Annotated in this window: 57 protein-coding genes and 1 pseudogene (1 of these 58 cut by a window edge); 20 read left to right on the forward strand and 38 right to left on the reverse strand. The window is 67.5% G+C overall.

All coding sequences use genetic code 11. The features are described 5' to 3' along the window. Positions 1–103 precede the first annotated feature (103 nt). The gene (locus ABZ848_RS45220; RefSeq protein WP_360841629.1) at positions 104–346 is read left to right on the forward strand and encodes a hypothetical protein; all 243 of its coding nucleotides are present in this window, start codon (positions 104–106) and stop codon (positions 344–346) included. A gap of 150 nt (positions 347–496) precedes the next feature. On the opposite strand, the gene ABZ848_RS45225 is transcribed toward ABZ848_RS45220, so the two are convergent. The 4 genes and pseudogenes from ABZ848_RS45225 to ABZ848_RS45240 all read right to left on the reverse strand — a co-directional run. Further along, positions 497–2,182, reverse strand: coding sequence for a ribonuclease J (locus ABZ848_RS45225; protein ID WP_360841630.1), 1,686 nt, complete (start codon positions 2,180–2,182; stop codon positions 497–499). 143 nt (positions 2,183–2,325) lie between these two features. Further along, positions 2,326–3,225 (reverse strand): 4-hydroxy-tetrahydrodipicolinate synthase, encoded by a 900-nt coding sequence (gene dapA, locus ABZ848_RS45230; RefSeq protein ID WP_360841632.1) that lies wholly within the window; start codon positions 3,223–3,225, stop codon positions 2,326–2,328. Positions 3,226–3,436: 211 nt separating this feature from the next. Then, positions 3,437–4,816 carry an FAD-dependent thymidylate synthase gene (gene thyX, locus ABZ848_RS45235; protein ID WP_360841806.1) on the reverse strand — a complete coding sequence of 460 codons (1,380 nt, stop codon included), beginning with the start codon at positions 4,814–4,816 and terminating at the stop codon, positions 3,437–3,439. Beyond that, a pseudogene (locus ABZ848_RS45240) lies at positions 4,796–5,086 on the reverse strand (FAD-dependent thymidylate synthase); the annotation flags it as partial. The gene thyX and the pseudogene ABZ848_RS45240, both read right to left, overlap by 21 nt. 196 nt (positions 5,087–5,282) lie before the next feature. On the opposite strand from ABZ848_RS45240, the gene ABZ848_RS45245 reads away from it, so the two are divergent. Next, on the forward strand, positions 5,283–5,519 hold the full coding sequence (locus ABZ848_RS45245) for a hypothetical protein (protein ID WP_360841633.1): 237 nt from the start codon (positions 5,283–5,285) through the stop codon (positions 5,517–5,519). 91 nt (positions 5,520–5,610) lie between these two features. Continuing rightward, positions 5,611–6,165 carry a PH domain-containing protein gene (locus tag ABZ848_RS45250; RefSeq protein ID WP_360841635.1) on the forward strand — a complete coding sequence of 185 codons (555 nt, stop codon included), beginning with the start codon at positions 5,611–5,613 and terminating at the stop codon, positions 6,163–6,165. Between the two features lie 83 nt (positions 6,166–6,248). Here the strand turns inward: ABZ848_RS45250 and ABZ848_RS45255 are convergent, their stop codons facing one another. The 6 genes from ABZ848_RS45255 to eccD all read right to left on the reverse strand — a co-directional run bounded on the left by ABZ848_RS45255 (position 6,249) and on the right by eccD (position 13,280). Beyond that, on the reverse strand, positions 6,249–6,701 hold the full coding sequence (locus ABZ848_RS45255; RefSeq protein ID WP_360841636.1) for a hypothetical protein: 453 nt from the start codon (positions 6,699–6,701) through the stop codon (positions 6,249–6,251). Beyond that, positions 6,701–7,453: a 4-hydroxy-tetrahydrodipicolinate reductase gene (dapB, locus tag ABZ848_RS45260; RefSeq protein WP_360841638.1), complete on the reverse strand. Its 753-nt coding sequence runs from the start codon at positions 7,451–7,453 to the stop codon at positions 6,701–6,703. The genes ABZ848_RS45255 and dapB overlap by 1 nt, the downstream gene beginning before the upstream one ends. Positions 7,454–7,503: 50 nt before the next feature. Next, on the reverse strand, positions 7,504–8,883 hold the full coding sequence (locus ABZ848_RS45265; RefSeq protein ID WP_360841639.1) for a pitrilysin family protein: 1,380 nt from the start codon (positions 8,881–8,883) through the stop codon (positions 7,504–7,506). Continuing rightward, positions 8,880–11,096 carry a polyribonucleotide nucleotidyltransferase gene (locus ABZ848_RS45270; RefSeq protein ID WP_360841640.1) on the reverse strand — a complete coding sequence of 739 codons (2,217 nt, stop codon included), beginning with the start codon at positions 11,094–11,096 and terminating at the stop codon, positions 8,880–8,882. The genes ABZ848_RS45265 and ABZ848_RS45270 overlap by 4 nt, the downstream gene beginning before the upstream one ends. 299 nt (positions 11,097–11,395) lie before the next feature. Further along, positions 11,396–11,683, reverse strand: a complete 288-nt coding sequence (gene rpsO / locus ABZ848_RS45275; RefSeq protein WP_015657483.1) for a 30S ribosomal protein S15 — start codon at positions 11,681–11,683, stop codon at positions 11,396–11,398. 139 nt (positions 11,684–11,822) lie between these two features. Next, a complete protein-coding gene (eccD, locus tag ABZ848_RS45280) occupies positions 11,823–13,280 on the reverse strand; it encodes a type VII secretion integral membrane protein EccD (protein ID WP_360841643.1) in 1,458 nt (485 codons plus the stop codon). Between the two features lie 266 nt (positions 13,281–13,546). Here eccD and eccCa point away from each other — a divergent pair, with 266 nt between their 5' ends. From eccCa to ABZ848_RS45295, 3 genes are all read left to right on the forward strand, one after another. Then, the gene (gene eccCa / locus ABZ848_RS45285; RefSeq protein ID WP_360841644.1) at positions 13,547–17,491 is read left to right on the forward strand and encodes a type VII secretion protein EccCa; all 3,945 of its coding nucleotides are present in this window, start codon (positions 13,547–13,549) and stop codon (positions 17,489–17,491) included. Between the two features lie 155 nt (positions 17,492–17,646). Next, positions 17,647–18,030, forward strand: a complete 384-nt coding sequence (locus tag ABZ848_RS45290; protein ID WP_360841646.1) for a hypothetical protein — start codon at positions 17,647–17,649, stop codon at positions 18,028–18,030. 114 nt (positions 18,031–18,144) lie between these two features. Beyond that, positions 18,145–18,462 (forward strand): DUF397 domain-containing protein, encoded by a 318-nt coding sequence (locus tag ABZ848_RS45295; protein ID WP_360841648.1) that lies wholly within the window; start codon positions 18,145–18,147, stop codon positions 18,460–18,462. A gap of 23 nt (positions 18,463–18,485) precedes the next feature. Here ABZ848_RS45295 and ABZ848_RS45300 read toward each other — a convergent pair whose 3' ends face one another. Further along, positions 18,486–18,914, reverse strand: a complete 429-nt coding sequence (locus ABZ848_RS45300; protein WP_360841649.1) for a hypothetical protein — start codon at positions 18,912–18,914, stop codon at positions 18,486–18,488. A 149-nt stretch (positions 18,915–19,063) separates the two neighbouring features. Between ABZ848_RS45300 and ABZ848_RS45305 the strand changes: the two genes are divergently transcribed. The 7 genes from ABZ848_RS45305 (at position 19,064) to ABZ848_RS45335 (ending at position 30,159) form a co-directional block, all read left to right on the forward strand. Further along, a complete protein-coding gene (locus tag ABZ848_RS45305) occupies positions 19,064–19,720 on the forward strand; it encodes a hypothetical protein (RefSeq protein ID WP_360841650.1) in 657 nt (218 codons plus the stop codon). 146 nt (positions 19,721–19,866) lie between these two features. Further along, positions 19,867–25,293, forward strand: coding sequence for a toxin glutamine deamidase domain-containing protein (locus ABZ848_RS45310; RefSeq protein WP_360841652.1), 5,427 nt, complete (start codon positions 19,867–19,869; stop codon positions 25,291–25,293). After that, positions 25,274–26,128 (forward strand): immunity 49 family protein, encoded by an 855-nt coding sequence (locus ABZ848_RS45315; protein WP_360841653.1) that lies wholly within the window; start codon positions 25,274–25,276, stop codon positions 26,126–26,128. Before ABZ848_RS45310 ends, ABZ848_RS45315 begins: the two co-directional genes overlap by 20 nt. A 35-nt stretch (positions 26,129–26,163) precedes the next feature. After that, positions 26,164–26,490: a hypothetical protein gene (locus tag ABZ848_RS45320; RefSeq protein ID WP_360841654.1), complete on the forward strand. Its 327-nt coding sequence runs from the start codon at positions 26,164–26,166 to the stop codon at positions 26,488–26,490. Positions 26,491–26,578: 88 nt separating this feature from the next. After that, entirely contained in the window at positions 26,579–28,489 is a 1,911-nt protein-coding gene (locus tag ABZ848_RS45325; RefSeq protein ID WP_360841657.1) for an ATP-binding protein, read from the forward strand. A gap of 278 nt (positions 28,490–28,767) precedes the next feature. Next, positions 28,768–29,466, forward strand: a complete 699-nt coding sequence (locus ABZ848_RS45330) for a hypothetical protein (RefSeq protein WP_360841660.1) — start codon at positions 28,768–28,770, stop codon at positions 29,464–29,466. A gap of 30 nt (positions 29,467–29,496) precedes the next feature. Beyond that, positions 29,497–30,159, forward strand: coding sequence for a hypothetical protein (locus tag ABZ848_RS45335; protein ID WP_360841663.1), 663 nt, complete (start codon positions 29,497–29,499; stop codon positions 30,157–30,159). Between the two features lie 25 nt (positions 30,160–30,184). Here the strand turns inward: ABZ848_RS45335 and ABZ848_RS45340 are convergent, their stop codons facing one another. The 10 genes from ABZ848_RS45340 to ABZ848_RS45385 form a co-directional block, all read right to left on the reverse strand. Then, entirely contained in the window at positions 30,185–30,478 is a 294-nt protein-coding gene (locus ABZ848_RS45340) for a hypothetical protein (protein ID WP_360841667.1), read from the reverse strand. A 25-nt stretch (positions 30,479–30,503) separates the two neighbouring features. Further along, positions 30,504–31,634 carry a hypothetical protein gene (locus ABZ848_RS45345; RefSeq protein WP_360841670.1) on the reverse strand — a complete coding sequence of 377 codons (1,131 nt, stop codon included), beginning with the start codon at positions 31,632–31,634 and terminating at the stop codon, positions 30,504–30,506. 68 nt (positions 31,635–31,702) lie between these two features. Further along, complete coding sequence (locus ABZ848_RS45350) at positions 31,703–32,116, reverse strand: hypothetical protein (protein WP_360841673.1); 414 nt, start codon at positions 32,114–32,116, stop codon at positions 31,703–31,705. Between the two features lie 111 nt (positions 32,117–32,227). Next, positions 32,228–32,680, reverse strand: coding sequence for a type VII secretion target (locus ABZ848_RS45355; RefSeq protein ID WP_360841676.1), 453 nt, complete (start codon positions 32,678–32,680; stop codon positions 32,228–32,230). Positions 32,681–32,749: 69 nt separating this feature from the next. After that, complete coding sequence (locus ABZ848_RS45360) at positions 32,750–33,304, reverse strand: hypothetical protein (protein WP_360841678.1); 555 nt, start codon at positions 33,302–33,304, stop codon at positions 32,750–32,752. 5 nt (positions 33,305–33,309) lie between these two features. Next, complete coding sequence (locus tag ABZ848_RS45365; RefSeq protein ID WP_360841681.1) at positions 33,310–33,780, reverse strand: hypothetical protein; 471 nt, start codon at positions 33,778–33,780, stop codon at positions 33,310–33,312. Between the two features lie 61 nt (positions 33,781–33,841). After that, positions 33,842–35,503: an alpha/beta hydrolase gene (locus tag ABZ848_RS45370; RefSeq protein WP_360841684.1), complete on the reverse strand. Its 1,662-nt coding sequence runs from the start codon at positions 35,501–35,503 to the stop codon at positions 33,842–33,844. A 176-nt stretch (positions 35,504–35,679) separates the two neighbouring features. After that, positions 35,680–36,069: a hypothetical protein gene (locus ABZ848_RS45375; RefSeq protein ID WP_360841687.1), complete on the reverse strand. Its 390-nt coding sequence runs from the start codon at positions 36,067–36,069 to the stop codon at positions 35,680–35,682. Positions 36,070–36,308: 239 nt separating this feature from the next. Further along, a complete protein-coding gene (locus tag ABZ848_RS45380; RefSeq protein ID WP_360841690.1) occupies positions 36,309–37,502 on the reverse strand; it encodes a PE-PGRS family protein in 1,194 nt (397 codons plus the stop codon). A 115-nt stretch (positions 37,503–37,617) separates the two neighbouring features. After that, the gene (locus tag ABZ848_RS45385) at positions 37,618–37,944 is read right to left on the reverse strand and encodes a hypothetical protein (protein ID WP_360841693.1); all 327 of its coding nucleotides are present in this window, start codon (positions 37,942–37,944) and stop codon (positions 37,618–37,620) included. 130 nt (positions 37,945–38,074) lie between these two features. Between ABZ848_RS45385 and ABZ848_RS45390 the strand changes: the two genes are divergently transcribed. Then, positions 38,075–38,653 carry a hypothetical protein gene (locus tag ABZ848_RS45390; protein ID WP_360841696.1) on the forward strand — a complete coding sequence of 193 codons (579 nt, stop codon included), beginning with the start codon at positions 38,075–38,077 and terminating at the stop codon, positions 38,651–38,653. 39 nt (positions 38,654–38,692) lie between these two features. Further along, positions 38,693–39,304, forward strand: coding sequence for a hypothetical protein (locus ABZ848_RS45395; RefSeq protein ID WP_360841699.1), 612 nt, complete (start codon positions 38,693–38,695; stop codon positions 39,302–39,304). Between the two features lie 21 nt (positions 39,305–39,325). Here the strand turns inward: ABZ848_RS45395 and ABZ848_RS45400 are convergent, their stop codons facing one another. From ABZ848_RS45400 to ABZ848_RS45425, 6 genes are all read right to left on the reverse strand, one after another. Further along, positions 39,326–39,874: a hypothetical protein gene (locus ABZ848_RS45400; protein ID WP_360841701.1), complete on the reverse strand. Its 549-nt coding sequence runs from the start codon at positions 39,872–39,874 to the stop codon at positions 39,326–39,328. Beyond that, positions 39,874–40,500, reverse strand: coding sequence for a hypothetical protein (locus ABZ848_RS45405; RefSeq protein ID WP_360841704.1), 627 nt, complete (start codon positions 40,498–40,500; stop codon positions 39,874–39,876). Before ABZ848_RS45405 ends, ABZ848_RS45400 begins: the two co-directional genes overlap by 1 nt. 137 nt (positions 40,501–40,637) lie before the next feature. After that, positions 40,638–41,198 (reverse strand): hypothetical protein, encoded by a 561-nt coding sequence (locus tag ABZ848_RS45410; RefSeq protein ID WP_360841708.1) that lies wholly within the window; start codon positions 41,196–41,198, stop codon positions 40,638–40,640. Positions 41,199–41,483: 285 nt separating this feature from the next. After that, a complete protein-coding gene (locus tag ABZ848_RS45415; protein WP_360841711.1) occupies positions 41,484–42,164 on the reverse strand; it encodes a hypothetical protein in 681 nt (226 codons plus the stop codon). After that, the gene (locus ABZ848_RS45420; RefSeq protein ID WP_360841714.1) at positions 42,161–43,174 is read right to left on the reverse strand and encodes a hypothetical protein; all 1,014 of its coding nucleotides are present in this window, start codon (positions 43,172–43,174) and stop codon (positions 42,161–42,163) included. The genes ABZ848_RS45415 and ABZ848_RS45420 overlap by 4 nt, the downstream gene beginning before the upstream one ends. After that, positions 43,171–43,485: a hypothetical protein gene (locus ABZ848_RS45425; protein ID WP_360841717.1), complete on the reverse strand. Its 315-nt coding sequence runs from the start codon at positions 43,483–43,485 to the stop codon at positions 43,171–43,173. Before ABZ848_RS45425 ends, ABZ848_RS45420 begins: the two co-directional genes overlap by 4 nt. Positions 43,486–43,808: 323 nt before the next feature. On the opposite strand from ABZ848_RS45425, the gene ABZ848_RS45430 reads away from it, so the two are divergent. From ABZ848_RS45430 to ABZ848_RS45440, 3 genes are all read left to right on the forward strand, one after another. Further along, a complete protein-coding gene (locus tag ABZ848_RS45430; protein ID WP_360841720.1) occupies positions 43,809–44,267 on the forward strand; it encodes a hypothetical protein in 459 nt (152 codons plus the stop codon). A gap of 18 nt (positions 44,268–44,285) precedes the next feature. Next, positions 44,286–45,404 carry a hypothetical protein gene (locus ABZ848_RS45435; protein WP_360841723.1) on the forward strand — a complete coding sequence of 373 codons (1,119 nt, stop codon included), beginning with the start codon at positions 44,286–44,288 and terminating at the stop codon, positions 45,402–45,404. Between the two features lie 83 nt (positions 45,405–45,487). Beyond that, a complete protein-coding gene (locus ABZ848_RS45440; protein WP_360841726.1) occupies positions 45,488–45,655 on the forward strand; it encodes a hypothetical protein in 168 nt (55 codons plus the stop codon). A 219-nt stretch (positions 45,656–45,874) separates the two neighbouring features. On the opposite strand, the gene ABZ848_RS45445 is transcribed toward ABZ848_RS45440, so the two are convergent. The 5 genes from ABZ848_RS45445 to ABZ848_RS45465 all read right to left on the reverse strand — a co-directional run bounded on the left by ABZ848_RS45445 (position 45,875) and on the right by ABZ848_RS45465 (position 50,578). Continuing rightward, a complete protein-coding gene (locus ABZ848_RS45445) occupies positions 45,875–47,293 on the reverse strand; it encodes a hypothetical protein (RefSeq protein WP_360841728.1) in 1,419 nt (472 codons plus the stop codon). Beyond that, positions 47,293–48,417 carry a WXG100 family type VII secretion target gene (locus ABZ848_RS45450; RefSeq protein WP_360841732.1) on the reverse strand — a complete coding sequence of 375 codons (1,125 nt, stop codon included), beginning with the start codon at positions 48,415–48,417 and terminating at the stop codon, positions 47,293–47,295. The genes ABZ848_RS45445 and ABZ848_RS45450 overlap by 1 nt, the downstream gene beginning before the upstream one ends. Beyond that, positions 48,414–48,752 (reverse strand): hypothetical protein, encoded by a 339-nt coding sequence (locus ABZ848_RS45455; protein ID WP_360841736.1) that lies wholly within the window; start codon positions 48,750–48,752, stop codon positions 48,414–48,416. Before ABZ848_RS45455 ends, ABZ848_RS45450 begins: the two co-directional genes overlap by 4 nt. Before the next feature lie 982 nt (positions 48,753–49,734). After that, positions 49,735–49,893: a hypothetical protein gene (locus ABZ848_RS45460; protein WP_360841739.1), complete on the reverse strand. Its 159-nt coding sequence runs from the start codon at positions 49,891–49,893 to the stop codon at positions 49,735–49,737. Positions 49,894–50,224: 331 nt separating this feature from the next. Continuing rightward, positions 50,225–50,578, reverse strand: coding sequence for a DUF4333 domain-containing protein (locus tag ABZ848_RS45465; protein ID WP_360841809.1), 354 nt, complete (start codon positions 50,576–50,578; stop codon positions 50,225–50,227). A 174-nt stretch (positions 50,579–50,752) separates the two neighbouring features. Here ABZ848_RS45465 and ABZ848_RS45470 point away from each other — a divergent pair, with 174 nt between their 5' ends. Next, positions 50,753–51,466, forward strand: a complete 714-nt coding sequence (locus ABZ848_RS45470; RefSeq protein WP_360841742.1) for a hypothetical protein — start codon at positions 50,753–50,755, stop codon at positions 51,464–51,466. Between the two features lie 15 nt (positions 51,467–51,481). Here ABZ848_RS45470 and ABZ848_RS45475 read toward each other — a convergent pair whose 3' ends face one another. Genes ABZ848_RS45475 through ABZ848_RS45485 form a run of 3 tightly spaced genes read right to left on the reverse strand, consistent with a single transcriptional unit; the run spans position 51,482 to position 53,649 of the window. Further along, positions 51,482–51,994 (reverse strand): hypothetical protein, encoded by a 513-nt coding sequence (locus tag ABZ848_RS45475; protein WP_360841744.1) that lies wholly within the window; start codon positions 51,992–51,994, stop codon positions 51,482–51,484. Positions 51,995–52,037: 43 nt separating this feature from the next. Continuing rightward, a complete protein-coding gene (locus ABZ848_RS45480; RefSeq protein WP_360841747.1) occupies positions 52,038–53,327 on the reverse strand; it encodes a putative T7SS-secreted protein in 1,290 nt (429 codons plus the stop codon). Between the two features lie 19 nt (positions 53,328–53,346). Beyond that, entirely contained in the window at positions 53,347–53,649 is a 303-nt protein-coding gene (locus tag ABZ848_RS45485) for a hypothetical protein (RefSeq protein ID WP_360841749.1), read from the reverse strand. Between the two features lie 340 nt (positions 53,650–53,989). Between ABZ848_RS45485 and ABZ848_RS45490 the strand changes: the two genes are divergently transcribed. After that, complete coding sequence (locus ABZ848_RS45490) at positions 53,990–54,160, forward strand: hypothetical protein (RefSeq protein ID WP_360841752.1); 171 nt, start codon at positions 53,990–53,992, stop codon at positions 54,158–54,160. Between the two features lie 54 nt (positions 54,161–54,214). On the opposite strand, the gene ABZ848_RS45495 is transcribed toward ABZ848_RS45490, so the two are convergent. From ABZ848_RS45495 to ABZ848_RS45505, 3 genes are all read right to left on the reverse strand, one after another. After that, complete coding sequence (locus tag ABZ848_RS45495) at positions 54,215–54,526, reverse strand: hypothetical protein (protein ID WP_360841755.1); 312 nt, start codon at positions 54,524–54,526, stop codon at positions 54,215–54,217. A gap of 63 nt (positions 54,527–54,589) precedes the next feature. Further along, positions 54,590–55,714, reverse strand: a complete 1,125-nt coding sequence (locus tag ABZ848_RS45500; RefSeq protein WP_360841758.1) for a hypothetical protein — start codon at positions 55,712–55,714, stop codon at positions 54,590–54,592. Positions 55,715–55,810: 96 nt separating this feature from the next. Continuing rightward, a protein-coding gene (locus ABZ848_RS45505) for a hypothetical protein (protein ID WP_360841761.1) crosses the window boundary here: on the reverse strand, positions 55,811–56,170 show its 3' portion. It continues 42 nt past the right edge of the window; 360 of the gene's 402 nt are visible here — the last part of the coding sequence; its start codon lies off the right edge, out of view; the stop codon is at positions 55,811–55,813.

Here is a 56,170-nt window from a genome sequence, read left to right on the forward strand (position 1 = left end):
AAACTCTCCGTGAATGCTTTTCACGGGAGCGGAACAGTCGGAGGAATGATCCGACCGTTCACAGCGTCCTCGCTGTGTATTTCAAAGGAACCTCGCCCCGATCATGACGACCGGAGACGGGGTATCAACATATCTGGCGTTGATTTTTGGCACGCTGTTGAGTTCTCAAGGAACGGTCGCTTCCTTTGTACTCACCCTCGCGGGCTTTCCTCCGGGCTTCCCTTCGGTCTCGCGTTTCCGACTCTATCAGATCCTTTTCCGATCCGATTTCCTCGGTGCTTTCCAGGTTCCCGCTTTTGTTTCGCGGTTTCCTTTCCGGCGGTTCCGACTTTATCAGAAGTTCTGAGTCGGTTTTCCCGCCCTCCAGGTCTGCTCCCGGCGCACGAAGCGGCCGGGTTCCCCTGCTGGCGGAGCCGTAAACGTACTGGAGCGGGGCGCCTCGATGCAAATCGAGGCGCCCCGCTCCCAGTTCACGCGTACGAGGGGTCGTACGCGGTCAGACCTCCACGACCACCGGGAGGATCATCGGCCTGCGCCGATAGGTGTCCGAGACCCACTTGCCGAGGGTCCGGCGGATGAGTTGCTGCAGCTGGTGCGGCTCCACGACGCCGTCCTGGGCCGAGCGTTCGAGAACCTCCGTGATCTTCGGGATCACCTCGCTGAAGGCGGAGTCCTCGATGCCCGAGCCGCGGGCCTGGACGTGCGGGCCGCCCGTGATCTTGCCGGTGGAGGAGTCCACGACGACGAAGACCGAGATGATGCCCTCGTCTCCCAGGATCTTCCGGTCCTTCAGGGCCGGCTCGCCCACGTCGCCGACAGAGAGGCCGTCGACGTAGACGTAACCCGCCTGGACCTTGCCCGAGATCTTCGCCTTGCCCTCGACGAGGTCGACGACCACGCCGTCCTCGGCGATGACGATCCGGTCGTGCGGGACGCCGGTGAGGGCGCCGAGCTCGGCGTTGGCGCGCAGGTGGCGCCATTCGCCGTGGACCGGCATCAGGTTCTTCGGGCGGCAGATGTTGTAGAAGTACAGGAGTTCGCCGGCGGACGCGTGGCCCGAGACGTGCACCTTGGCGTTGCCCTTGTGGACGACGTTGGCGCCCCAGCGGGTGAGGCCGTTGATCACGCGGTAGACCGCGTTCTCGTTGCCGGGGATGAGCGACGACGCCAGGATCACCGTGTCGCCGTCGACGATGCGGATCTGGTGGTCGCGGTTGGCCATGCGGGACAGGGCCGCCATCGGCTCGCCCTGGGAACCCGTGCAGACCAGGACCACCTCGTGGTCCGGGAGGTCGTCGAGGGTCTTGACGTCGACGACGAGGCCCGGCGGGACCTTCAGGTAGCCCAGGTCCCGGGCGATGCCCATGTTGCGGACCATCGAGCGGCCGACGAAGGCGACCCGGCGGCCGTACTCGTGGGCCGTGTCCAGGATCTGCTGGATGCGGTGGACGTGGCTGGCGAAGCTCGCCACGATGATCCGCTTGCGGGCGTTCGCGAAGACCTGCCGGAGGACGTTCGAGATGTCGCGCTCGGGCGGGACGAAGCCCGGAACCTCGGCGTTCGTCGAGTCCGCGAGGAGCAGGTCGATGCCTTCCTCGCTCAGGCGCGCGAACGCGTGTAGATCCGTGAGGCGGTTGTCCAGCGGGAGCTGGTCCATCTTGAAGTCGCCCGTATGGACCACCATGCCCGCGGGGGTGCGGATGGCGACCGCCAGGGCGTCCGGGATGGAGTGGTTGACCGCGACGAACTCGCAGTCGAAGGGGCCCACGCGCTCGCGGTTCCCCTCCGCCACTTCGAGGGTGTACGGGCGGATGCGGTGCTCCTGGAGCTTGGCCTCGATCAGGGCGAGGGTCAGCTTGGAGCCGATCAGCGGGATGTCCGGCTTCTCCCGCAGGAGGAAGGGGACGCCGCCGATGTGGTCCTCGTGGCCATGGGTCAGGACGATGCCCTCGATGTCGTCGAGGCGGTCCCGGATGGACGAGAAGTCGGGCAGGATCAGGTCGATTCCGGGCTGCTCCTCCTCGGGGAAGAGCACTCCGCAGTCGACGATCAGCAGACGGCCACCGTACTCGAAGACCGTCATGTTCCGGCCGATCTCACCGAGACCGCCGAGCGGGGTGACCCGTAGGCCGCCCTCGGGAAGCGGCGGGGGCGGGCCGAGTTCAGGATGCGGATGACTCAAAAGACTCTCCTCACCACACGCGCCACGTACCGGTGGGCACGTGGCGCGCGTGACGTTCGTGCGTGTAGCAGTTGTCGTTGTGGATTGCAGGCACCGGTGGCCTGCCTATTCAGTTGTGAAGCCTGGTGGTGCCAAGTCTGGTGCTAGAGCTGTACCCCGCCGGCGGCAAGATCGATCTTGAGCTGCTCGATCTCTTCGGGCGAGCACTCGACCATCGGTGCGCGCAGCGGTCCGGCGGGCAGGCCCTGGAGGGCGAGGGCGGCCTTGGTGGTCATGACGCCCTGGGTGCGGAACATGCCCGTGTAGACCGGGAGCAGCTTCTGGTGGATCTCGCTCGCCTTCTGTACGTCGCCCGAGGTGAAGGCCTCGACGAGGGCGCGCAGGTCGGGCGTGACCACATGGCCGACGACGGAGACGAAGCCGACCGCGCCCACGGAGAGCAGCGGCAGGTTCAGCATGTCGTCGCCGGAGTACCAGGCGAGACCCGAACGGGCGATGGCCCAGCTCGCGCGGCCGAGGTCGCCCTTGGCGTCCTTGTTGGCGACGATACGCGGGTGCTCCGCCAGCCGGACCAGCGTCTCGGTGTTGATCGGGACGCCGCTGCGGCCGGGGATGTCGTAGAGCATGACCGGTAGCTCGGCGGCGTCGGCGACGGCCGTGAAGTGCCGGTAGAGGCCCTCCTGCGGGGGCTTGTTGTAGTACGGCGTGACGACCAGGAGGCCGTGGGCGCCGACGCGCTGGGCCTCGCGGGCCAGCTCGATGCTGTGGTGGGTGTCGTTGGTGCCGACGCCCGCGACCACGTGGGCCCGGTCGCCGACCGCCTCCAGGACCGCTCGTACGAGATCCGATTTCTCCGCGTCGCTGGTGGTGGGGGACTCACCGGTGGTGCCGTTGATGATCAGGCCGTCGTTGCCTGCGTCCACCAGGTGGGTGGCGAGCCGCTGGGCGCCGTCGAGGTCGAGTGCGCCGTCCGCCGTGAAGGGCGTGACCATGGCGGTGAGGACCCGCCCGAAGGGGGTCTGCGGAGTGGAGGTCGGAGCCATGGGTAACACGCTACTCGGTGCTCATCGCGTGGTCTGCCCTTGGGGTGCGGGATAAGTCCGGACAAATGCGGAGCCCGGTACTGCCTGCTCGGGGGTTCAAGCAGTACCGGGTCCGTTTGATCAGGCTAGATGAACTTCACCAATGCCCGCAATTGGGACACTTCATGCGGCTGACCCGTACATGTGTGCCCTGCCCGGGAACGCGGGTGCGTCACGGCGCCACACGGCCGTTCGCATTGAAGGCCGCGTAGGTGAGCGGCATGAGCTTGGCCCACTCCGCCTCCATCTTCTCGCCGACCATCTCGATCTCCCGCTGCGGGAAGGACGGCACCTTCGCGAGCTCGTGCTGGGTGCGCAGGCCGAGGAAGTGCATCAGCGACCGGGCGTTGCAGGTGGCGTACATGGAGGAGAACAGGCCGACGGGGAGGACGGCCCGGGCGACCTCGCGGGCGACGCCGGCGGCGAGCATCTCCTGGTAGCGCTCGTACGCCTGGATGTACGACTCCTGCATCGAGCGCTCGACGATCTCCTGCTGGGCCTCGGTGCCCGCCACGAACTCGTACTTGCCGGGGCGGCCCTGCTGGACGAGCTTGCGGTCCTCGCCGGGGACGTAGAAGACCGGCTGCAGTTCCCGGTAGCGGCCCGACTCCTCGTTGTACGAGTTGTGCACGACGAAATCGTTGGCGAGGAAGTTGTGCCAGGGGCCTTCGACGGAGAGGTCGTACGTCATCTCCTCGCCGGCCGCCTCGATGGCGACGACCTGGTCCGGCACCGCCTTGGCGACCTTGCCGCCGTGCTGCGCCAGGGCCTGCTCGCCCGCGCTCTTGGTGGCGTGGCAGGGCTCGCAGGCGGGCGCGAGGTTGTTCTCGTCGAGGGCCTGCTGGAGGTCGCTCGCGACCGGGACGACGTGGTCCAGGGCGAGTTGCTCCCGCGGGAAGTCCTGGCCGCACAGGTGGCAGGCGTCGGTCTCCTTGATCAGCCGCTCGCGCTGCATCGAGGTCCACACGCCGATGCCGCGGCGCAGGCTCGGCGGGACGGGGGCCTGGGACGGGTCCGGCACCGCGTCGGCGACCAACACGGCGTCGCCGACCGTGAGTTCGCCCGCCTTGCACCAGCCCTCGGGGGTGAACAGGGCGTGGTCGACCGTGCAGCGAAGGGTCTTGCCCGAGGCCGTGGTGATCCGGACGAGGGGCTTCACGCCCGACTCGATCACGTCGACGATCCTGGCCCGCTGGGCGAGCAGGGTCTCCTCGTCGTGACAGCGCACGTGGTTGCGGCGGACCGATTCCAGCCTGCGGATACGCGTGTCGGGGTGCCGCTCGCGGAACTCGGCGACGGCCGACTCGGCCGCCTCGCGGTTCTCGAACAGGCCCAGGTGGTGGTCGGTGTCCCCGCGCCGCACCTGCGCCATCCACTTGCCCGCGCGGGCGTGCCAGGTGACGCCGCCGGCCGAGTGCGGCAGCCGGTCCTCGACGCCCAGGTGCCACAGCTCGTACAGCTCGGCGATGGTGCGCCGCCGCAGCTCGCCCGCCTCGCTCTCCAGGGTGATCTCCGTGTCCCCCGCGATGCACCAGCCCACCCGGTGCCTCATGAACTCGCGGAAGACGAAGATCGGGGCGCTGATGAAGAAGGTCATCGAGTTGTGCTCGAAGGGGCTGCCGTGGCGGTCCCGCATCAGGTAGTTGATCAGGCCCTTGGAGCGCTCGGGGTCCTTCTGCAGCTCCTCCAGGGACTGCTCGCCGGCGGTGGAGACGCGGGCGGCCCACAGCACGTCGGAGTCGGCCGCGCTGTGCTTGACCAGCTCGACGGTGACGTCGCTGCGGAAGCTGGGCTTGAGGTCGTCGGCGGGGGTGTCGGTCACGGCTCGGAGGGTCCTTCCATCACTTCTGGCGGGCGGCGCCCACTCTACGGCCCGGCACCGACAACGGGCGTTCGGTGCCGGGTCGCGACATACGGCGTCGAATTTCTGTGAATTCGGCGAAACCGGGCACCTTTTGGGGCACTCGACCGTCTGTGTGGATGACAGTCACTCGACACTCAAAAGGAGAAGCACCCCCATGTTCCGTCGGCGCGAACCCGTCCCGTTCGCCTTCCTCGCCGAAGCCGACAGGTTCCGCAGCAATGTCGCTCCGCCGGCCCGTGAGCGGGCGTCCGTCGGTCAGATAGCCGGGCGCTGGCTGCTCGGGCTGACCATCGTCGCCGCGCTCGTCGGCTCCCTGGTCCTCGGGATGCCGGCGCTGTCCACGAACACCAGTACGGCGACTCAGCAGTCCCAGGCGTCCCAGGGGCACTGACTCCATCCGGACCCCCAAGGGTGGTGAGCGGGGACACGGGCGGATAGCCTCACCGGGCACAGCCCACGCATGGATTGAGTGAGGACCAGCCGTGCCCCTGCCCTTCCTGACGGCCGACCGTGCCATCGAGACAGCCGACGACCTCGCGCTGCCCTTCGACGACCGTGACCGCTGGCGGCGCCCCTACCGTCCCGGTCCGTGGCGCGTGGGTGTGGCGGCGCTGTGGCTGCTGCTCGCCTCGTTCGTGCTGTTCGCCGCGGTCGTCATCGCGGCGACCTCGTCGAGGTCCGAGGCCGGCGTCATCCTCGGCATCGCGCTGGCCGTCATCGCGGGCGCCCTGCGGCTGCTGCGCGTGGGCGTCTGGGTGAGCGCACGCGGTCTGCGCCGCGTCGGCTTCTTCGGGACGCGTACGACGCCCTGGGACCAGGTCGCCGCGGTGCGGACGGTGCAGCAGCCGGTGCGCTGGCTGGGGCTGCCGCGGACCGTGCAGGGGCAGGCGCTGATCCTCGTACGAAGGGATCGTGGTGGGCAGGACGCCCCGACGCTGCTGACCACGCACAACGCCGACTTCCTCGCCCGGCCGGGGTCGTTCGACCGGGCGGCGGACACGGTCGAGGCGTGGGCGGCGGAGAACCGGCGGGGCTGACGACGTAGCGACGCCGAGGACGTATCGACGCCGAAGGGGCCGACCGCATCGAGTGCGGGGCGGCCCCTTCGGCGTGGTGGAGGCTAGGCCTCGACGGTCTTGCCGTCGTGCAGTGCGATGGCCTTCTGCATCGCCTTGCGGGCGCGCGGGGTGTCGCGGGCGTCGTGGTAGGCGACGGCGAGGCGGAACCAGCTGCGCCAGTCGTCGGGGGCCGCCTCGGTCTCGGCCTTGCGCTTGGCGAAGACCTCGTCGGCCGAGTCGCGGTCGATGCGGCCGCCGGGGGTGCGCTTCAACTCGTCGACGGGCAGGCCGCCTTCGGCGTCCAGTTCGGCGGCGAGGGCGTTGGCCCTACGCACGAACTGGGTGTTCTTCCACAGGAACCACAGGCCGATGACCGGCAGGATCAGCACCGCCACGCCGAAGGTGACGGTGATGAGCGTGCCGGACTGGATGAGCATGACGCCGCGGCTGCCGACCAGGACGAAGTAGAAGACCAGGACGGCGGCCGTTATGGCGTACGAGAGCTTGGCGCGCATCAGCCCAGGTCCAGGAAGTTTTCCAGGCCGAAGGTGAGGCCCGGGGTGGTCACCACGCGGCGGGCGCCGAGCAGGATGCCCGGCATGAAGCTGCTGTGGTGGAGGGAGTCGTGGCGGATCGTGAGGGTCTCGCCCTCGCCGCCCAACAGGACCTCCTGGTGGGCCAGCAGCCCGCGGAGGCGGACGGAGTGGACGGGGACACCGTCGACGTCCGCGCCCCGCGCGCCGTCCAGGGCGGTCTCGGTGGCGTCCGGCGCGGGTGCCGTGCCGGCCTCGCGGCGGGCCGCGGCGATGAGCTGGGCCGTGCGCGTGGCCGTACCGCTCGGGGCGTCGACCTTCTTCGGGTGGTGGAGCTCGACGACCTCCACCGACTCGAAGTACGGCGCGGCGATCTGCGCGAACTTCATGTTGAGGACGGCCCCGATGGAGAAGTTCGGCGCGATGAGGACGCCGGTCTCCGGGGACCTGTCCAGCCAGCCGTTCAGCTGCGCGAGGCGGTCGTCGGTCCAGCCCGTCGTACCGACGACCGCGTGGATGCCGTGGCCCACGCAGTAGTCGAGGTTGGCCATCACCGAGTCGGGCGTGGTGAGTTCGACGGCGACCTGGGCGCCGGTCTCGGCGAGGGACTCCAGCTTGTCGCCCCGGCCGAGGGCGGCGACCAGCTCCATGTCCTCGGCGGCCTCGACGGCCCGTACCGCTTCCGAACCGATCCGGCCCTTGGCCCCGAGGACCGCCACGCGCAGCTTGCTCATCTCTTGCTTCCTTAACCGAAACCAGCCGAAAACAGCTGAAACAGACGGGGTTAGGCGACGGCCTCGTGCAGTCGGGAGGCCTGCTTGTCCTTGAGCGGGCCGATGACCGACAACGAGGGCCGCTGTCCCAGGATGTCGCGGGCGACCGAGCGGACGTCGTCCGGGGTGACCGAGGCTATCCGGGCCAGCATGTCGTCGACGGACATCTGCTCGCCCCAGCACAGTTCGCTCTTGCCGATACGGTTCATCAGCGCGCCGGTGTCCTCCAAGCCGAGGACCGTCGAACCCCGCAACTGCCCGATGGCGCGGGCGATCTCGTCGTCCGACAGGCCGTGCTGGGCGACGTGGTCGAGTTCGTCGCGGCAGATCTTCAGCACGTCGTGGACCTGCGAGGGCCGGCAGCCGGCGTACACGCCGAACAGGCCGCAGTCGGCGAAGCCGGAGGTGTACGAGTACACGCTGTAGGCCAGGCCGCGCTTCTCGCGGACCTCCTGGAACAGGCGGGAGGACATCCCCCCGCCGAGGGCGGTGTTCAGCACGCCGAGCGCCCAGCGGCGGTCGTCGGTCCGGGCCAGGCCCGGCATGCCGAGGACGACGTGCGCCTGCTCGGTCTTGCGGCCGAGGAGTTCGACGCGGCCGGCGGTGCGCAGCGCGCGCCTGCCGTCGCGCGGGGCGATGGGTGCGGCGTCCGACTTCTTGAAGGCGCCCGCCTTCTCGAAGGCCGCGCGGACCTGTCGTACGACCTTGTTGTGGTCGATGTTGCCGGCGGCCGCGACCACGAGGTGCGTCGGGTCGTAGTGCTTCCTGTAGAAGCGGCGGATGCGGTCGGCGGTCAGGGCGTTGACTGTGTCGACCGTGCCGAGGACCGGGCGGCCGAGGGGGTTGTCGCCGAACATCGTGTGCGCGAACAGGTCGTGCACGCAGTCGCCCGGGTCGTCCTCGGTCATGGCGATCTCTTCGAGGATGGCGCCGCGCTCGACGTTGACGTCGTCCTCGAGGATCAGGGAGCCGGTCAGCATGTCGCAGACGACATCCATGGCGAGCGGCAGGTCGGCGTCGAGCACGCGCGCGTAGTAGCACGTGTACTCCTTCGCCGTGAACGCGTTCATCTCGCCGCCGACCGCGTCGAGCGCCGAGGAGATGTCCAGGGCGCTGCGCCGGGTCGTGCCCTTGAAGAGGAGGTGCTCCAGGTAGTGCGTGGCGCCGTTCAGGGCCGGCGTCTCGTCGCGGGAGCCGACCTGTGCCCAGATGCCGAACGTGGCGGAGCGGACCGAGGGGAGGGTCTCGGTGACGATGCGCAGGCCGCCCGGGAGGGTGGTCTTGCGGACCGTGCCGATGCCGTTCTCGCCCTTGATCAGGGTTTGGGTACGGGCGACGGCCCGCGCCTCCGAGGAGGTGCGGGCCGTCGCCGTGGAGCTGCTCGACGTCACTTGTCGGTGTCGTCCTTCTTCTCTTCGTCGCCTTCGCCCTCGATGACGGGGACGAGCGAGAGCTTGCCGCGCGAGTCGATCTCGGCGATCTCGACCTGGACCTTCTGGCCCACACCGAGGACGTCCTCGACGTTCTCCACGCGCTTGCCGCCGGCGAGCTTGCGGATCTGCGAGATGTGCAGCAGACCGTCCTTGCCGGGGAGGAGCGAGACGAAGGCGCCGAACGTCGTCGTCTTCACGACCGTGCCCAGGTAGCGCTCGCCGACCTCGGGCATCGTCGGGTTGGCGATGCCGTTGATCGTCGTACGGGCGGCCTCGGCGGAGGGACCGTCGGCGGCACCGATGTAGATGGTGCCGTCGTCCTCGATGGTGATCTCGGCGCCGGTGTCCTCCTGGATCTGGTTGATCATCTTGCCCTTGGGGCCGATGACCTCACCGATCTTGTCCACGGGGATCTTGACGGTGATGATCCGCGGGGCGTTCGGGGACATCTCGTCCGGCGTGTCGATCGCTTCCATCATCACGTCGAGGATGTGGAGGCGGGCATCACGGGCCTGCTTCAGGGCGGCGGCCAGGACCGAGGCCGGGATGCCGTCCAGCTTGGTGTCCAGCTGGAGCGCGGTCACGAACTCCTTGGTACCCGCGACCTTGAAGTCCATGTCACCGAAGGCGTCCTCGGCACCGAGGATGTCGGTGAGGGTGACGTAGTGCGTCTCGCCCTCGATCTCCTGGGAGATCAGGCCCATGGCGATACCGGCGACGGGGGCCTTCAGCGGCACACCGGCGTTCAGCAGCGACATGGTGGAGGCGCAGACCGAGCCCATGGACGTCGAGCCGTTGGAGCCGAGGGCCTCGGACACCTGACGGATCGCGTACGGGAACTCCTCGCGGGTCGGCAGCACCGGCACGAGCGCGCGCTCGGCGAGGGCGCCGTGGCCGATCTCGCGGCGCTTCGGGGAGCCGACGCGGCCGGTCTCGCCGGTGGAGTACGGCGGGAAGTTGTAGTTGTGCATGTAGCGCTTGCGGGTCACCGGGGAGAGGGTGTCCAGCTGCTGCTCCATCCGGAGCATGTTCAGGGTGGTGACGCCCAGGATCTGCGTCTCGCCACGCTCGAACAGCGCCGAGCCGTGCACGCGCGGGATGGCCTCGACCTCGGCGGCGAGCGTACGGATGTCCGTCACGCCACGGCCGTCGATGCGCTTCTTCTCCTTGATGACGCGCTCACGGACCAGGGACTTGGTCAGCGAGCGGTACGCGGCGGAGATCTCCTTCTCGCGGCCCTCGAACTCCGGGAGGAGCTTCTCGGCGGCCAGGCCCTTGACGCGGTCCAGCTCGGCCTCGCGCTCCTGCTTGCCCGCGATGGTCAGCGCGGAGGCGAGCTCCGGCTTGACGGCGGCGGTCAGCGCCTCCAGGACGTCGTCCTGGTAGTCGAGGAAGATCGGGAACTCGGCGGTCGGCTTGGCGGCCTTCGCGGCGAGGTCGGCCTGGGCCTTGCAGAGCACCTTGATGAAGGGCTTCGCGGCGTCCAGACCGGCGGCGACGACCTCCTCGGTCGGGGCCTCGGCGCCGCCCTTGACCAGCTGGATGGTCTTGTCGGTGGCCTCGGCCTCGACCATCATGATCGCGACGTCGCCGTCCTCCAGGGTGCGGCCCGCGACGACCATGTCGAAGACGGCGTCCTCGAGCTCGGAGTGCGTCGGGAAGGCCACCCACTGGTTGTCGATCAGCGCGACGCGGACGCCGCCGATCGGACCGGAGAAGGGCAGACCGGCCAGCTGGGTGGACGCGGAGGCGGCGTTGATCGCCACGACGTCGTACAGGTGGTCGGGGTTCAGCGCCATGATCGTGGCGACGACCTGGATCTCGTTGCGCAGGCCCTTCTTGAAGGACGGGCGCAGCGGGCGGTCGATGAGGCGGCAGGTGAGGATGGCGTCCTCGGAGGGACGGCCCTCACGGCGGAAGAAGCTGCCGGGGATCTTGCCGGCGGCGTACATCCGCTCCTCGACGTCCACCGTCAGGGGGAAGAAGTCGAGCTGGTCCTTGGGGTTCTTGGAGGCGGTGGTGGCCGACAGCACCATGGTGTCGTCGTCCAGGTACGCCACGGCGGAGCCGGCGGCCTGCTTGGCGAGGCGGCCCGTCTCGAAGCGGATGGTGCGGGTGCCGAAGGAGCCGTTGTCGATGACGGCCTCGGCGTAGTGGGTCTCGTTCTCCACTAGCGTTTTCTCCGTTACTTTTCGTCTGTTTCGTCTTTTGTCCCGGCCACCCGTGTGGTGGGCGGGACGTGAGCGGAGAAGCGCTCCGTCTGGTGCGGGCCGGTCTTCGATCGAAGCACCCGGGGTTCGCATCGCCCGGGGGCCACTACCGAGGACCGGCGGCGGCGAGGTGCACTTCTCCTCGTGTTACTGCGTTGTGCTACCACACTACAAAGCGGGTGTGACACTGCGCACGTTTCCGCACGTACGCAAAGGGAGCGGTCCCCGATCCTTTCGGGAACCGCTCCCCTCAGCACGTCTTACTTGGCGCCCGCCGCACCGCGGCGGATGCCGAGGCGGTCGACCAGCGCACGGAAGCGCTGGATGTCCTTCTTGGCCAGGTACTGCAGCAGGCGGCGACGCTGACCGACCAGGATCAGCAGACCACGACGGGAGTGGTGGTCGTGCTTGTGGGTCTTGAGGTGCTCGGTCAGGTCGGAGATCCGACGGGAGAGCATCGCGACCTGGACCTCGGGGGAGCCGGTGTCGCCCTCCTTCTGGCCGAACTCGGAGATGATCTGCTTCTTCGTAGCGGCATCGAGCGGCACGCGTACTCCTCGTAGTCTGTTGGTGGCCTCCGAGTGCTCCCGGTCCACGTCTCGGGAGATCTTCGGTTACTCGGAAGGCCGGGCCCGTCTGGGTGTGTACACAAACGGCCGTCACACAGCGTACCAGTCCGGCTGAGTGCTAGACGCCGCCGCGGACCTTGCCGTACACGTCGAGGACGGCCAGGCATACCGGGACCAGGGAGAGCAGGACCAGGGAGTCGGCGAGGTCGAGCATGCGGCCCCAGAACGGGGAGAGGCCCTTCTGCGGGACGATCAGGGCGATCGCGATCAGCAGGAGGACGCCCGCGCCCACGGAGGCGCCGAGCCACAGGGTGCGTACGTCGACCGGGCCGGAGTTGCCCTGCAGCAGGTCCATGACGACCGAGGCCGGCGGGGAGATCGCCAGGCCGAGGACGAGGAGCGCGAGGGTGACCACACCGGCCACGAAGAGGCAGGTGACCTGGGCGGTGTAGCGGAAGAGGCGGGCCCGCAGCATCGCGGCGAGGCCGGTGCACAGGGCGAGCAGCTGGGCCCAGCCGCTGTCGCTGAAGCCGAGCACCGCGCCGCCCGCGCCGACGACGACCGCGGCGCAGCCGCCGACCAGGCCGAGCAGCAGCTCGTGGCCTCGGCTGGTCTGGGCGACGATGCGCTGAACGTCGACGGCCTCGAGGTCGCCCTCCTGGCCCTCGCGGCGCGCGCGGGCGAGTTCCTCGGGGTTGCGGAAGCCGATCGGCAGCTTGGCGAAGCGGGCCGACCAGCCGGGCAGGAAGCCGACCACCGCCAGGGCGACGACCGAGGTGCCGGCGGCGATCTCGCGCGGCGCCGCGTCGGTCAGGACACCGCAGAACACGGCGAGGGTGCCGATGGCGGAGGCCAGCGCGGCGGCCACGAACGGGGCGTCGCCCTGCGGCAGCAGCATGATCAGTACGACGGAGAAGATGAGGACGGCGACACAGCCGACCAGGAACTGGATACGGCCCGGTCCCTCGTGCGCGTCCTGCGGGATGACGCCGGAGCCGGCGATGAGCGCGTGCGGCAGCGCCGAGATGCCCAGTGCGACGGCCGAGCCCCGGTCGTCGTAGACCCGGGCCCGGATGCCGGCGAGTGCGGTCAGGGCGAGCGCGGTGACGCCGGCGAGGATGCCCTGCAGGCCGTGCATGTCGTGCCGGATCGGGTCGGCGAACCAGAACACGAAGCCGAGCATGATCAGCAGCAGCGAACCGGCGACCAGACCGGCCACCCGCATCAGATTGTCGTTCCAGCTGCGAATGTCCTGTTTGACCGCCGCGGCGATGGCGTCCACCACGTCGTCGTGGACGGCCGGCGGCAGCGAGTCGGCGAAGGTGCGCAGCAGCAGCACCTCGCCGTCGCGCACCCGGTGTTCGAGCAACGAGCGGCTCGCGTCCAGCACTTGGCCCTCGCGGGTCACCAGGTGGTATCCGGAGAGACTGGTGTCGGACTGGACGAGGCCCGAGAGCCGGATGATCTCAGGAAAGAGGTCCTGGATCGGAAGGTCCTCGGGCAGCGCGACATCGACTCGGCTGTCCGGCGCTGCGATGGTGATTCGGCAGAAACCTGTCGAAGTCCCCGTGCTCACCTGGTGTTCCCCCTGCTAGACAAGGCTGCTTCATGCAGTTCGTACGACGCGAGTCGCCACCCTATCCCTTGCCGTACGGGCCGAAGGGGCTCCCTCCCTCAATTCTCCCCGGACCCCCTCGGCTTCTCCATCCTCCTGGCTCCCTCGCGCCCGGCGAGCATCAGTAGGATCGACGTCTACGCGGACGCCTACGCGATCGGAAACACGTCGCGGTACACGGGGGCGTCGATGCCTGGACGTATCAATCACGAAGGATGAGTGCATCGGTGAGCGTCGTCATCATCAAACGGCCACCGCGGATAGCGCCCCCGGTGGTACCGGACGGCGAGGTCAGACTGGAGACGCCCCCCGAGATCCCTCGTGAGGGCGACGAGAGCATGCTGATGAACCTGCTGCCCATGATGGGCATGCTGGGTTCCGTCGGCTTCTTCTTCATGCCCAACCTGCCCTCGTACATGAGGGTGGTCGGCGGGCTGATGCTGGCCTCGACGCTGGCCATGGCCATCGCGCAGTTCGCCAAGTCCCGGCAGGGCGGCGGCGCGGGGATGGCCCAGGACCGGCGCGACTACTTCCGTTATCTGGAGCAGGTCCGCAAGGACGTCCACAAGACCGCCGAACTGCAGCGGCTCAGCCAGCTGTTCCAGCACCCCGACCCGGAGCAGCTGTGGGCGGTGGCGGCCGACGGCAAGCGGCTGTGGGAGCGGCGCCCGACCGACGCGGACTTCGCGTCCGTGCGGATCGGCCGCGGTGTGCAGCAGCTCAACACCCCGCTGGTCGCGCCGGACACGGCGCCCAAGGAGGAGCTGGAGCCGCTGACCGCGGCGGCCATGAAGGCCTTCCTCGACGCGCACGGCAGCCTGAGCGACCTGCCGGTCTCCATCTCCCTGCGCGCCTTCTACCACGTGACCATCTGCGGCGATTCCGACACGGTCTACGGCAACGCCCGCGCGAGCCTGTCCCAACTGGCCACGCTGCACTCGCCCGAGGACCTGATGGTCGCCGTGGTCGCCCACCCGTCCGCGGCGGCCGACTGGGACTGGATCAAGTGGCTGCCGCACGCCCAGCACCCGAAGTCCAAGGACGGAGCGGGCTCTTCGCGGCTCCTCTTCGACGACCTCGGTGAGCTGGAGGAGGCGCTGGCGACCCAGCTGGACGACCGTCCCCGCTGGAACCGGGACGCCAACCCGGTCTACGACCAGCCGCACCTCGTCGTCGTCCTCGACGGCGGCACCGTACCGCCGGACTCCGAACTCGCCAGCGCCGAGGGCCTGCAGGGCGTCACCTTCCTGGAGATCGCGCCGGGTGAGCTGGAGGAGGAGCTGCGCGCGGGGCTGACGGCGTATGTGAAGCCGAACCGGATGCAGCTGTTCGTCGGGCACGAGTCCGCGTACAGCGGCAAGCCCGACGTGCTGAGCCCGGAGCAGGCCGAGTCGCTGGCCCGGCAGCTCGCTCCGTTCCGCGTCGGCTCGGCCGAAGAGGGCGAACCCCTGCTGTCCAACCTGGACTTCACCGACCTCATGGGGATCGGTGACGCCGGTTCGGTGGACGTCTCGCGCACCTGGCGGCCGCGCACGCTGCACGAGCGGCTGCGGGTGCCGATCGGTGTCGGCGAGAACGGCGAGCCGGTCATGCTGGACCTCAAGGAGGCCTCCCAGGAGGGCATGGGCCCGCACGGTCTGTGCGTCGGCGCGACGGGTTCCGGCAAGTCGGAGCTGCTGCGCACGCTCGTCCTCGGTCTCGCGGTCACCCACTCCTCGGAGACGCTGAACTTCATCCTCGCGGACTTCAAGGGCGGTGCGACCTTCGCGGGCATGGCGGACATGCCGCACACCGCGGCCGTCATCACCAACCTCGCCGACGACCTCACCCTCGTCGACCGTATGCGGGACGCGATCACCGGTGAGATGCAGCGCCGCCAGGAGCTGCTGCGCACGGCGGGCAACTACGCCAACCTGCACGACTACGAGAAGGCCCGGGCGGCGGGCGCGGCCCTGGAGCCGATGGCCTCGCTGGTGATCGTGCTCGACGAGTTCTCCGAACTCCTCACCGCCAAGCCGGACTTCATCGACATGTTCATCCAGATCGGCCGTATCGGCCGTTCGCTGGGTGTGCACCTGCTGCTCGCCTCGCAGCGCCTGGAGGAGGGCAAGCTCCGCGGCCTCGACACGTATCTGTCGTACCGGATCGGTCTGCGGACCTTCTCCGCCGCCGAGTCGCGTACGGCGATCGGTGTCCCGGACGCCTACCACCTGCCGTCGATCCCCGGTTCCGGCTATCTGCGGTACGACACCGACACCATGGTCCGCTTCAAGGCTGCGTACGTGTCCGGGGCGTACCACGGCGAGGGCCCCTCTCGGGTCAACCGGTCGACGCAGCTGCGGCCCGCGCTGTTCACGGCCGGGCATGTGGCGCTGCCGCCGCAGCCGGTGATCGAGGAGCCGGAGGCCGACAACCGGATCGACGACGCGCTCGCCGACACCGTGCTGGACGTCATCGTCGGCAAGATGGTCAACCAGGGTCCGCCCGCCCACCAGGTGTGGCTGCCGCCGCTGGAGGAGGCGCCCTCGCTGGAGCAGCTGCTCCCGCAGCTCGCCGTCACCCAGGACCGCGGTCTGACCGCGCCCGACTACACGGCGCTCGGCCGGCTGAACGTGCCGGTCGGCCTGGTGGACAAGCCCTTCGAGCAGCGGCGTGACGTGCTGTACCGGGACTTCTCGGGCGGCGCCGGCCACGGTCTGTTCGTCGGCGGCCCGCAGTCCGGCAAGTCGACGCTGCTGCGCTCGCTGATCTCGTCGTTCGCGCTCACCCACACACCGTCCGAAGTGCAGTTCTACTGCCTGGACTTCGGCGGTGGCGGTCTGATCGCGATGGAGGAGCTGGCGCACGTCGGCGGGGTCGCCAACCGGCTCGACGCGGAGAAGGTGCGGCGTACGGTCAGCGAGGTCGAGGGCATCCTCAACTCGCGCGAGGAGTACTTCCGTACGAACAACATCGACTCCGTGCAGACCTACCGGCAGCGCCGGGCGGCCGGTCATCTGCCCGACCAGCCCTGGGGTGACGTCTTCCTCGTCATCGACGGCTGGGCGACCTTCAAGACGGACTACGAGCTGCTGGAGTCGACCGTCACCGAGATCGCCACGCGCGGCCTCGGCTTCGGTGTGCACGTGGTCCTGACCGCGAGCCGCTACACCGAGGTGCGGCCCGCGCTCAAGGACATGCTGCAGAACCGCATCGAGCTCCGGCTCGGTGACCCGACGGAGTCGGAGATCGACCGCAAGGTCGCGCAGAACGTGCCGGCGGCCGTGCCGGGCCGCGGTCTGACCCAGGACAAGCTGCACTTCATGACCGCGCTCCCCCGGGTCGACGGCTCCTCGGCGACCGAGGACCTGTCCGAGGCGACGTCGATCCTGGTCCGCGGGATCAACGACAACTGGCAGGGCAACCACGCCCCGGCGGTACGTCTGCTGCCCACGATGCTGTCCTCGGACCGGCTGCCCAAGGGCTTCGAGCACCCGGACCGCGGTGTGGCCATCGGCATCGACGAGTCCTCGCTGTCGCCGGTGTTCGTCGACTTCGAGACCGACCCGTTGTTCATCGTGTTCGGTGAGAGCGAGTCCGGTAAGTCGGCGATGCTGCGGCTGCTGGTCAAGCAGATCACCGAGCGGTACACGCCGGACCAGGCGAAGATCGTCATGGGTGACTACCGGCGTGCGCACCTGGAGGGCGTGCCCGAGTCTCACCTGTCGCGGTACTGCGCCTCGGCGCCCGCGCTGTCGGAGACGCTGGAGGGGCTCGCCGGTTCGATGAACCGCCGGATGCCCGGACCGGACGTCACGCCGGAGCAGCTGCGCAACCGCAGCTGGTACAGCAGCCCGGACGCGTTCGTCATCGTCGACGACTACGACCTGGTGGCGACCGGCGTGAACCCGCTGGCCCCGCTGCTGGAGTACCTGCCGTTCGCGCGTGACGTCGGTCTGCGCGTCATCATCGCGCGCTCGTCGGGCGGTGCGAGCCGGTCGCTGTACGAGCCGGTGATGCAGCGCATGCGCGAGCTCGGCGCCCAGGGTGTCGTGCTCTCCGGCGACCGCTCGGAGGGACAGCTGCTCGGCAGCATCACGGCGACCCAACTGCCTCCCGGCCGTGGGTACTTCCACACGCGGCGCCGTGGCGGGCAACTCATCCAGACGGGTTGGCTGCCGGCCCGGTTCTGAGCGGCGACGGCTGGACGCACGGGGGCGGTACCCGCACGGGTGCCGCCCCCTTGTGTCAGTGGTGGCGGCTATGGTGACGTTGCGAGAGAAAAGACGGGCCTGACGGGCCGCGAGAGAGAAGACGAGCACGGGGGGCAGTTGTGTCGTCGGACTACATGGACTCCGATCCCAAGGTCCTCAAGACCGAGGGCTTCAACATGTTCACGGTCGGCCAGGACTTCGCCAAGGCAGTGAAGACCCTGCAGACCGGCCTCGGCCAGCTCGAAGGTGGTCAGGGCGACACCCCGCCGTGGGGCGACGACGACATCGGCGAGAAGTTCGGTGTCGTGTACGAGGGTCTGCGCGACGGCATGTACCAGTCGATGGGCAGCCTGGCGGAGCGCCTCGCGGGCATGGGCATCGCGTTCACGAAGATGGGCATCGCCCACGAGGAGAACGAGGCGAAGCAGGAGGAGATCTGGAAGCAGACGACCGCCGAGTACGACGGTCAGGTCCAGATACCGACGGGTGTGCATCATCTGCGGCGCCAGCAGACGTGACCGAGCCGGCCGCGGCGACTCCTTGGAACCTTTCCCTTCCGCAGCGTGAGCACCATGCGCGCAAGTAGGGTGTGACGGACACCAAGTTCGCACGTCAGGAAGAGGCCCAGCAGCATGACCGAGGCACGGGACAACGAGGTCGGGACTCAGGCCGAGGACATCAGGGCACGCAAGGAGCGGGAGCGGGACGAGCTGTACGCCCTCGACATCTCGGACGTCGAGTGGCACTGCGCCCCCGGCACCGAGGAAGAGGAGGAGCGCGTCGAGATCGCCTACCTCCCCGAGGGCGCGGTGGCCATGCGCTCCTCCCTGGACCCCGACACCGTGCTGCGCTACACCGAGGCGGAGTGGCGGGCGTTCGTACTGGGCGCCCGGGACGGGGAGTTCGACCTGGAGCCGACGCCGCACAACGGTGGGGTACCGGCCGAGTAGAACCCGTCGGTAGCAGGACCGGTTCAGTAGAGCGAGAAGCCGCCGCTGTGCCGGCCCTGGTCCTTCCTCGGGGGCTGGGAGGGACGGCCTTCCAGCCGCCTGGGCTCCGGCTGGTCGGCAGAAGGGTCGGTCGTCCCCAGCGGCTCGCCGTGCCGGATGCGGTCGCGCTCCTCGTCGGAGAGGGACTCCCACTGGCCGCGCAGGTTCGCCATGCCGCTGCCCAGGGCGCGGGAGACGCCCGGGTCGTCCAGGGCGTCGCGCAGGGCGAGGCGGCCGGAGAGCAGTTTCTTCGCCGCGTCCTGGAGGTCCTTGCCGGCGGCGTCGGTCTCGGTCAGCTTGCGCAGGGCGGCGTTCAGGGAACGGATCTGCTCCGGTTCGAGGGCCTCGTCCAGGACACCGCGGTCGGGTGAAGTGCCTTGCGGGTTCGGTGAGTTCTCGGGCTGACTGGTCATGTCGCTTCGCTTCTCCTCCTGTGCCTCGCCGGCCGGCGCGCGCTCGGCTCCCTCTCGACACCCGCAGTATCTCCCGTAACGCCGAGGTGCCATGCTGACACCCACCCGCCGAAGAGGAGAAGGCGCCGAAGGGAGAAGGCCTCACTGCCATGGCTCAGACACAGGGCACAGGAGCGCAGGAAGCAGGAAAGGGCGGCCCCGGTGCCGCCGGTGACGGCTTCGTCGGGCGGCTCGGGCGGTGGGGTGGCCTGGTCTTCCTGCTCGCCGGGCTGGCGATGAGCGGGTGGGGTGCGTACGAGGGTGCGTACACCGTCGGCTGGGCGGGGACGCACGGCACGCTCACGGTCAAGCAGTGCGTCGACGACTCCTCGCTGAACAGTTCGCGCAACAGCCGCAAGAAGCGGCTGACCGTGCGCTGCGACGGCAGGTTCGAGTCCGCGGACGGCGGGAAAACCGACGCCGACGCGGCCGTGCGGGTCAGGTCAGAGTACGCGCCGGGCACGGAGCTGGCCGTACAGCAGGTCGACGCGCCGACGTCGGCCACCGCGGGCGACGGCGACTACGTGCGCACCGACAAGCCGCGCGCCTGGCGCTTCTTCGCCGCGTTCTTCGGCGGCTGGGTCCTCACCGGGCTCGGCGTCTTCTGCCTCGCCACGGGGTACGCGCCGTTCGGCCGCAGCCGCGTCTCGTACGACGAGGCGTGGGAGGCGTCGGGCCGGGGGGTGACCCGCCCGGTCCTGATCGGGATGCTCGGCGTGGGGGTCCTCGGGGCCGGAGTGTCGTACCTCGTGAGCTACTTCGTCTGAAACGGATTTGTGACAGCAATCCCCTGAAGTCGACTGCCGGTGATTCCGTAAACTTTGCGGGCGGCTGTACTCCTGTGTGATTTCCCTTGACCGACGAGGGAGTTGTACGGCCGTGTCGGCATACGGGGGTGCTTTCTGCTGTGGCGATGATGCTGCCGGACGAACTCGAGTGGGTGCTCGAGATGCTCGGCTACCGCTGGCCTACGGCGAACGAGGACAAGCTCAGGGACTCGGCCGACCTGTGGCGGAAGTTCGGCGACGACGTCACCGGGCTGCACACCACGGCCAACGCCAGCGCCCGGCAGGTCGTCGCGCACAACGCCGGCGAGTCGATCGACGCGTTCACCAAGACGTACGCGAAGTTCGACGGCGGTGCCGGAGGCGGCGGGGGCGGCGACGGCTACCTCGCGAACGCCGCGACGGCCGCCTACACCATCGCGAACGTGATGGAGGCGTGCGCCTACGTCGTCGAGTTCGCCAAATGGGCGGTGATCGCCCAGCTGATCGCGCTGGCCATCGAGATCGCCGCGGCCCAGGCGGCCGCGCCGTTCACCTTCGGCCTGTCCGAGGTCGGCGCGCTGGGGGCGACCCAGGTCACCCGGCTGATCGTGCGCCGGCTCCTCGACGAGCTCAAAGAGGCGCTGATCGAGGCGATCGTGGAGGCGATGAAGGAGCCCGCGATCTCCGCGATCGAGGCGATCATCACCGACCTGATCCGCCAGACGGTGAACGTCGGCTTCGGCGCGCAGTCGGGCTACGACCTCGCGACGACCGTGAAAGCCGGCAAGGACGGCGCGTGGGAGGCCATCAAGCAGACGCCGCAGACGCTGTTGGAAGGCGTGCGGGACAGCCTGGGCGAGAAGGCCGGGCATCGGGCCCACCATGCGATCGACAGTCGTATCGACGGGTACGACGGAGGGTCGTCGGGGAGCGACGGCGGGGACGGTGGGGATGGATCGGACGGCGACGGGGGTTCCAACTCGCCGGACGGAGAGGGGAGTTCGGACTCGTCGTCGAGCTCGTCGTCGGACTCGTCGAGTGGTGACGGCAGGGGCTCCGACTCCTCGGCGTCGACGCGTTCGGCGGGCGGGACGAACATCGGGGGCGGGATTTCCGCCGACACCGGTGGGCACAACGTCGGTGGCGTGGATCTGGGCTCGGGACCGGGTTCCGACTCCGGGTCGGGGTCCGATTCCGGGAACGGCGGCTCCACCCCGGACTCGTACGCGAGGCCGGCGCCCACGACTTCCGGCCCGACGCTGTCCGACTTCGACGATCCCTCGCCGAGTGGTGGGTCGCACGGTGGTGGGGACTCGGGCGGTGGGGGCGCCGCGCCGAGCACGTCCGGGCCGTCCCACTCCGGCGGTGGCTCGTCCGTGTCGGGGCTCTCGTCGCCGACGCCGCACACCGTGTCGGCCTCGGCGTCGTCCGGGGGCGGGTCGCCGTCGACCGGCGGTCACGGCGGCGGCATCAGCACTTCGGTCGACAGCCTGGCCGCGAGTGCGCCGACCCACACGAACGCGGCACCCACGCCGACAGCGAGCGATCCGTCGGCGGCGGGGGCCGGGGGTGGTCGTGCGGACGGCGGCTCGGCCATACCGACGTCGCCGGTGGCGCCTTCCGTCGGGGGCGGTGGCGGTGGCGGCATGGGCGGTTCGCACCAGGGCGGGGGTACGTCCGGAAGTTCGGCGTCGGGTTCCACGCCGACGAGTCCGACCGCCAACTCGGGGGCGGGCAGGGGAACTTCGGTGGGCGCGTCGGTCACGTCGTCGTCCGCCGGCGCGGGGAGCGGGCCGGCTTCGACACCGAGTCCCAACTCGGGGGCGGCGAGGACGCCTTCGGCTTCAGCGAGTACGGCGGTCAACTCGTCCGCCGGCACAGGGACCGGGCCGACGTCCACGCCGAGTCCCAACTCGGGGGCGGCGAGGACGCCTTCGGCTTCGGCGAGTACGGCGGTCAACGCGTCCGCCGGCGCCGGGTCCGCGTCCACGGCGAGCGCGTCGGCGACGACGTCCACGCCACGGAGTAGTACGTCCACGCCGGCGGCGGACGGGCGCACGCAGGGCCCGGCGGACGGGCGCCCTCCGGCGCAGCGCACGCCCGGCACGCCGCTCGGGGATGCCACCAACACCCGTAGCGCTCCTGGGAACACGAACACCAACACCAACACGACGCCGGGGGACGGGACGTCCTCGCGGAACACGCCCGGTACGCGGCCGGGGGACGGCACGGTCCCGCGCGACTCGAACGGCACGAGGCCGGGGGACGGTACGACGACCCGGAACACTCCCGGCACGACCCCGGGGGACCGCACCACACCCCGCGGCACCACGGATCCGAGCGACGGCACCCGTACCCGTACGCCGGGCCAGACCTCGACCACCACGACCACGCCGAACCAGAACTCGGGTCAGTCGACGGCTCCCAGGACCTCGTCGTCGCCGTCCAGCGGCACATCGTCCACTACGACGCCGTCCACTTCCGGCGGCAGCAGCACCGCCAGCTCCGGATCCGGGTCCGACCGCACCTCGACGTCGAACAACGGCACCTCGAATCCGGCGTCTCCGAGCAGTCGTAACCCCAATTCCACCGCCCAGCCGGGCCCCGCCGCGCAAACCACCACACCCGGCACCACCCCCGGCCGGCCCCCGCAGCCCTCCGGCGGTACGCCCAACACCCCGCCGCCGCCGGCCGGTCAGTCCTCGGCTCCGTCCCCGTCGCAGCAGACGCCGTCCAACTCCCAGCAGCAACAGCACCAGCAGCAGGTCACGCCGGTCCCGGTGCCCACCGTCGTCCGCACGCCGAGCGCCCCCGCCGCCCCGTCGCACGCGGGCCCCGCCACCCCGAACGCGCCCGCCTCGCCCATGGGCACCCCCGGCGACCCCAACCACCAGCAGAACCCCGACCAGGACAGCCTGGAGAACATCCGCGCCGACCTGGACCACTACCCGGGCGGTCTGACCCAGCCCGACCCGGCGGACCAGCAGGCGCTGGCCGATGCCGTGCCGCGGAACGAGGACGGCACCCCGCAGCGTTACCCCGACCCCTTCGGCAACTGGTCGCAGCTCCAGAACGACGGCGGCAACACCGTCCCGGGGCGCAGCAACAACTGTGCCGACTGCTCGCGTTCGTTCCTGGAGACCTGGTACGGCAATCCCCAGGTCTCCGCCCCACGCACGCTCGACCTCGACGCGAACGGCAAGCCGGACTACTGGTCCCCCGAGGACAACGCGAACGACAACCAGATCCGCTGGGCGGGTGCGCCGCACACGTATGCCGGCCGGGGTGACGACCCCGACACCCCGGCCCGTATCGCGTGGGACCTCCAGCAGGCCGGACACGGTTCCGCGGCCATCGTCCAGGTCGGCTGGCCGAACAACGGGGGCGGCCACGCGTTCAACGCCGTCAACCACCACGGCAACATCATCTGGATCGACACACAGACCGGGGACGTCAGCCACACCCCGCTCCACATCACCAACGCGGACCACGTCTGGCACATCCCGCTGGACCCCAACGGCAACCCGCTTCACCCGGCGGTGCCCGCGGCCCAGAACAACGGCCAGGGCCAGCCGGAAGACTCCCAGAACAACGGCGGGGACGCGGACGGCACCCAGGCCCCGCAGAACGACGCCTCGGGCGACGCGCCGAAGAAGGGCGACGACAATCCCGCCCAGACGTCGACGCCCGGCCCGGACACGACGAACACCGAGACCGAGACCGGGAGCGGGCACGAGAACGACCGGCCCGCGAGCGAGTCCGACGACAGCTCCTCGGAACAGAGGCACCCGGACACGCCGACGGAGACCCACTCCCAGAACGACGGCACGCCCCAGCACACGGCCGACCCGCAAACCAACAACGCGCACGCCACGGACCCGCGCGCGACCGACCCTCGTACGCCGGATCCCCGCACCGCGGACCCGCGCACGCCCGATCCCCGCACGCCCGATCCGCGCACCCCGGACCCGCGCACGCCCGATCCCCGCACGCCGGACCCCCGCCCAGCGGACCCGAACCACGACGCCCCCGCGCAGAAGCACACGGAGACCGCCGAGCACCCCGACGGTCGGCGTCCGGACTCCGAACCGGCCCCGGACCAGAAGCACCCCGGCGATGCCCAGGATCCGCGCTCGCAGACGCCGGACCATGACCATGACCGGCCCGAGACCACCTCGAACCATGACCGGCCCGGGACCCCCGACCATGCGCGTGCCGAGGGGGCGACTCAGTCGGTGGCCGGCGACCACCGTGACCGTCCGGGTCGCATGACCAAGGACTCCGAGGTCCCCGTACGCGAGAGCCTGCCGGAGAGCAGGAACGCCGACGCGGCCGGCTACGTCAAGGACTCCGTCGACGGGAAGAAGCCGCTGTACGGCGACATCGCCGCCGAGCAGCCGGCACAGCAGACGCAGCACACGCAGCCGCCCAGGCCCGCGCACCCGGAGCACCCGTCCACTCCCGCGGAGCCCGCGGGCGACGGTTCCGGCGACCCGGACCAGCGCAGGCAGCGTGATCTGGACATGCTCGCGCGAGCCAATTCGAACGACCCGAAGGACAAGGCCTGGTTCGAGAAGTACTACCACCCGAGGAGCGGCTACCGCCGCAGCGTGACCGCACCCGCCGAGGACGGCCGTCCCGTCCCCCAGCTGCATCCCACGAACGATCCGAACACTCCCTGGATGCTTGCCAAGGACGCGCCGGAGGCCGATCCGGAGTCCTACATCGACGAGGGCGCGGATTCGGGTGAGCGGCACACGGAGATCTCCGACGAGAACCTGAAGCGACTCGACCGGGCCGCCAAGGAACGTCAGGACGCGATCGACGCCGACAACCAGCCGCACAAGGACCGCAAGGCGGCCAAGGACGCCTATGAGGCGAACAAGACGCCGGAGAACCTGAAGAAATTCGAGGATGCCGACGCAAAGCACAGTCCTCTGCACGGGAAGATGACGCGGGCCAGTGAGGACTACGGCGAGGCCGTCGCCGAGCACCACGCGATGCCCCGGCACTTCCCGGACTACAAGCGCGTCGACGACCGGGCCATGGGAAACAACCGGTTCGACCAGATCTACCGGGACCCGAACACCGACCCACCCCACTACGTCGTCGTGGAGGCCAAGGGCTCGTTGGAGGCCGAGCTCGGCGACCGGCGGGGGCTCGCACCGGAGGCCGGCTCCGACCAGCCCGTTCCACCGGATGGTCCGGGCCACGGCCAGGGCGACGGAGCGCAGAACGACGACGGCCAGGACAGCCAGGACGCTCCGGGTCCCGGTGTGCCGAGGGTCCGGCAGGGCACTCGCGCGTACTTTGAGACGATCCTGCATGAGATGGAGGCGCGCTCACGCCGGAACGAGCGGACCGCGACGACCGACGCCGAACTGGAAGCCGCCCAGGCGGAGCGGAAACTGGCACGCGACCTCAGGAAGGCGCTGGAAGCGGACCCGCCGCGAGTGAAGTACATACTCGTCAAGGGCAACTCCTCCGGGGGCGAGCACCAGGGTTACGAGATGAAGCAGTTCGACATCAGAACGGAAGCAGAGAAGGCGCGCGATGCAGATTCCGCGACATGAGTTCCCGACGCGCAATTCCGCGAGGATCCTCGCAACCCACACCAAGGACTTCTGGGAAGACATCGACGGGCTGCAGAATGAACCGTCGTGGTTCTCGAACGTTCTGGCCACCGCCATCGAGCTCTTCGGCGAGCACTGCGTCCTGGACCCGGAGTCGGACAAGCTGGAGACCTGGGAAGCCTGCGTCACCGCCATGCAGGTCGGCTCCGCCCTCTTCGTGTCGGCGCGGGCCCCGGCCGGCACCACCTTCGAGTACCGCATCGGTCACGAGATGCGGACCATCCGCGGCGGCGCCCTGCCCCGCGCCCACGCCGGGAACTGGATCAAGGCGTTCTGGCTCGCCTGTGTCTGCCGCGAGAAGAAGCGGATGACCGAGCTGTGCCAGTTCCCCGCCGCGCGTCTTCGGCAGGCCGACGGGGTCCTCGACGAGTACGTCTACGACTGGGTGGAAGCGCTCCAGGCCTACTGGCTCAAGCGCCCCGAGTTCGGCGACAGACTGGTGACCGCGGTGGAGGGGACGGATCCCGCCGCGCTGCGGCACGCGCCGCGCGACGGCGTACTGCAGATCATGTATCCGCCGATGAACCTCCTGACCCAGCTGGCGCGCGGTGACCAGGAGAGGTTCAACGCCGAGCTGGCCAAGGCCGTGGAGTGGCACAAGGAGTACTGGACCCGTGACGAGGACCGCGCACTGACCGCCGAGGGCCTCGTGGCTCTGGGCCCGCTGGCCGTGTCCTGCCTCGCCGTCGAGGCCGGCTTCACCATCACCGTCGAGTCCGAGTACCTGCCGAAGCATCTCCTCGAAGGGGCCTGGGTCAACGAGTTCCCCACCTAGTCAAGCGCACCGAGCGAACAGCAGAGAGGCAGTCCATGGCCCCCGCCACCCCGCCCCCCGCACCGCAAGGTCCCCCCACCACTCCGGACCAGGCCCTCGACATCGTCCGCGAGCGTTACGCCGAGCCCAAGCTGCCCGACGGCACCCCCGCCGAGCTCCACGTCCACGAGTTCGACATCGGCTACCTCGTGTACCCGGTCTTCCCGCCGCCCGAGGAGACCACCGGCCCGCCCCGGCCCGCCCCGCCCGGCGGAGCCAAGATCGTGGTGTCGAAGGTGACCGGTGAGTCCGTGACCGTCCCCAACTTCCCGACCGAGCAGGCGATCGCGCTCTACCGCAGGAACCTGGAGCGCAACGCCTAGCCTCCGTCCACAACTCCGGCCCACACGAGGTCCACCGCTCCGGCCCGCACAAGGACCATCACTCCGGCCCACACGAGGACTGACACGCATGACCGCCCCGACCACCGGCTACGCGCTCCACCCCTACATCGGCGGCCGCACGGCTGTGCTGCGCGCACTCGCCGACTGGCGGGCGGGGGTGCCGGGCGCGCCCCGTGTCGTCGTCCTCACCGGCAGTCCGGGCAGCGGGCGTTCGCATCTGCTGACCGGGTTCCTGATGCTGTGCGACCCGGAGTTCCGCGGGCGGCTGCCGCTGGCGGACCTCGACCCGTCGACCGTACCGCCCGAACTGCCCGCTCCCGCGGTGCCGAGTGCGGCTGGGCTGACCGCGGCGCAGCTCGGGTGGCTGATCGCCGAGCACTACGGTGTGCGGGCCGATCGCGTCGAGGAGGTGTACGCCGCACTGGGCGCCCTCGGCGGGAGCGAGACGGTCGTCGTCCCCGACGTCGACCGGGCAGGGCCCGTGCGTACGGCGGGCGAGCCGGCCCGAGTCGTACGTGAGGTGCTCGCGCCGCTCGCCGCGACCGCCGGTGTCCGGCTGCTAGCGGACGTACCGCGCGAGTTCGCCGCCGAGCTGGCCGGCGCGCTCCCGCCCGGCGCGGTGCAGGTCATCGACCTCGACGAGCCGCGGTGGGCCGACGGGCCGGGGCTGGTGCGGCAGGCCGACGCGCTGCTCGGTCCGGAGGCCGCCGGTGTGCCGGAGCGGCCCTTCACCTCGGATTCCTCGACCAGGCGGGCTCTTGCCGAGGCGATCGCACGCCGGGCCGGCACCAGCCCGCTCACCGTGCAGCTCGCCGTCCAGAGCATCCTGACGGGCCCGGGCGCCGAGACCCCGTACGACGAAAGCCTGCTGCCCTCATCCGTCGGCGAGGCAGTCGACCTGCACGCGCGCCGTCTGGGAGCGGACCCGCAGACGCTGCGTCAGCTGCTGACACCGTTGGCTCTCGCGGAGGGCGACGGGCTGCCCATCGATCTCTGGATCCGGCTGGTCAACTCCCTTGCGGGCAAGGACATGAGCGCCGCGCTCGCGCACAGCGGCGCGCTGGCCGGACCGTTCGTCGAGTCGCTGCGCCCGGACGGGGAGGGCGGCCCGCGCACGCTGCTACGACTGCTGCACCCGGCCCTCGCCGACGACATCCGCGCCGGCCTGCCGAACGTCCGCGCCGCCCAGACCCGGATCGCGATGACGTTGCTGGAGGCGGTGCCGGAGCAGGACTGGAGCAAGGCCGACCCGTACGTGCGCGACCACATCGCGGGCCACACCCTGGAGGCGGGCCTGCTCCCCCAACTCCTCACCGACCCGGGCCTGTTCGTGCACGCCGACCCGGTGCGGCTGCGCGCCGCCATCGAGGCGGTCCCGCCCACGGAACTCGGGGCGCCTGCCCGTACGTACCTCCGTACGGCGCCTCTCCTCACCCGCGCCCAGGCACCGGCCGCCCTCCGTGCCGCCCTGCTGGAGACGGCGTTCGTCGAGGACGGCCTGCCCGAGTACGCCGAGGCCATCCATGGCCGCCTCGGCCTCGACCTGCCCTGGCAGACCCTGTGGAGCGTGCCGGTGTCGGGTGTCGGCGCGGTCGCGACGGGGATCCTGCCGCGTCCGGAGGGGTCGGGCGTCCCCGTCGCCGTACTCACGCACACTGCTGACGAGGAACACGGACCAGCCCCTTCCGCGGTGCTCGTCCGTGGCCTCGTACAGGCGGATGTCCCCGACGACACCGATCCCGCCGCGATCCTGCACCCGTCCGAGGAGCAGCGGGCCGCCGCGCGGATGCGGCTGAGCCGCGGCGCCGACTACGTGCGTGTCTGGGACGAGGCCGGCGAGAAGGTCGTGGCGACGCTGCTCTCCGACACACCCTTCACCGCCGCCGACCTCTCCCCCGAGGGAATTCTCGTCGTCGCCACGGAGCACGGCGCCAAGGCGCTGCGTATCCGCGCGAGGGCTTCGGAGGCGGCCTCGTAGATGACGACACATGTGCCACGGCACGACGTGCCCGCCGATCGTGTGTCCGGCGTCCAAGCGCTCGTCGACGACACCGAGGCGCGGGTCCGGAAGCCGGAATCGCGACGTCGGCCTTCCCGTGGCGGTGGAGTCCGGCTACATCCCCAAGTGCCTGCTGGAGCGCACCTTCACGCACCCCGCTCCAGCCCCGACGGCCGCCTCCTGATCTCACTGGTAACTTGCTGCTCTTGCCCGTTCACTCCGTGGAAGTCCGAGTCCGTTCACCTCGTGGGAAACCGATGAGTCAGCCGCCGTTCCAGCCGCCACCGCAGCCGCCCCAGCCTCCGCAGGGCGCGTACAACCCGTACGCCCAGCCCGTCCCGCCGCCGCAGCAGGCGCCGGGGTTCGGGCCGCCGCCCGTGCCCGGTCAGCCTCCGGCGGCTCCCGTTTTCCCTGGTCAGCCGCCGATGTACCCGGGACAGCCGCAGCCGATGCCGCCGTACCAGGCGATGCCGTACGGGCAGCGGCCGAGCGCCGGCGGGAACCCGGTCGGCGCCGTGCTCCTCGGCTTCCTCGTCTCGTTCGTCGTCTCGCTGCCCTACACCGGGCTCATCCTGGGCACGTACAAGGACCAGTCGGTCACGACGGCCAACACCCTTTATCTGATCCATGCGTTGATCAACGGCGCGCTCGTCGGCTGTCTTGTCGGCAAGATGGCTCCGCACAGCAACGGCGCCCGGATCGGCGGGGCCGTCGTCGCCGCGCTCGGGGCCGTGTTCGGTTACACCAACGCCGTGCCGCTCGTCGTCGCCGTCGAGCAATCCCCCACCGCCGTCGGGGACTTGCTGCGGGCCGAGCCCTTCTACCCGCTCAAGGCGTGGTGGCACAGCGGAGCCGGTGACGGAGTCGACTGGTTCTCCCCGCTCGGTCTCGTGGTCGCGGCGGTCGCCGCCGTCGGGCTCGCGTACATCATCGGCAACAGGCGCCGGCCGGCCTGACAAACGCCGAACTTCCGTACACTGCCCCGCATGTCCTTCTCCGGCGAACTCGCTCCAGCCCCCACCGCCACCGTCGTCCCCACCGGCCGCCGGGCGTTCGCACGGGCACTCCCCCGCGCCATCGTGCTCACGGCGATCGCCGCGATCGTCCTCGCCGGCGGCATCGCGGTGACCGCCGGGCTGACGGGCGACGAGCCGAGCCTCAAGGGGATCGGCGGCATAGTCATGGGGCTGCTCATCGGGTTCATCGGCGTGACCAGCCTGATCGCCACCTGGTCCGCCCGGCACTCCAGCGTGAGCGTCGACCACACCGGGCTGTGGGTGAGCAACGGCAAGGCGCAGAGCGTCATCCCCTGGCAGGGTCTCGCCGCCGTCGGGCTGTACTGGAGCGACGTGGGCAAGGGCCGGGGGCGCGTGAAGGTGTACTCCGTCGAGCTGTGCCCCAACTCCGCGATCCAGCGCGACGATCCGGTCCTGTGGCCCCTGGTCCGCGACGAGGAGCCCCTGCGCCCCGGCCTCCCGCGGCTCCGCTACCGCCTTCCCGTCCCGGCGAGTTCACGGGACCACGTCGTCGCGGCGATCCGGCAGCAGGTGCCCCAGCTGTGGTTCGGCGAGTCCGAGCGCGAGGCCCGCTACATGGGCGTACCGGATCGGAAGGGGCACCGGCAGCGCACGGGCGGATCTGCCAACTGACCGTCCTGCCACGCCGATTGGGGTGTTACGCCCCCTCGATCGACGCCAGTACGAACGCCAGCGGCAGCGTCGCGACCGCCAGCGCAAGGCCCGTCGCCGACAGCCCGGCGCGGATCTCGCGCATGCCGCGGATGCCGAGGTACGCGGCGACCGGCGGCAGGACGCAGCACAGGAGGAGGCTGAAGTGCCAGCCCTCCTCCTTGATGAAGAAGACCATCGCGGCCAGGCAGACCGGCACCGACGCGACCGTCATGACGCGGCAGCGCGAGAGGAAGAGGTCGAGGGTTCCCGATCCGCCGGATCCGCCGGGGAAACTCATGATCGAAGCTCCTTGTGCCGGCCGCTCACACCGCGGCGTGGTCGTAGCCGCTGCCCACCTGGGGAAAGCCGTCCGCCGCGGAGAAGCCGTTGATCGCCGTGGACATCACCACGCCGAGCGCGCTCAGGGCGGAGGCGAAGGTGTCGAACGCCTTCGACGCCTCGGCCCACATCTCCATCAGCCGGATCGCCTCCGCCGCGGCCAGCGCGAACATGGCCGCGGACGCGACCTGACCACCGACGGGGATCGCGTTGACGGCCTCGGCCGCGAGCAGGTTGACCAGCCAGATGACCAGCAGGTCGCAGAACATCACCAGGAATGACTTGAGGAACTCGGCGAACTGGAACGCCAGTTGGGCCGCCTGCGCGTAACAGCTCTGCAGGGACTTGAAGGTCTCCTTGATCTCGCCGAGCTTCTTCTCGAACTCGTCGAAGTAAACGGTCGCGGCATCGGCCGCGTTGCCGTCCCAGCTGAGACCGACGTTCTGGTTGCCCTTGCGGACGTTGGCGGCCACCGCGTCGCAGAAGGACGCCAGGTTGCCCCATACGTCCGAGCAGTCGTTGTACGAATTCCAGTCGCCGAAGACCCAGTTGGTCACCTCGGCGAAGGGGTCGAAGTCGAAGAGCAGCTTGGACGCCTCCACCGCCATCGCGGAGGGGCTGCCCAGGTCGAGGGCGCTGCCGAGCGTCTTCTGCACCGGGCTCATCTTGTACTCGTCGGCGTGCCCGGAGGCGTACTTGACGATCGGGTTGCTGCTGTCGCCGCCCGGCGCCTTCAGCGTGTCCACGGCGTCACTGGCGTCGGAGAAGTCCTGCGGATCGCCCCCGGTATCACCCGCCGGCACCTTGGAGCCGGGATAGGTGGCGTCGAGCTTGGCGGCCTCGCCGCGGTCGGTCTCCCGGTAGTACTTGGCCGTGCCGGTCAGTTCCTTCGCGGACGACTCCAGTACGCCCTTGACCTTCTCCAGCGCCTTCTTGGCCTCGCTCACGTACTGGTCGTGGTCGCCCGCGACGAGGTCCCAGGCGTCGCCGCCCGCCGTCTTCTCGATCCGCGCGTTGGTGCCGGTGTACGTCACGGCCTGCGCGCTGCCGTCCGCGGCCCGCCCGACCAGCTTCGAGAAGCCGTCGATGGCACCGGGTTCCACCCGAAAGTCCACATCTCCCCCATCAGCCGGTCAGTACGTCAGTAAGTCAGCACGTCCGTGCAAGGAACCGGTCCGGTCGGTCAGTACAGGGACCAGCCGCTGCCGTCGTGCCGCGACTTCGTGCCCGGCCGGTTCTCGGACTCCGCGCGCCGTTCCTCGTCGAGCAGCCGCCGCTCGTCCTCGATCCGCCGCTCGCCCTCCGCCGCGAGCGCCTCCCGCTCGCCGTCGGACAGGGCGGCCCACCTCTCGGCGAGCGGCGCCGCCCGCTCGACGGCCTGCTCGGCGTACGCCGACACATCGGCCGCCTCGCGCAGACCCATACGCCCGGAGAGGACCTCCTGCGCCATCTCCTTGAGCGCGTCACCGCCCAGCCCCGACGCGAGATGCTCCAGGGACCGCCGCAGGATCTTCGCCTGTACGGGGTCCTGCTGGGTCATCTCCAGGAACTCGGAGTCGTCCACGCGCTTGCCGGAACTGTCGGGTGCGCTGTCCAAGGGGTACCTCATCGGCGGGTCGAAGGGTCGGCGGTCTCGACCGGCGTGAACCTACCAACGCGTCTGTGAATGCTTCAACACACGATCTGTGCAGAAACGGCGACCCTTCGATCAGCCGAAGTCGTTCGTGCCGGGCGTGGGGCGGGTGCTGACGGTTTCACCGTATGCGGGCATATTCGTACCGTACGAGGCGCGCGGGTCGAGCGGGGCCGGGCGCAGCGCCGCGGGCATTTCGCCGGGCGTGGCCTGCGTCGACGTATCGCCGCCCGTTTTCTCGAAATCCTGGGATACGCGCTCGTCGTTCCACTCATGCCCGTCCGCGGAGGATCTGAGGTTGTCGCCGCCGGCCTGGACGCGGGCGTGGAGGCCGTCGAGCGCGGGCTTCCAGCTGCCGGCGATCTCCGCGAGGGCGGTCCCCATGGACCACCCGGCGAGTGAGCCGCCGGCCGTCCCGGCCTCCTTCACGGCCTTGTCGGCGGGGCCCTTCATGGCGCGGGCGATCCCGTCACAGGCTCCGGCGGAGGCACGGAGCTCGGCCGGGTCGACATCGGTGCCCTGGGACACGTCGGGTTCCTCTCGATGGCTCGGGTGCGGTTCGCGTATTCGGTTCGCGTATTCGGTTCCCGTGTGCGGTCAGAACTGCTGCTGTTTGGCGCCGGGCGGGAGCAGGCAGGGGGTGCGTACGGCGAAGGAGAAACGCTGGGGCTTCGTCCTGCCGGAACCGACCGTCTCCGCCTCGACGCTGTAGTCGTTCCTCTTGTCGCGGGCCCGGAACACCGCGGACGCGTACGCGCTCTTGAACTCGCGGTACGACGTCAACTCGTAACCCTCACCGGGGAGTTCACTGCGGAGCTTGCGCACCATGGGGGTGTGTTCCGTGGAGGGGGCCGGGGAGTAGACGTAGTAGAAGAGGCTGTACCGGCCGTCCTCGGCCACCTCGTCGTTCTCACCGACGCACTGCTCCCAGTTCACCTTGGCGGTGCCGGGGAGCAGTTCGGCGCCGGTGAGCTCGGCCATGTGGGCGGTGGAGTCCTTGGCCCACTTCAGTGCGTCGGCCTTGGCGACCCGGGGCAGCGGGGCGTTGCGGGCGTCGGCCTGGGACGTGCAGCCGGCCACCAGGAACAGGGCGGCGCCGGCCGCAATCGCCGTACGGACGAATGCCGTTGTGTCACGAGGCGGTGAGTTCATCGGGTTCAGAACTGCTGTTGCTTGACGCCGGGTGGGAGCATGCAGGGGGTGCGTATCGCGAAGGAGAGTTCCTGGGGGTCTGTCTTGCCGGAGCCGACCGTGTCCGCCGTCACCCGATAGGAGTTCTTCTTGTTGCGGGCGCTGAAGATCATCGACGAGTATGCGTTCTTGAACTCCCGGTACGAGGTGACCTCGTAGCCCTGGTCGGCGAGTTCCCGGCGGAGCGTCCGGGCGACGCGCGTGTGCTCCGTGACGGGGGCCGGGGAGTAGACGTAATAGAAGAGGCTGTACCGGCCGTCCTCAGGTACCTCGTCGTTTTCCCCGGTACATGTCTCGAAGTGCACCTTGGCCGTCGAGGGGGTGAGCTCGACGTCAGTGATCCGGGCCATGTACGAGGTGTAGTCCTTGGCCCATTTCAGCGCGTCGTCCTTTGCCATGCGCGGCAGTGGGGCGTTCGGGTCGTCGCTCTGGGACATGCTGCAGCCTCCGGTCAGGAGCAGGGACGCCGAGACGGCGAGTGCGGTGCGGAGAAGGGAACTACAGGCCGGGGACGATGTACGCCTCCGGCGGCTGGTCGCTGCCCTTCTTGGGAACCTCCCCGGGCTGCCTGCCCGCGATGACTCGCCCCTGGTTGTCGAGGGATTCACTGTTCTTGTCCCAGTAGCCGCTGTGTCCGTGGGTGTCGACTTCGAAGTTGTTTCCGCCGAAGCCTTCGAGCATGGGGTCGGGGCCGAGGGTGTAGCCGGAGAAGTTGTTGATGATGGCATCGTCCTGCGCCCCGCCGATCCATACGTGTTCCGGATCCATCTGCAGATCCCTGGCATTGCCGACCGTCATCCCCGGGCTGCCGACCACCACGACGTCGTCGGCGCCCAGACCGCCGCCCCCTGACGCGGCGGCGCCGACGACCGTGGACCCGTAACTGTGCCCGAGGACCGTCGTATGACTCGGCGACCCGTCGTGCGACGCGTGTGTGCCCGCCACGAACCGACGCAGGTCCGGAGCGGCGTCCTCGGCCCGTCCGGTCCCGCCGACACTGTTGAAGTCGGTCGTGGAGGCCTCGGGAGCGTCGTAGCCGAGCCAGGTGATCATCGCCACGCTCTCGCCCCGGGACTGCTGCTCCGCCGCCGACTGCAACCGGTCGATGCGGTTGAGCTGGCCGGGCACGGCATCCATGTTCGTGTTCGTGCCCGGCACCAGAATCCCCGTGTTCGCGGCGGTGTCCGGATTGCCCATGGCCACGATGGCCCGGCCGTCGTCCTTGGAGTCGTAGCCGAGGAGGTACAGCTCCTTGCCCTTGGGCGCGCCGTCCGCCTTTTCGAGCTGCTCGTTGAGCACCTCCAGGTTGTTCAGACGCCTGTTGACCGTCTCGTCGCTGTCGCCCGGGAACCCTTCGTCCCAGCTGCCCTCCTGGATCAGGTTGAGCTCCTGGGCGAGGGCGGTGCGGTTGGCGTCGTCGCGTACGTCCGTGGGCAGCCCGTCGGTCGCGCCGATCTCCTTCGGGTAGAGCGTGGTGTAGGTCTGGCGCTCCTCGGGGCTGAGCGCCTTCCACCACTCGGCGGCGGCCTTCGGATCGTCCTCGGGAATCTGCGGGCCCTGGACGCCGATGGCCTTCATCGCGTCCTTGACGTCCTGCGCGGACTCGGCCGCCGCGTCATGACTCAACGGATCCGTGAGGATGTCGCCGTCCAGCCCGGCCAGGGCCTTCGCGCCGTCGTCGCTCGCCTTGTGCGCGTCGGTCAGAGCGGTGTCGATGGCGGCTCGGTACTGGCCGAGCAGTGCGTTGCGGTCAGCGATCATCTGCTGTGCGTCGGGGTCCTGGTGGGGCAGGGACGCGGTCGTCGGGTCGGTGATCGTCCCGTCGCCGTCGACCTCGAAGTGGTCCTCCTCGGCCCGTCGTACGGCGTTACGGAGGTCCGTCTGTGCCGCCTCCATCCAGAACTTCGTGGTGTCCAGGACCTCGGCGACGGCCATGGCCTCGGTCTCGACCACGCCGATCCGCGACTCGACGTCCTCCAGGTAGTAGAGGGCCGCGTCGGCGTCGTCGCCCTTCCAGGAGGCGTGCAGCGGGCCGGTGACCTGCCGGCGGTGGCGGTCGGTGAGGGAGTCCATCGTCGTCGCCAGCTCGCGCCAGGCCTTGCCGGCGGCTTCGAGGTCGGAGAAGTCCTGCTTCATCAGCCGCGAGAAGTCAGAAGCCACGTCGGCTCCCGCCCGCGCGGCCGAACGGCCCGTCAGGGCACGGCAAGTCCACCCAAGTGGACATAAGGCAACCCCCGTTGCAACTGCTCACTCATGAGTTCGAGGCGCTCACCTTAACCGACGTGTTCCTGTCATGCCCAAGTCCACGTCCGGGTGGGGGCCGTGGCGCAGGATCCTCAACGCCGGGTGGACCGATCACCCCGGCCGGCCCCGTGCACCGGCGCGTCCCGCTCGGCGCGCTGGCGGTCCAGCTCGGCCTGCTCGCGCCGGTCCCACTCCCCGAACTGGGCCTTGGAGCGCTGCTGTTCGGCGTACGACTGCTCCTCGGCGGCCCGGCGCATCTCGTGCAGCCGCTGGAAGACGGCCTCGGTGTAACGCGGGTCCTGGACGGCGTCCTTGATGTCGACGTGCCCGCTGAGCACCGAGCGCGCCATGTCACGCAGGTTCGGGTCGAGGGAGTCCGCGCCGGCGATGGTACGCAGGGAGCGGTGCAGCCGCAGGGCCTGTTCGGGGTCCTGGGCGATGCCCATGAGTTCCTCGTCGTGGATCTCGCGGTCCGTGGTCATGGGTGGGGGGCGTCCTTTCGGTGGGGTGTTGGTGTGGGGCGAGGGTGGAGGTGGGGGCTTGCGGCTCGGGGCGGCGGGAGTGGTGTCCAGCGACTCAGCGCCGACGGGGTTGTGCCTGCGGCTCGGCACCGGCGGGGGCGGCAGCCCGCGGCTCGGAACCGGCGCGGCGGCACCTTGCGGCTCGGCGTCGCCGAGTAGTGGTGTGCGGGGCAGTTGCTCCCGCGGCAGCCGCCCCCGTATCACCCGAATTCGCTACGGGCCCAGTCCTGCGCGTTCCCCGAGGAGTGCGTGGATCCCGAACTCGCCGACGCTGCCGTCCTGTTGGACGACTGCGTGCCGCCGCCCGAGGAGCCGGAAGCACCGGAGCTCGATGCGGCAACCGTGCCCGCACCCCCGTCGGACGCGCCCCCGCCGGACGCACCCCCACCGGTCCCGCCCCCGTCGGACGCCTCGGCGGCGCTGCCGCCGCTGTGCCCGGACAACGCGTCCACCCCGTGCTGGACGCGGTTCCCGACCGCCCCGGTCACCTTCTCCGTCGCCGCGTCCACGGCACCGTCCACATGACCGCCGACATCCGCGTAACCGGCGATGGTCGACCCCTCGCCGCCCGTGACCTCGTTCTTGAGGCCGTCCACGTACTCGCCCGCCGCGTTCTTCGCGACGTCCGTCGTCTCACCGAGGTCGATACCGGAGCGGGCGTCGAAGTAGGTCTCGACGCTCTGCTGGCCGAGGTTCTGCGCCATACCGACGGCCGCTTCCTTGGCCTTGTCCTTGGCCGCGTCGACGACCTTCTCCTGGACGAACCGCTTGGCCTCCTCCTTGATCTTGTCCTTGGCGAACTGCTTGACCTTCTCCTTGGTGACCTTCTCCAGCTGCTCCTTGGCGATCTTCTTGAGGGCGTCCATGGTGGCGTGCTCCATGGCCTTGGTGATCGCCTCCATGACCTCCTTCCGAAGCTTCGCCAGCAGCTCCCGGACGATCACCCGCGTCGCCTGTGTCGCACCGAGCGCGCCGACCTCGGAGAGCCCGAAGGTGAACGGCGCGGAGGCCTGGGCCGCGATGATCTCGATGGCCAGGGCGATGAGTTGGGCGATGACGGCGAGCTTCGCCGTGAGGACCGCGATCGCGGCGCCGTCGAAGGCGAGGGCGATCACCTCGCACGCGGTCTTCGCGTCGGGAAGGTAACTGTCCTCGCCGTTCGTCCCGGTGTACGCGCCCCAGGACTTGCTGAATCCGTCGACGGCCTCGCCGGTGTTGTACGCCGTGACGGCACCGGCGAAGCGCACCCCGTTCGCCTCGATCTCTTCGAGTGTCTTGCCGAAACTCCGCCAGGTCTCGGCGACTTCGTGCAGTGCTTCTTCGTCGGCCTCGGGCCAGCTGTAGCCGAGGAGGTCGAGCACCCAGACGAGTTCACTGGGCAGTGTGAGCGACATGCCAATAGCCCCAATAGCGCGGATTCAAGCCGGAGTCGGCCGAGATCTCGGAGTCGGCCGGGATTCAGAGTCGACGGGAAATCAGAGTCGACCGGGATTCAGAGCTGACCGGGATTCAGAGTTGACCGGAGAGACCGTTCATCAGGCCCATGCTGGACGCGTCCGAGGCGTCGTAGTTGCCTGCCATGTCCTGGAGGCCGTAACCGATCTGCTGAAGCCTTTTCGCGAGACTGTCCATCGATGTGAAGATTCCGTCGCGAATCGGCGTGTAGACCTGACCGAAGACCTCTCCGAAGTCGGCGTCCGCCCAGGGCTCACCCAGCCCGTCGAGGGTGTCCTGAAGCCCCTTGGAGGCTTTGGCGAAATCACCCCCGAGATCGACGAAGTTCTGCCCCTGCTTACGGAGCACCGTCGTGTCGACGTCAAAGGTGCCGAACTCCATTGCTCTCCCCCGAGACCCTTTGCTGCAGTTCATATTGGACGACAGACGGATACCTTAGACTCCTCGCGCACAGCCCAGCGAACCCGTCAGTCAAGAGATCGTCAAGTTTCCCGGGGGATGGCCAACAGTGGTGACGACACAGGCACGTTACGGCAGTACAGGACGCCTGTGGGTCGGCAGGCTGGTCGGCCTGGGACTCCTCCTGGTGGCCGCGGTGGTCGCCACCGTGACCGTTCCCGAACTGCGCAGCGAACTCGCCGGCGAGGGCACCGAAGGAACCCTCACCGTTTCTTCATGCGAAGTGCACACGAAGACCCGCTACGGCACGCACAGGCGTACGACGGAACTCAAGTTCAGCTGCACCGGAACGTGGTCGGCGGAAAAGGGCGGAGCCACGTACGAGGACGTCACGGTGGAAACGTCATCACGTTTCGAATCCGGCTCGAAAATCCCGGTGATCCAGGTGGACGACACCTTCGAACAACCCGAGGACCGAGCCCCCGGCAAGGACGCGGCAATCCTCGCCTTCTGCCTCTCCCTGGTCGCACTCGGCACGTTCTCCCTCCTCACCGGCTTCGGCGCGCGAGGCGGCCCGCCCCTGTCGGCTTCCTGGCAGAACCTGCCGGCCCGCAACATCACCGGCCCGCTCCTGGGCGGCACCTTCGCGATCGGCGCCCTGGCCGCCCTCATCTGCGCACTGGCCCTGTAAAACCGACAAACAATCTCTGAGGAACTCCGAGGCCCCTCGATGACACAAGTACACGGGAACTCCGCGCCGAACACCGCCGCCCAGGAAGGCCAACCGGGCCTCGGCCGCCTCATCGGCGCGGGCCTGATCCTCGTAAGCCTGCTCCTCCTGGCCCTCGGCACGTTCCTCGGCCCGTACCGCTATGCGACGTCGACACCGGGCAAGCTGACGGTCGAGACCTGCACGGTCGACTACAAGTACCGCTCGTCCTCGTCGAGCAGCTCCCGCAAGCGCACCAAGACCCGCTGGTGCTACGGCACTTTCACGGCGAACGACGGCAGCACGAAGGACCTGAACGCCGAGCTGAAGAGCGACGCGCTGTACACGCGGGGCCACGTCCTGCAGGCCCGCAAGTCCTCCGACACGTCCTACCAGCTGGACCAGGGCTGGCCCCACGCGATCGCCCTCGGCTGCGCGTGGGCGTTCGGCGCGCTACTCCCTCTCGCGGCGGGCCTCTTCTTCACCGCAACGGGCTTCGCCTTCGGCGGGCCGGCGGATGTGCGGCGGGCGGGGGAGGCGGCGAGCCAGGGCTTGCAGCGGACGATCTACGTCATGGGGTTGACGGGGGTGATCGGGCTGGTGATCAGCATGTTGGTGGTGTTCTTCACCTGACCTGAAGCCAATGCCGTTGCTCTAGGGGAATGGCTCGGCGGCCATGGCGATCCAACTCAGGATGCCCACACAGATCGCGGCCAAGACGGCATAACCCATCCCGTCGGCCACCTTCTGGCGTCGCGAGGGCTCTCGGCGGTGCGCTTCCCGGCGCTGCGACGCTCCGCGTGGCTTGACCGCTTGATACCCGAGGCCCGCAAGCACGGCCACACACACCGCGACCTGCCAGAGCTCGCCGACGACACCCCAGAACCCGGCCCGCTGAATCGTGTCCGGCTCAATTCCCTGCCGCGCAGCGAACTCGGTGCCATCCGGGTAGTCGTGCCCCGTGTCTTCGAGGCGCACGGAAACGGCATCACCAGCGGTGCCGCCGCCCGGCGTGAAGTCCCCCGAGCAGTCATAGTTCGAGTTCTTACGGGTGCCGCCGGTGTCGATACAACTGCGCACCTTGTACGTCCCGGAGGTGCCGTAGAGCCCCGCGGAAAGGGCGACATCGGCGGTCGCGGTGACACACCAAAAGGAGGCCACGAGCGCGAGGACGCCGCCGCACACCCAGCCGAGTACACGCATCAACCGCTCACCAAGATTCTCGGCTCCTTGTCCAACCGCCTTGAGATGCCGGCCTGTTCGGCAAGGGCCCTGCGCCGTACGTCGGCCTGGACGCGCTCCTGTTCGTACTTCTCCCAGTCCGCAGGCTGCACGAAGAGCATGTCGTTGCTCCCCGGTACGACCATGACGCCGCCGAAGGCCAAGTCACCGGCGAACCAAGCACCGCCCTCCTCAGCCCCCTTCGGCCAACGCCGCACCGTCGAGGCGTTGAGCGCGTGCAGATACGGCGCCCCGTGCTGCCCCCGCACCGACAGGCGGACAGTGTGCACATCACCGCGGTACCTCCAGGCGGTGTGCCTTTTGGCGACGCGGGTGCGGTACTCCAACGGGTAGGTCTGGAGCACCTTCTCGCACACCTTGAGACGCGACCCGTACCCCAGTCGGAGAACGAGGAAGACCAGCACGAGAAGGCCGGCAGGCATACCGAACGCCGGCAGCGCGGCGTCATACCCGACCAGGCGCGCCACAAGGGGTACGGCGAACAGGCCTGCGGCAAGCGAGAGGCGCGTGGCGATATGCCGGTACAGCAGCCTGCGGTTGCGCCTGAGCACCTGCGAAATATCAGGTGCCACGAGCGAATGACTCACGAGAGGGGTTCTGTCCTTGTCCGAAGTGGTCGCGCTTTGCTCATGGTCGACTGTGCCGAAGCGGACGGTGCCGGGCTGCCTGTGTCAGTCGGCGACCCGCGCGCCGATGGCCCTGGCGCGACATCGGGCCTCGGGACTCAGGCCTTTGCGGCGGGGAGACGTACGGGCGTCGTAGGCCGTGGGTTGGGCGAGGCAGCCCAGGCCACGTAGATCGGGCTTGGCCACCACGCACGCGAAGCGCGGGTCCCCCGCGTACCAGAGTTCCCGTGGTAGTCCTTCAGGAAGTCACGGCTGAAGGACCGGAACAGCCCGGCGGTCACCTTCAGCGACACCGTCGTCTCGGGGCGGTCCGGGTTGGGCAGCACGAGCAGTGCGTCCTCCCCCTTGGTGATCCGGACGGCACCGGACTGCTGACGCCAAGGGTAGACAGCGAGGATGCGCCGCATCCGCCGCCTCTCACCGAGCCGGCCGAAGGCCAGGCACGCCAGAACCGCGATCGCCAAGAGAACCAGCACCATGGGGATCACTGCCGCAGCGGGCAGCAGCAGCGTGAGATACACCGTCCCCCACCACAGCACCACCCAACCGAGTGACTTGGCCAGGTTCCACGCCGTCCAGCGCCGGAAAGCGGCTCGGGTGCCGGGCATGTTCCATGCCACCACGCCGTCGAAGCCCTGCATGTTCGAGTTCATGGTCATTCGCGCGTCCCGGGTAAGCCGAAGTCGACGGCGATGCCGTGCGCGCCGTCGGCCGTGTCACCACGTGGTGCGCACCCGCTCAAAACAGTCGTTGGCTTCCCTGAGGTCCTTGGTGAAGGTTGCGAGCTGATCGACGTCCGTCTTGAAGTGGTCCCCCACTCAGACCTCCCCGTCCACGCATCACCGTCGCATCGGCAAATGGCAACTGACATCGCGATGGACCGATCATGCCATGGATCGGTAAAGCCGAGTCTTGGAACGTGAGCGCGATCTACCTGTGGTCCGTCAGGACCGTGGTGGCGGAACGATGCCCCGGCTCAGCGCCTCCAGAGCCCGGGCCTGTTCCTTGGTCGCCTCGACCGCGACCAGGGAACCGTCGGTGAAGTGCAGGTCCACGCGTTCCGAGAGCGACGTGTGCCGGATGACCACCCGGAGAAGCTGTCCCGGCAGGAGCTCGCCCAGGCACCGGGCCTCCCGCAGCCGTTGGCCGGGAGGAACCTTGCCGAAGAGGGGCACCTTCTTCGCGGAGACCGTGCACATCAGCAGGATCCTGCGGTCCGTGAAGACCATCAGCGCCCGCTCGTTGTCGTAAGTGTCCAAGGTGTCGGGCCCGGTACGCACCGCGATCGCGAACCAGCCGGCCATGCTCTGCCATCCACCCGTGAGACCGGCCCCGCGCACACCGCGCCGGATCCTGCGGATGATGCCGAAGTCGAAGAACTCCACGGCGTCCACCACCGAAGCAGTAGCTTCAACTACCCCATCCACCGCGCCCGTTCGCTGCTTACCCGTTCGCAGTTCGCGGGGCAGGGGACGACGGATCAGATCGCTCAGCTTCACCTCCACGATCCCGAGCAGTCGCTCGTGCGGCTGCAACCACGGTGCCATCAACGGCACATGGGAGCCGCCGCCGAACAGGCGCGGCTCGAAGACGGGCTGTGGCGGGCCGTACTGCTCGGCACTCATCCGAAGTCCTCCTCGATCCGTGTCTTCGGCACACGGTACGGAGCGTCGTCCTCGCGGCCGTCGAGCTGGCCGGTCACGGCGTCGATGGCGGGGTCCTTGTTCAGTCCCTCCGTGATCGCGCTCGTCGGGCCGTCGGCGCCGACCACGGTTCCGATACCGCCCGCGACGGCGCCTTTCGCAGTGCCGTACACGGCCTTGGCGCCCGTGGCAGCCGCGAACTCTCCGAGGCTCTCCATGGACGGGGAACTGACGAGATCCCGGACGCTCTTGGCCCTGTTGCCCATGCCGCCGATCTTCCGCACGGCCTTGGCCGCCTTCAGGCCGTCCTTGATCGTACGGAAGGACTTGCCGGCCTCCTTGATCTTGCGGACCTCCTCCATCAGCTCGTCCAGCGTCTTCGCCAGGCGAGCGGAGACCGTTTCCACCCGTTCGATGAAGATGGTGATCTCGGCATCCGCCACAAGGGCGTCGGCGGCGGTCGCGAGGCCGAGGGTCAGGATGTCGACCGCGACCATCGCGGCGAGCGAGACGATCAGCGCCTCGATCGCCTCTCGGATGATCTCGATGATCATGTTCTCGGCGAGCTGGCAGGCGGCCGCGGCCTGACTGATGATCTGGGCGATCTCGTCCATGTCCTCGGCCGTGCCGTCGATGGCCTCGACCACTTGACCCATGTGCCTGCCGAACGCGTTCGACGCGACGCCTTCCCACTGCACGGCGAGCGTGCCGCCACCCTCGCGCAGAGCGTTGCTGACCGCCCGCATCGCCTTCGCCTGGGCCTGCCACTCGTGGGCGGCCGCGGTGAGTCCGGCGAGGTTTCCGGTGACGTCCTCCAGCATGTCCATCAGCCCGGTGGCGTCGAGCGCTGCCTTGACGATGCTGTCCAGGCCCGAGTCCAGGCCGTCGGCGACGGGATTCTGGATCTCCGGCAGCGGAATCAAGGGCTCGTCGACGAAGTCCCGTGTCCACTTGTACGCGTCGCCGACCTGCTGGAAGGCGCCACCGCTCACTGCCCGCCTCCGAAGGAGGCCCCGATGTGGATGTCGTGGCTCTCGTAGTTCGTCGCGGAGTGCTGGAGACCGTCACAGGTGTCAGCGAGGATCTCGAGCAGGTCGGCGAAGTTGTCCTGCTCGGCCTGCACATGCTCGTGATAGGCCTCGTAAAGGTTGTGCGCGTTCGGCAGTTTGCCGAAGTCGTCCGACGAGAGCGGCACGGAAGCAAGCTTCGGCCAGATCCGCGCGATCTGCTCGGCCTGCTCCCGGATGACCTTGTCGTACGACTTCAACGCGTCCGGATGAACCCGAAACCCCTGCTCCCCCACCGTTACTCCCTGCTCGCGGAACCGGCGGGTCAGGGTACTTATGGGACGTAAGCCCGGGGCGATGCAGAAGGAGCAGACCGGCTGCTCACCGCAGTGCGGGCACGGCTAAATCCGCCTATGAGCACCCGAAGACATGCTGGATTCTTACCAGGCTCCGAACTTTGCGCCTGCCACTCGGACTCTGCGGGCCCTCGGCAGGACGGTGGCGCGTACGACCCATCGGGATGTCGGTGGCATGCCAATCGGCAGGTGGCCTACGCTGCGCATGAACGTTCCTTCCGTACGGGGTGAGAGCCGGGAGACCGGTTCTGGAGGAGTCGGCAATGAGTCAACCGGTCGATCCACGGCTGTCGTATGCCCAGGTCTCGGCGCCGGCCACGACCGCCGCGCCGCAGCCCGAGCCGTCGCCCTCGCCGGGCCCCACGCCCGCGCCTCCACCGCCCGCGCCACCGGTCTGGGGCGGTGCCCCGGACGTCGGCGTCAGCTCCTCCTTCCTGCGGGACAGGGCCGATGTCTGCGACAGCACGTCGGAGATCATCCGCAGGACCAGGGGTGCGGCCGAGGACGCCAGCGGCGATCTCGCGAAGGCGGCGGCCGGTTGGTCGTTCGCCGGCAGTATCGACGACATGCAGCGCCGCTGGGAGGACCTGCTCAGGGTCGTCACGAACCGTCTGGACGAGGCCGCGCGGAACTTCCGCGACAGTGCGGACGCGTACGACCGAAACGAGGTCGCGACCGCCTCGCAGTTCGCCGACCGGCACGCCCCGAACCCGTTCCGCTGAGCCGGAGGCAGCAGCATCGTGGTCACCTTCCACCAGCTCATGGAGCTCGACGTCAACGCGCTGGAGACGTTCGCCGACAACTGGAACGCCATACACCGCAAGATCAAGGACGCCCGTACGGAGTTCTACGACGGGGTGGTCCGGAAGCTGCACCAGGACCACTGGCAGGGCAAGGCCGGTGAGCGGGCGCAGGAGTTCTGCGACCGCGTCCAGTGGGACATCGACGCCTTGGACAAGGAAGTCAGGGCGCTGCGGGACTACATCGACACGGAGGCCGACGGCACCAAGGGCACCGGCGGGACGAAGAAACTGCGGGAGCGCCAGCTCAAGGCCCAGGAGATCCAACGGCAGGCACTGGAACAGGGCATGACCATCGGCGCGGACGGGCACATCGAGATGTGCGTCGTCGACGATCCCGACGATCCGGACGTGCACAAGAACTACGTAGAACACGAGCGCATCGCCGAGGGCCTGCAGAACCGGCTGCGGAAGGTGCTCGACGAAGCGACCGATGACGACGAGTGGCCGGCCAAGCGACTGGTGATCGCGTTCGGCACGGTCCACAACTTCGAGAGCGAGAACCGCAGGTTCAACATCGCGGAACCTGACGCCAAGGACCGCGAGACCCGCAACAAGCTCAACAACGTCGGCGCGGTCTTCGCCAGTCCGTACTACGACTATCCCAACGCCGCCGGGCTGATCCAGCACTATCTGGACGCCAGCGGCACGGACGTCGAGGTCGATCCGCAGATGCTGATGGACCAGGTGCCGGCCTTCCAGAAAGACGTGGACGGGACCCTGCGCAACGACGTCCACGGCCGCCCGGACGGCCCCTTCACCACCACATGGCAGAGCACCGCGCCCAAGCCCGAGGACGGCCACAGCAGTGCGGATTGGTACTACGCCCTCAACCACTTCCAGTACCGGCTGACGGGTTACGTCCACAACGGCGAGGTGACCTACCGGGTCGAGGTCCAGAAGCGCTACGACTGGGGCATCCCCAGCGAGCACCGAAGCGACGTCGGCGGAGGCGGACAGGAAATGGAGCAGGCCGACATCGCCCACCTCAACACCGTCGGCCTGGCACAGGACTTCAATGTCCGCGGTACGTCCGACGAGATCACGTCGTGCGCATGAAGGGCCAGCACACTCCGAGCAGCGGGGCGCGACGATCCGGGGACCGGGCGGCCGAGCAGGACCGCGGCCGTAACCGAAGGACCATGAAGTCAGCGTTCCGGATCCTGCTGGTGCTGGTGGGACTGGCCGCCATCGCACTCACCTTCGTCCTGGTGCGTGACCTCATCGGTTTCGACCACGCCGTCCGCAACCCCGAGGACGGCTTCTCCGACTGGCAGTGCGCGAGCGAGTCGGGCACGTGCGATCCCTGACCTGCTGTCTGCCTTACGTGGGGATACGTTGCCAGGGATGCGGGGTCACCAGGGCGAGGATGCCACGGCTCACCCAGGCGAATACCCGCATCATCCGTATTGCAAGATCCTCGGTTCCTTCTCCAACAGCCTGGAGATACCGGTCTGTTCGGCCAGAGCCCCGCACGGCGGGTGAGCACGCCACCCGCGAACGGCTCCGTCCCCATCCGAAGTCATGCCTTATTGAGAGTCCGGCCTGACCGCTTCAGAGGAAAGACTCACATGTGGGTTGGCCGCCGAAATTACGCACAACACACCGACGACCGCTACCACCCAGCGCCACATGTTCTCGAGATCGAACACCAGCAGGGCAGCGCATACAGCAGCCATGACGGAGAGACTCAAAAGCAAGGGCGACATGGACAGCAACCACTCGGAGCGGGGATCCAAAACCCTCAGCGGCGGGTTCGCCTGCGCTGCGGGAGTGGCCTTTTCAAAAGAGGTGCCAGCGTCCTTAAACAACGCGGCCTTAGTGGCATTGAGCATTCCGTGAATCACCCAACCACCATCGAAGACGAGCGCCGCCGACGTCCTTTCCGCAGAGAAACGCCCACCCCGAGACCCTCGACGCGCGTCCCAGCACAACCAGACTTCATGACCCTGCATTTCCTCTGGAAACCCGTGATCAACTACGTCCGCGAGAAAGTGAATACACCCCACGTCGTTCTGAATCTCAAGGTATTTTCCGTCGCGCGGTTCACCTCGCCCGCCAGCACCCGCATGGTGGTACTTCCCTGTTCCCACGTAGCGACCGCGGATAGCCCTGTCCCCATCGCCCATTCGAGAGAAGTCACGAAATCCATGTTTCCGCGAGACGACGTTGAGCACACTCAAAACACCTAGCATCCACAAAGCGATGCAACACCACCGAAGATACGCGGGCATCGTTTCCCCGCGCAGTTCCGGACCGAGTTTGCGCTCATCTCCTGCAACGGCGCCCAACCGCGGTTGCGTGGGCGCATAGAGGACTTTCACCCGATCACCCGAGTATAGGCGCTCATACGTTTCCGTTTTGACGGTCGCGTCCACGAACTCGCCCGCTGCAGCATCCGGAAGTTGAACGACTACCGTCGCCACATAGGGGTCCTTGCCGCTACGTGACAGTTGGCGCACATCACTCACCTTTTCCACCCGCACCGAAGAGAATTCGGCGCCGGCATCATGGAGGCGCTGCACCAGCTCTGACCGCTGAGGCGTTCCAACCGCCAGGGCGACTACACCGATTATCGCCGTGCACACGCTCAGGCCCCAAAAGAGGGTGCGCTGTTGCTGACGTTGGCGTGAGGGCAAGAAACTCGGCAACTCGGGTGGTTCAGCGGCCCTTTGCCGAACCTCCTGAATCAGCTTGGAGGATTCCGCCCTGGCGACCTCACTGAATGACCGCCAACCTCCGGCACGGCGCTGACACACAACGAGCACTATCGCGCAGACAAGGGCGAAGCCCAAAACGGCCAAGATCGCTTGTCTGCGCGACTCAGGATCCCTACCGAACAGCCACAGCACCGGAACCGACGTGACCACCAGGAAACTCAAGGTTGCACACAGCGTCTCAGTCAGTCGAACTTTCGTGACACCAACCGGCTGTTTTCTTATGAGCATTAGCCGAAATCCTCGCGAATCCGGTCCGTTGCCGATTGATGGTTCCCCGCCACGCCTCGCCCGGCAGCCTTCTGAGCCTCTCCCGCGCTCTTGTCCACACCCTCGAACCCATCCTTGGCAGTGTTCGCAGAGACTCCTCCGGCTACTGGGGTCGACGCACCGAACCCAGCGTCGATTCCGGCCTGTTGGTGCTCTGGTCGATCCGCGCTGTAGACGAAATCATTGTCGTTCTTCAGACCTCGGGCCATGTCATCAAAGCCTCTGTCGACGACCCTCGCTCCACCACCGATCCCACCCGAGGCGGCTCCGGTGATACCGGTGACGAGACCTTGCCTGATGTCGAAATCCTCGCCCTTGCGCACGGAGTCCAGATAGTCGCCTGACATCCCTCCAGCCGCGCCACCAGCCATCCCGCTGATGATGTCTCCGCCGCCGAGCGCGGTCGCGGCCTTACCCGCCACGGTCCCGACCGTCACGCCCGTCAGGCCTCCCACCATGTTTGTCTCAAGTTCCCAACCCTTGCCACTGAGTTGGCTCGTGACCATTCCACCTGCGGTGCCACCGGCCCAGTTCAGCATGCCATCGGCCAAGAGCCTTCCGGCCTTTCCGGAGTTATACAGCCAACGAAAAGAGTCCGCGATGATCCTCAGCAGTTTCCCTAGTCGTCCAGCAGCGTCGAGGGCCCTTGTGACCAGCATGGTCACCCGCGCCGTACCAGCCGCCGCCGAGACGCCCAGAGTAAGAAGTGACATGCCCACCGAAACTCCGACGGAAATCCCGATCTCGATGTAGATGTCGTGAATCTCTTCGTTTACTTCGCGAATATTCTTCGCGGCATCGTCTAGGCCCTTGGCTGCTTTGTCGAAGTCATCCGTGGCATCAAGTACCGCGGCCGAAAACACCTCCCAGTGTTTTTCAAAGGCGTCAGCCGCCTCACCACGCCAGGTATGTCCAACAGTCCTCTTGACTTCTTTATCAAGACCCCTGACGAGGCCTTCAACATCCGACTGCAGCTTCCGCCATGCCTTTGCTGCGTCTTCGAGTACATCCGGACGTCCGCCGGGATTGATCACCTCGATACCGAGCTCAATGATCTCCTCGGCTACCGATTCATTTCCACTCACTGCCCCGCACCGTCGTTCTTCCCGAAGAGGGCGGCTACGTCATCGTCTGTAAGCTCGGTATTACGGTTCACCTTCCGCAAGGCATCCGCAATGCTATCCAAATGTTCGTGGACGACCTTCATCGCAGCAGCAACATCCGTGGAGTATCCGATGTAGGCGGACGTCACCTCTTCAGATTCCGTCAAGACACCGAACCCATCAGTGATGGCCTCTTCACCGCTCTTCTCGGAGAACTCCTTCAGATACGCTCTAAGGTCGTAAGCCTGCATTTCAAATTTACGAGCCAGCTTGCGCCCCGAGTCAGGATCATAGAATGAAGTTCCACCATCGGACATTGCCGTCTCCAGCCCTCTTTCTTACTTCTGGACCCTAAAGGCGGGTAGGAGGATGTCCCTCAACCGGAAATCCACTCACAGCAGGATCGTAGCGAGGCAGACATTGAGGGATAGAACACGTCTACTGCTAGTCCTGGTACGGGGGTTGTTGAGTATAGGGGCTGGGCCACTCCTGCGGGTTCCCCGGAGGAGTGAACTTTCCCTGGCTCGGAGCTGACGGGGGGTACGGCTGTTGAGTGCACTCCGTCGGCTGGGGGCCAACAGCACGACGGTAATGACAGTGACGGCCACGAACCCGAAGCCGACTACTCCAATGACAAGAACGATGGCGCCCATTGCAGAAGACACCTTTCTCGTTCTGGAGCTGGTTCACTGCCGTGCGATTCGCCGCGGCAGCACTGCAGAACTCCTCCGCAACGGAGCTGACCGCCAACGCCTCACAGCGCACCGAATGACCCGACATCCTGCGTCCTCGGTGGCAGGCCGGCCTTGCGTATCGGACCTGGGACGTCGACCCCGAGCCGCCCCAACCACCCATGATTCTGGGCAACTTGGCCGCCGAGGAGGAGGTCGTGGCCTCGCACCGGTCCGCGTCTGCGCCGACGTGTGGGGCTGGCAGCCGCTGACGAGGAACGGAACTCGTGGCCGGGCTTCTGGTGCGAGATCGTTGCCGCTACGTCGCTCGGTCGGGTGTCAGAGGCAGTCAGCCATCGGCTACACACAGAGCGTGTCATTGCTCCCCGGTACGACCATGACGCCGCCTGCGGGTGCGGGTACTCCAAGGAGCATGTGCGCAGCACCTTCTCGCGCAACGGGAGTCGCGATCCGTAACCCAGATGGACTACGAAGGAAGGTCAGCACGAAGAAGCCAGTCCCAGCCGCCCAGACGAGCCACGAATGGCACAGCGAGCAGGAGCACGGTGCCGTTACACGTGGCTGTTTCAGCCGGGCCCTCTCCCGGCTCGGCCAGCTACGAAAGCCGTCACAGCTTGCCGGTGACAACTCCGCGCCAAGTCCAGCCCGACTTGAGGACGGCGTTCTGCAGAAGTCTCTTCAAGTCGTCGCTGTCGAAGGTGAACGTCTCCTCACGGCCACTGTCCTCTTCGCCGCCAAGCGACCAGCGCTTCGAGACGGTCCTCACCTGACCACGCTGGGCCGCGGAAGACAGAGCAAGTCGGGGAGTTTCACCGACCCAGTCGACTTCGAATTGCCGATCAAGAGCACGAACCTCGTTCTTCTCAGGGACGAGGCGCATATGAACTTTGAACGTCCGGCTCACCTGCGCGCGGAGGAAGTAGGTCCGCCAGGCCGGTTCCAGGACACGCCACCGCCACTCGGCCAGCAGGTCGGCGCCCGCATCTTCCTCGCGACCATCGCGGATGATGTATGGGACGTCAGGACTGTTGAGGCCGAGCAGGATTGATCAACCTGTCGAAGAGTCCCATGGCATCATCCTTTGATACTTGCGATCGTCAGCTTGCAGCTGGGGATGCCGTAGCATCGGCCTTAATGTCGAAGTTGATCCTGTTTCCGTCGACGGAGGAAACAGTCACCGTTACGCCCAAGGTACTACCGTCGTTCGCAGTGAGCGTGCACCGCGTGGTGTTACCGACCTTCCCGGCAAGGTCCTGGGGGCAGGTGATGTCCGGCTTCGACTGCCCGGTAGTCGCAGCGAGCTTTTCAGCCACGGTGACGGCTAGCTTCTGCCCGGAAAGCTTTGACTCGGATTTCCCGGCACTGACCGAGGCAGAGCAGCCAGCAAGGAACGCGCAGACGGTCACGGCAGAAGAAATCCAAAAAACTTTGGGCACGCGTGCACTGAGCATGAGGGATTCCGTTTCGTGCGATCGAGTCAAAGGAACGGCCGAAGCATACATGGCACGGCCATCGCAGACATAAGCTGAAGTGACAACCGCCACCCGTCGCGACAGGGCCTGCACAGCATCACCACATCACCCTCGAAATAGGTCCGGGCCGGTCGCTCACGATACTCTTGCGGTATGGAGCAACTGGTAGGGATCCTCATCAAGGTGTTGCTGTTCGCTTTCATCGCGGGCATGTTCACCCTCGTCTTCGTGGTGGCCAGACGCGGCCGCATGAAGGCTCAGCAGATAAACGATGATTACGCACAGCTTGCCCGAATCGCCCCGGAACGCGGATGGACCTATGCCCTTTGCGTGCGCGGGCAGATCGATCAATATGCCGGCGTCGGCCCCTTTCCCGGCGTTTGCCAGAACCTTCGCGCCTGGCACTACACAACGGGAGAGATCCGCGGCCACTCCTTCAAGTTCTTCGAATTCCGCTACAACAACCCCTTGTCAAGCGAATCCGGCGAGCGCAAGCGCCCCATCATTGAATCAGTCTTCATTCTCACGACTCCCGGTTCGGCGCCCTCCACAGAAATCTATCACCCGGACATGCTGGATTCCGTGACGGATTGGCGAACCAAAGTACAACTGGGTATGCCAGAATTCGACAGTGAATTCCGGATAGCCACCAAGGATGAAGCGTTTGCGCGAGCCGTCCTGTGCGGCGAGCTCGTGTCCCTTCTACTGGCGGACCCGCGAGCGAAAGCATCTCGGATTGCCTTGCGTGACAACGTGGCGATCACCTGGTTCACCGGCACCATGTCAGCGCAGGCCGCCGATGAGAAATTGAATTACCTGTGCGATGTCCTTGAGAGGATTCCGGCACAGGCATGGACTGCTGCCTGAGCGTCCAAGTCCCTCTCATGCGGTCGCATCGTCGGCCGGGTGCACCGTTCGGAGGAAGGCCTTGAAGTCCTCGATCAGCGCTTGGAGTTGAGTCGACTTGGCAGTGAGGACGACTTCGATCACGACGCGCTTGCCCGGGTCCTTGACGTCCTCCATGCCGAGGTAGACCTGGCTCTGGAGGAGTTCCAGGGGTTCACCCTTCAGCGTGGTGGAAAGCCGGAGGTTCTGCACCACGCCAGGGGCGTCCGTCAGGCCGGGGGCATCTGGGGTGCCCGCTTCGGTCTTCTTGAGGACCTCTACGGATCCTGCCTGCTGCAGCCGTCGTACCGACTCATCGGCGATCTGCCACAGCGACGCGCTGTCACTACGCATCCGGCCGGAAATGGTGATGTTCGCCATGAACCCGTCGACTGAGGCGGGGTGGAGCGCGACGAAGGCGGCCCCCGGCGCCCCGACCTCGTCCGGCGGCGCCGCCTGCCAGCCGTCCGGCAGCGAGAACGAGATCTTGATCGGCAATGTGGTGGCCATGGTGAATCCATTTCCTCAATGTGCAAACGAGCGTCGGCTCGGGCTAGAACCAACCGCCGACCGTGTTGTCCCAGGTGTCGCCGACCGCGTCGGCCGCGTCGCCGACCGAGTCGACCAGCTTGCCGGGATCAACGGTGACATCGAACCCCACCTTGGCGCCAAGTCCCAACCCGATGCCGGCCTCGCCGCCGATAGTGAACTTGCCGTCCTTCATCCCGAGATCGGCGCTGGCGGAAGCCCCCGCTCCGGCCCACGCCTCTCCGCTGACACCCGCACCGACGCCGGCGACATCCGCGGAAACCGACCCCGTGGCCTTGGCACCGGCGAACGCCTCTGCTCCCGCGTGCAGGCCATCCTTGCCGGCGGAGAGGTTCGCATTGGCATCAGCCCCCGCAAAGGCCTTTCCCTCAGCCTGAGCTCCAGCGATGCCGTACTGCACGCTTCCGTTCGCAGACGCCTGCGCCAGGTAGGCAGTTCCCGAAACACCAGCCTGCAGGCGCCCGTTTCCGAAACTGGCAGCGGCTGATCCGTCCACGCCGAGCGCCTGAACCCCTGCCGCGCCCTTCAGCGTGGCGCCACCCGCCGTAGTCTCACCGGAGATGCCTGCCGATGCGACGCTGGCACTGCCCGTCCACTCAGCGAGCTTGACCTTTGTCTCGACCTTGCGGCCCGAGGCACCCGCCTCCCCCGTTTCGTCCTGTTCGGGCTTGTTACGGATGTACCAGTTACCGTCGGCGTCCTTGCCCCACTCCTTGGACTGGTTCCAACGACTGTCGTCGGCACCCAGCTGCTTCTGCTTCTCCCAGTTCCACCAAGTCTGGTTCGTCTTACCGACCCCATGCTCGTCGGTCCACTGCTTGGCGTCCACATAGCTCCTGGCATCGACGAGCCAGCGCGGGCTGTCGGAGGCACCACCCGCAAGATCGCCAAGCTTCTTGGCCAGCGCCTCGACCCCGTGCTGAAGCTGCTGCCGCGCACTCTTCAGCATCGATTCCGCCGAATCGTGCTGCCCGCCCTCCCACAGCTCAATCGCTGTCGCGGCCTGCTGCTGCGCCCAACTCAGTATGGAGGAGTACGAGGTGACCGCCTTGGCCGCTCCCGACATCGCGTCGGAGGCGACATACCAGTTCGTCTTCTCCTTGGACAAGGTGGGCCAAAAGGCATCACTCGCCTTGCCCATCCAGCCTGGTATGCGCACAGCGCCGAGGCCGTCACCGATCCCGTCGAACTTGTCCGACCACTTGATCAGAGCGGTGGCGAGATCGCCAAGCTTCTCGACATCTCCCGGGATGAGGTCCTTCGGGTCAGTTGTCTCCCCGAGCGCAGATGCCATGAGTACGAATTCCCCGTCCCTAACTCAAGTCCGACTTAACCGAATTCACCGCACCACGGATGGCCTCATCCGTTGCCGCGTAGTTATTGCTGGCGGAGTTCAACCCCTCCGCCAGGGTCACCGCGCAATCGGCTAGGAAGTCGGCACCTGACTGCCACGTCGCGCAGAACGTCACTAGCGCCGCAGCCGCCGAATCGTCCCCTGTCGAGGAGCCCTGCTTGGCCACAGGCTCCATATCCACCTTCTGGACGGGCGTAAGGCACTCCAGGATGTTCGAAGCGCCCTTCTTGAGGATCTCGGGGTCCACTTCGAGATCAGTCACCGCAAGACCCTCTCTTCAACTCCACCTGCACACAGGCGCGTTAGTAGTAATTGATCCAGGTTACCATCAAGATCACGCCCGTCGGCGCCTTTCAACTGCCCTCTTACGACTCGTTCCACGCAATTGCCAGTTCTGGCTTCTCACGCTTCTCGGAATCTGCAAGCGGCAGCGCTGCTTCCTACTGGCCTTGGGTCGGGGGCTGTTGGGCGTAGGGATTGGGGTGCTGAGGTGACTGCGGAGGAGTCGGGTAGCCGTATCCCTGGTTGGGGGCCGGCGCGGGGTACGGCGGTTGGGTGGGAGGCATCGCTTGCTGGGGTGAGTAGCCGGTGTTGTGCGGATAATGACCGCCGCCAAAGCCGCCGTTCCCCGTGTTACGGCGACTACGGGTTACGACAAAAACGGTGACAGCAGCGATCACAGCGCCGAGGCCGACAACACCGACAAGAAGGACGATAGCGCCCATCGAACAGGGTTCCTCTCCGCTTTCGGATTGATCCGTAACTATTGTTGACTTCCGGGACTTATCGCCCACATTCACGTGAAGCGGACACCGATGCTCCAGAATTCAGTTCAGAAGACTGAAAAGCGATGCGCACAAGATCAAACAAGCTAGCGAACTGAGCAGCGCAACATACATACGACGAGTCTGGTTGCGTCGCCAGGCATGAATGGTGACGTAGAACCCTGAGTACATACCGATCAGATTCAGCAAGGACAGCCAGAGAAGCCCCGGGTACCTTATCGAGACATAGACAAAGGCCCACGGAGAAACCACCCCAAAGAAGATCAGCGCATTCCTGTAGAGGGTGTATTTTCCTCGCGTTGGCCCCTCTCGCGGAATCGGATCTCCCATATCCGGGAGTTCCGGCATAGCCATGTGAATTCCTCCAGTCCGCTACAACTGCCGAGCTGCCATCAGCCCGACATGAGCTCCACGCCGCTAAGCAACCCGGTTGTCGTAAGCTGAACCAGGCATCGGAAACCCGTTGACGCTATTGCAAGTCTCTGCAAGGATTCCATTCATAACACCTGCCGCAGCATTAGTAATCTCCATGGCCGTACCAAACGCGTCCATCGCTTCCCCCCACCGCTCCATCACTCTGACGATTTGCAGCGCGGCCATGGCGAAGAAAGCTGCAGCTGCAGGGGTACCCACAACCGTACCTTCCGCAGCGCTGCCGGCAATGAAGTTCAACATAGCCTTGAGTCCCAGATCAAGAACCTCCACCAATACGCCTTTATAGAACTCTGCAAAGGAGTAAACCGCACGGGAAATGCTCAAATAATTATCCTTCAGGGAATTAAAGACCCCCCGAAGGATAAGGAGCTTGCTGTCGAGTTCTTCAAAATAGGCGTAGGCGGCATCTGCGGCATTACCTTGCCAAGTCGCGTCCAGTTCAATGTTTCCCGCTTTAACGTTCCGGGAAATTCCCCCACAAAGTTCAGCCAAGCCTCCCCAGACATCCGCACAGTTCAGGAATGACTCCCAATCTCCCGACATCCAATTGACGAAGGTTCCCAGTGGATCCCATCCAGTCATCAACTTGATGAATTCGAGGACGGTGGCGGAGGGGCTAGCAAAATCCAGAGCCGTTCCAGCAGCCTTCTCTAGAGGATGTACCGAGAACTCGCCCACCCAGTCAGCCACATATCCGTCTCCACCACCAGGGGGTTTCAAGTACGAGGTTGCGTCCTCCTTATCTGTAAAATTAGCCGAAGCATCCCTGGTCTCACTAGGATCCCCTTTTCGACCCGCCTTACTCTCCGGATACGCGGCATCAAGCTTTCGCGCCTCATCTTCGTCTGTATGGCGATAGTATTTGGCAGACTTGGAAAGCTCGCGCGAAGAAGCATCGAGGATGCGCTTAAATCCATTGAGACAATTCTTCGCGTCGGCCAAATGCTGTCTGTGAGGCACAATGACGGTCTGCCAGAGTTCTCCAATAGAATCTTCGACAGTGGCATTTCTCTGCATAAACTCACTGCCGGCCTCGATATCTCCGCTCGCGCGGGACACCAGCTTTGCATAGCCGTCCAGATCCGCAGCCTCTACAGAAAAACTCACGGTCTCCCCATCCCCCTCGGGTCCTGTGAAAGATTGCCGCTAGCGTGTATGCAGTTGAGGAACCGCCCAGTCCCGATTACCCCATGCCGCTCGCGCCTAATACAACGACCAATTTTTCCCGCTGTGAGTGCCGCCAGACTGCAGGTTCTGACGCTGGGCCGTGAGGCGCTCTTCCTCGATTTCGCGTCGGTATTCATCCAGGGCTCGCTGCCCTTCGGCAGCACGGCTCTGGCGCTCAGTCTCAGACATTGCATCCCATTGCTCCCGAAAGGGCTGAACCTTTTCGGCGAGAGCATCGGTGTAACCGGAGGTCTGTGTCGCCTGCCGTAGACCGACACGGCCGGAGAGAACCTCCTTCGCCATCTCTTTCAACGCTTCGCCCGCACCACCACCGGCAATCTGCTGGAGGGCTTTGCGCATTGCACGCGCCTCTGCAGGATCTTTAGCGATGTCCAT

The sequence above is a fragment of the Streptomyces sp. NPDC047081 genome, from assembly GCF_040643775.1.
Lineage (GTDB): Bacteria > Actinomycetota > Actinomycetes > Streptomycetales > Streptomycetaceae > Streptomyces.

Excerpts from the sequence above, each read along its gene's own strand:
- ABZ848_RS45490 (WP_360841752.1), top strand. The coding sequence starts at position 53,990 with ATGACCGCCGCCAAAGCCGCCGTTCCCCGTGTTACGGCGACTACGGGT.
- ABZ848_RS45220 (WP_360841629.1), top strand. The coding sequence starts at position 104 with ATGACGACCGGAGACGGGGTATCAACATATCTGGCGTTGATTTTTGGC.
- ABZ848_RS45310 (WP_360841652.1), top strand. The coding sequence starts at position 19,867 with ATGATGCTGCCGGACGAACTCGAGTGGGTGCTCGAGATGCTCGGCTAC.
- ABZ848_RS45290 (WP_360841646.1), top strand. The coding sequence starts at position 17,647 with ATGGACTCCGATCCCAAGGTCCTCAAGACCGAGGGCTTCAACATGTTC.
- ABZ848_RS45330 (WP_360841660.1), top strand. The coding sequence starts at position 28,768 with ATGAGTCAGCCGCCGTTCCAGCCGCCACCGCAGCCGCCCCAGCCTCCG.
- ABZ848_RS45255 (WP_360841636.1), bottom strand. The coding sequence starts at position 6,701 with ATGCGCGCCAAGCTCTCGTACGCCATAACGGCCGCCGTCCTGGTCTTC.
- ABZ848_RS45385 (WP_360841693.1), bottom strand. The coding sequence starts at position 37,944 with ATGGAGTTCGGCACCTTTGACGTCGACACGACGGTGCTCCGTAAGCAG.
- ABZ848_RS45340 (WP_360841667.1), bottom strand. The coding sequence starts at position 30,478 with ATGAGTTTCCCCGGCGGATCCGGCGGATCGGGAACCCTCGACCTCTTC.
- ABZ848_RS45380 (WP_360841690.1), bottom strand. The coding sequence starts at position 37,502 with ATGTCGCTCACACTGCCCAGTGAACTCGTCTGGGTGCTCGACCTCCTC.
- ABZ848_RS45335 (WP_360841663.1), top strand. The coding sequence starts at position 29,497 with ATGTCCTTCTCCGGCGAACTCGCTCCAGCCCCCACCGCCACCGTCGTC.
- ABZ848_RS45465 (WP_360841809.1), bottom strand. The coding sequence starts at position 50,578 with ATGCTCAGTGCACGCGTGCCCAAAGTTTTTTGGATTTCTTCTGCCGTG.
- thyX (WP_360841806.1), bottom strand. The coding sequence starts at position 4,816 with ATGAGGCACCGGGTGGGCTGGTGCATCGCGGGGGACACGGAGATCACC.
- ABZ848_RS45430 (WP_360841720.1), top strand. The coding sequence starts at position 43,809 with ATGAGTCAACCGGTCGATCCACGGCTGTCGTATGCCCAGGTCTCGGCG.
- ABZ848_RS45365 (WP_360841681.1), bottom strand. The coding sequence starts at position 33,780 with ATGTCCCAGAGCGACGACCCGAACGCCCCACTGCCGCGCATGGCAAAG.
- ABZ848_RS45245 (WP_360841633.1), top strand. The coding sequence starts at position 5,283 with ATGTTCCGTCGGCGCGAACCCGTCCCGTTCGCCTTCCTCGCCGAAGCC.
- ABZ848_RS45495 (WP_360841755.1), bottom strand. The coding sequence starts at position 54,526 with ATGGCTATGCCGGAACTCCCGGATATGGGAGATCCGATTCCGCGAGAG.
- ABZ848_RS45470 (WP_360841742.1), top strand. The coding sequence starts at position 50,753 with ATGGAGCAACTGGTAGGGATCCTCATCAAGGTGTTGCTGTTCGCTTTC.
- ABZ848_RS45410 (WP_360841708.1), bottom strand. The coding sequence starts at position 41,198 with ATGACCATGAACTCGAACATGCAGGGCTTCGACGGCGTGGTGGCATGG.
- ABZ848_RS45315 (WP_360841653.1), top strand. The coding sequence starts at position 25,274 with ATGCAGATTCCGCGACATGAGTTCCCGACGCGCAATTCCGCGAGGATC.
- dapB (WP_360841638.1), bottom strand. The coding sequence starts at position 7,453 with ATGAGCAAGCTGCGCGTGGCGGTCCTCGGGGCCAAGGGCCGGATCGGT.
- dapA (WP_360841632.1), bottom strand. The coding sequence starts at position 3,225 with ATGGCTCCGACCTCCACTCCGCAGACCCCCTTCGGGCGGGTCCTCACC.
- ABZ848_RS45480 (WP_360841747.1), bottom strand. The coding sequence starts at position 53,327 with ATGGCATCTGCGCTCGGGGAGACAACTGACCCGAAGGACCTCATCCCG.
- ABZ848_RS45455 (WP_360841736.1), bottom strand. The coding sequence starts at position 48,752 with ATGTCCGATGGTGGAACTTCATTCTATGATCCTGACTCGGGGCGCAAG.
- ABZ848_RS45440 (WP_360841726.1), top strand. The coding sequence starts at position 45,488 with ATGAAGTCAGCGTTCCGGATCCTGCTGGTGCTGGTGGGACTGGCCGCC.
- ABZ848_RS45415 (WP_360841711.1), bottom strand. The coding sequence starts at position 42,164 with ATGAGTGCCGAGCAGTACGGCCCGCCACAGCCCGTCTTCGAGCCGCGC.
- ABZ848_RS45320 (WP_360841654.1), top strand. The coding sequence starts at position 26,164 with ATGGCCCCCGCCACCCCGCCCCCCGCACCGCAAGGTCCCCCCACCACT.
- ABZ848_RS45360 (WP_360841678.1), bottom strand. The coding sequence starts at position 33,304 with ATGAACTCACCGCCTCGTGACACAACGGCATTCGTCCGTACGGCGATT.
- ABZ848_RS45475 (WP_360841744.1), bottom strand. The coding sequence starts at position 51,994 with ATGGCCACCACATTGCCGATCAAGATCTCGTTCTCGCTGCCGGACGGC.
- ABZ848_RS45300 (WP_360841649.1), bottom strand. The coding sequence starts at position 18,914 with ATGACCAGTCAGCCCGAGAACTCACCGAACCCGCAAGGCACTTCACCC.
- ABZ848_RS45395 (WP_360841699.1), top strand. The coding sequence starts at position 38,693 with ATGACACAAGTACACGGGAACTCCGCGCCGAACACCGCCGCCCAGGAA.
- ABZ848_RS45295 (WP_360841648.1), top strand. The coding sequence starts at position 18,145 with ATGACCGAGGCACGGGACAACGAGGTCGGGACTCAGGCCGAGGACATC.
- ABZ848_RS45305 (WP_360841650.1), top strand. The coding sequence starts at position 19,064 with ATGGCTCAGACACAGGGCACAGGAGCGCAGGAAGCAGGAAAGGGCGGC.
- ABZ848_RS45445 (WP_360841728.1), bottom strand. The coding sequence starts at position 47,293 with ATGCTCATAAGAAAACAGCCGGTTGGTGTCACGAAAGTTCGACTGACT.
- ABZ848_RS45400 (WP_360841701.1), bottom strand. The coding sequence starts at position 39,874 with ATGCGTGTACTCGGCTGGGTGTGCGGCGGCGTCCTCGCGCTCGTGGCC.
- ABZ848_RS45325 (WP_360841657.1), top strand. The coding sequence starts at position 26,579 with ATGACCGCCCCGACCACCGGCTACGCGCTCCACCCCTACATCGGCGGC.
- ABZ848_RS45375 (WP_360841687.1), bottom strand. The coding sequence starts at position 36,069 with ATGACCACGGACCGCGAGATCCACGACGAGGAACTCATGGGCATCGCC.